The sequence below is a fragment of the Pseudomonas sp. LBUM1645 genome (assembly GCF_059716185.1).
Map to the genome: position 1 here is coordinate 2,147,162 of NZ_CP166811.1, position 57,671 is coordinate 2,204,832.

Annotated in this window: 50 protein-coding genes and 5 pseudogenes (2 of these 55 running past the window's edge); 23 read left to right on the top strand and 32 right to left on the bottom strand. The window is 57.3% G+C overall.

From position 1 onward, the window contains the following. Positions 1-188 carry the 3' portion of a hypothetical protein gene (locus ACA079_RS09470; protein ID WP_497634758.1) on the top strand. Its footprint begins 70 nt before the window's first position, so 188 of the gene's 258 nt are visible here — the last part of the coding sequence; the start codon falls outside the window, past its left edge; the stop codon is at positions 186-188. Here ACA079_RS09470 and ACA079_RS09475 read toward each other — a convergent pair. Then, positions 177-504: pseudogene (locus ACA079_RS09475) on the bottom strand (transposase); the annotation flags it as partial. The gene ACA079_RS09470 and the pseudogene ACA079_RS09475 sit on opposite strands and share 12 nt — an antisense overlap. Before the next feature lie 26 nt (positions 505-530). On the opposite strand from ACA079_RS09475, the pseudogene ACA079_RS09480 reads away from it, so the two are divergent. Next, positions 531-641, top strand: a pseudogene (locus ACA079_RS09480) (hypothetical protein); the annotation flags it as partial. Between the two features lie 319 nt (positions 642-960). On the opposite strand, the pseudogene ACA079_RS09485 reads toward ACA079_RS09480, so the two are convergent. The 5 genes and pseudogenes from ACA079_RS09485 to ACA079_RS09505 all read right to left on the bottom strand — a co-directional run. Continuing rightward, a pseudogene (locus tag ACA079_RS09485) lies at positions 961-1,413 on the bottom strand (IS110 family RNA-guided transposase); the annotation flags it as partial. Positions 1,414-1,654: 241 nt separating this feature from the next. Then, positions 1,655-2,221 (bottom strand): SCO family protein, encoded by a 567-nt coding sequence (locus ACA079_RS09490; RefSeq protein ID WP_497633619.1) that lies wholly within the window; start codon positions 2,219-2,221, stop codon positions 1,655-1,657. Positions 2,222-2,224: 3 nt separating this feature from the next. After that, positions 2,225-3,367, bottom strand: a complete 1,143-nt coding sequence (locus tag ACA079_RS09495) for a hypothetical protein (RefSeq protein ID WP_497633620.1) — start codon at positions 3,365-3,367, stop codon at positions 2,225-2,227. A 13-nt stretch (positions 3,368-3,380) separates the two neighbouring features. Then, on the bottom strand, positions 3,381-4,925 hold the full coding sequence (locus ACA079_RS09500; RefSeq protein ID WP_497633621.1) for a multicopper oxidase family protein: 1,545 nt from the start codon (positions 4,923-4,925) through the stop codon (positions 3,381-3,383). Positions 4,926-5,161: 236 nt separating this feature from the next. Then, the gene (locus ACA079_RS09505) at positions 5,162-5,398 is read right to left on the bottom strand and encodes a hypothetical protein (RefSeq protein WP_497633622.1); all 237 of its coding nucleotides are present in this window, start codon (positions 5,396-5,398) and stop codon (positions 5,162-5,164) included. Positions 5,399-5,642: 244 nt separating this feature from the next. Between ACA079_RS09505 and ACA079_RS09510 the strand changes: the two genes are divergently transcribed. Continuing rightward, a complete protein-coding gene (locus tag ACA079_RS09510) occupies positions 5,643-5,948 on the top strand; it encodes a hypothetical protein (protein ID WP_497633623.1) in 306 nt (101 codons plus the stop codon). A 294-nt stretch (positions 5,949-6,242) separates the two neighbouring features. Here the strand turns inward: ACA079_RS09510 and ACA079_RS09515 are convergent, their stop codons facing one another. The 7 genes from ACA079_RS09515 to ACA079_RS09545 all read right to left on the bottom strand — a co-directional run bounded on the left by ACA079_RS09515 (position 6,243) and on the right by ACA079_RS09545 (position 14,073). After that, positions 6,243-6,605 (bottom strand): hypothetical protein, encoded by a 363-nt coding sequence (locus tag ACA079_RS09515; protein WP_497633624.1) that lies wholly within the window; start codon positions 6,603-6,605, stop codon positions 6,243-6,245. 300 nt (positions 6,606-6,905) lie between these two features. Next, the gene (locus tag ACA079_RS09520; protein ID WP_497633625.1) at positions 6,906-8,273 is read right to left on the bottom strand and encodes a DUF1329 domain-containing protein; all 1,368 of its coding nucleotides are present in this window, start codon (positions 8,271-8,273) and stop codon (positions 6,906-6,908) included. A gap of 18 nt (positions 8,274-8,291) precedes the next feature. After that, entirely contained in the window at positions 8,292-10,244 is a 1,953-nt protein-coding gene (locus tag ACA079_RS09525) for a DUF1302 domain-containing protein (RefSeq protein WP_497633626.1), read from the bottom strand. A gap of 135 nt (positions 10,245-10,379) precedes the next feature. Next, positions 10,380-10,934, bottom strand: coding sequence for a hypothetical protein (locus ACA079_RS09530; RefSeq protein ID WP_497633627.1), 555 nt, complete (start codon positions 10,932-10,934; stop codon positions 10,380-10,382). Positions 10,935-10,937: 3 nt separating this feature from the next. Then, positions 10,938-12,179, bottom strand: coding sequence for a sterol desaturase family protein (locus tag ACA079_RS09535; RefSeq protein WP_497633628.1), 1,242 nt, complete (start codon positions 12,177-12,179; stop codon positions 10,938-10,940). Between the two features lie 94 nt (positions 12,180-12,273). Continuing rightward, the gene (locus ACA079_RS09540) at positions 12,274-13,293 is read right to left on the bottom strand and encodes an AraC family transcriptional regulator (RefSeq protein WP_497633629.1); all 1,020 of its coding nucleotides are present in this window, start codon (positions 13,291-13,293) and stop codon (positions 12,274-12,276) included. 84 nt (positions 13,294-13,377) lie between these two features. Beyond that, positions 13,378-14,073, bottom strand: a complete 696-nt coding sequence (locus ACA079_RS09545; RefSeq protein WP_497633630.1) for an SDR family NAD(P)-dependent oxidoreductase — start codon at positions 14,071-14,073, stop codon at positions 13,378-13,380. Between the two features lie 475 nt (positions 14,074-14,548). Between ACA079_RS09545 and ACA079_RS09550 the strand changes: the two genes are divergently transcribed. Beyond that, positions 14,549-15,037, top strand: a complete 489-nt coding sequence (locus tag ACA079_RS09550) for a hypothetical protein (protein WP_497633631.1) — start codon at positions 14,549-14,551, stop codon at positions 15,035-15,037. Between the two features lie 197 nt (positions 15,038-15,234). Here ACA079_RS09550 and ACA079_RS09555 read toward each other — a convergent pair whose 3' ends face one another. Both ACA079_RS09555 and hdeA read right to left on the bottom strand, forming a co-directional pair. Then, positions 15,235-15,570: a hypothetical protein gene (locus tag ACA079_RS09555; RefSeq protein WP_497633632.1), complete on the bottom strand. Its 336-nt coding sequence runs from the start codon at positions 15,568-15,570 to the stop codon at positions 15,235-15,237. A gap of 287 nt (positions 15,571-15,857) precedes the next feature. Beyond that, positions 15,858-16,147: pseudogene (hdeA, locus tag ACA079_RS09560) on the bottom strand (acid-activated periplasmic chaperone HdeA). Between the two features lie 202 nt (positions 16,148-16,349). On the opposite strand from hdeA, the gene ACA079_RS09565 reads away from it, so the two are divergent. From ACA079_RS09565 to ACA079_RS09575, 3 genes and pseudogenes are all read left to right on the top strand, one after another. Further along, a complete protein-coding gene (locus tag ACA079_RS09565) occupies positions 16,350-16,943 on the top strand; it encodes a c-type cytochrome (protein WP_497633633.1) in 594 nt (197 codons plus the stop codon). A 13-nt stretch (positions 16,944-16,956) separates the two neighbouring features. Further along, complete coding sequence (locus ACA079_RS09570) at positions 16,957-18,015, top strand: c-type cytochrome (protein WP_497633634.1); 1,059 nt, start codon at positions 16,957-16,959, stop codon at positions 18,013-18,015. Between the two features lie 128 nt (positions 18,016-18,143). Continuing rightward, positions 18,144-19,564, top strand: a pseudogene (locus ACA079_RS09575) (IS1182 family transposase). Positions 19,565-19,771: 207 nt separating this feature from the next. Here ACA079_RS09575 and ACA079_RS09580 read toward each other — a convergent pair. The 4 genes from ACA079_RS09580 to ACA079_RS09595 all read right to left on the bottom strand — a co-directional run bounded on the left by ACA079_RS09580 (position 19,772) and on the right by ACA079_RS09595 (position 22,290). After that, positions 19,772-20,140, bottom strand: a complete 369-nt coding sequence (locus ACA079_RS09580; RefSeq protein ID WP_497633635.1) for an antibiotic biosynthesis monooxygenase family protein — start codon at positions 20,138-20,140, stop codon at positions 19,772-19,774. A 41-nt stretch (positions 20,141-20,181) separates the two neighbouring features. Then, positions 20,182-21,156 carry a zinc-dependent alcohol dehydrogenase family protein gene (locus tag ACA079_RS09585; protein ID WP_497633636.1) on the bottom strand — a complete coding sequence of 325 codons (975 nt, stop codon included), beginning with the start codon at positions 21,154-21,156 and terminating at the stop codon, positions 20,182-20,184. Between the two features lie 61 nt (positions 21,157-21,217). Further along, positions 21,218-21,520 (bottom strand): ArsR/SmtB family transcription factor, encoded by a 303-nt coding sequence (locus ACA079_RS09590; RefSeq protein WP_017338400.1) that lies wholly within the window; start codon positions 21,518-21,520, stop codon positions 21,218-21,220. Positions 21,521-21,669: 149 nt separating this feature from the next. Continuing rightward, positions 21,670-22,290, bottom strand: a complete 621-nt coding sequence (locus tag ACA079_RS09595; protein ID WP_201255892.1) for a tyrosine-type recombinase/integrase — start codon at positions 22,288-22,290, stop codon at positions 21,670-21,672. Positions 22,291-22,600: 310 nt separating this feature from the next. Here ACA079_RS09595 and ACA079_RS09600 point away from each other — a divergent pair, with 310 nt between their 5' ends. The 4 genes from ACA079_RS09600 (at position 22,601) to ACA079_RS09615 (ending at position 27,634) form a co-directional block, all read left to right on the top strand. After that, positions 22,601-23,500 (top strand): LysR substrate-binding domain-containing protein, encoded by a 900-nt coding sequence (locus tag ACA079_RS09600; RefSeq protein ID WP_497630437.1) that lies wholly within the window; start codon positions 22,601-22,603, stop codon positions 23,498-23,500. Positions 23,501-23,663: 163 nt separating this feature from the next. Beyond that, positions 23,664-24,986 (top strand): MFS transporter, encoded by a 1,323-nt coding sequence (locus ACA079_RS09605; protein ID WP_497630438.1) that lies wholly within the window; start codon positions 23,664-23,666, stop codon positions 24,984-24,986. Beyond that, entirely contained in the window at positions 24,986-26,245 is a 1,260-nt protein-coding gene (locus tag ACA079_RS09610; RefSeq protein WP_497630439.1) for a metal-dependent hydrolase family protein, read from the top strand. Before ACA079_RS09605 ends, ACA079_RS09610 begins: the two co-directional genes overlap by 1 nt. Before the next feature lie 99 nt (positions 26,246-26,344). After that, the gene (locus ACA079_RS09615) at positions 26,345-27,634 is read left to right on the top strand and encodes an OprD family porin (protein ID WP_497630440.1); all 1,290 of its coding nucleotides are present in this window, start codon (positions 26,345-26,347) and stop codon (positions 27,632-27,634) included. Between the two features lie 335 nt (positions 27,635-27,969). Here ACA079_RS09615 and ACA079_RS09620 read toward each other — a convergent pair whose 3' ends face one another. The 3 genes from ACA079_RS09620 to ACA079_RS09630 form a co-directional block, all read right to left on the bottom strand. Beyond that, a complete protein-coding gene (locus tag ACA079_RS09620) occupies positions 27,970-28,971 on the bottom strand; it encodes a hypothetical protein (RefSeq protein ID WP_497703295.1) in 1,002 nt (333 codons plus the stop codon). 388 nt (positions 28,972-29,359) lie between these two features. Then, positions 29,360-29,797 (bottom strand): GNAT family N-acetyltransferase, encoded by a 438-nt coding sequence (locus ACA079_RS09625; RefSeq protein WP_497633858.1) that lies wholly within the window; start codon positions 29,795-29,797, stop codon positions 29,360-29,362. 523 nt (positions 29,798-30,320) lie between these two features. Further along, positions 30,321-31,382 carry a LysR family transcriptional regulator gene (locus ACA079_RS09630; RefSeq protein ID WP_497703296.1) on the bottom strand — a complete coding sequence of 354 codons (1,062 nt, stop codon included), beginning with the start codon at positions 31,380-31,382 and terminating at the stop codon, positions 30,321-30,323. Between the two features lie 77 nt (positions 31,383-31,459). Here ACA079_RS09630 and ACA079_RS09635 point away from each other — a divergent pair, with 77 nt between their 5' ends. The 7 genes from ACA079_RS09635 (at position 31,460) to ACA079_RS09665 (ending at position 39,880) form a co-directional block, all read left to right on the top strand. After that, positions 31,460-32,482: an asparaginase gene (locus tag ACA079_RS09635; RefSeq protein WP_497703297.1), complete on the top strand. Its 1,023-nt coding sequence runs from the start codon at positions 31,460-31,462 to the stop codon at positions 32,480-32,482. A 51-nt stretch (positions 32,483-32,533) separates the two neighbouring features. Continuing rightward, positions 32,534-33,298, top strand: coding sequence for an amino acid ABC transporter ATP-binding protein (locus ACA079_RS09640; RefSeq protein ID WP_497633674.1), 765 nt, complete (start codon positions 32,534-32,536; stop codon positions 33,296-33,298). Positions 33,299-33,336: 38 nt separating this feature from the next. Beyond that, positions 33,337-34,179, top strand: coding sequence for a glutamate ABC transporter substrate-binding protein (locus ACA079_RS09645; protein WP_497633675.1), 843 nt, complete (start codon positions 33,337-33,339; stop codon positions 34,177-34,179). A gap of 22 nt (positions 34,180-34,201) precedes the next feature. Then, complete coding sequence (locus tag ACA079_RS09650; RefSeq protein WP_339552300.1) at positions 34,202-34,834, top strand: amino acid ABC transporter permease; 633 nt, start codon at positions 34,202-34,204, stop codon at positions 34,832-34,834. After that, a complete protein-coding gene (locus ACA079_RS09655; protein WP_497633676.1) occupies positions 34,831-35,757 on the top strand; it encodes an amino acid ABC transporter permease in 927 nt (308 codons plus the stop codon). Before ACA079_RS09650 ends, ACA079_RS09655 begins: the two co-directional genes overlap by 4 nt. Before the next feature lie 985 nt (positions 35,758-36,742). Next, a complete protein-coding gene (locus ACA079_RS09660) occupies positions 36,743-38,782 on the top strand; it encodes a 2,4-dienoyl-CoA reductase FMN-binding domain-containing protein (RefSeq protein ID WP_497703298.1) in 2,040 nt (679 codons plus the stop codon). A gap of 171 nt (positions 38,783-38,953) precedes the next feature. Then, positions 38,954-39,880 (top strand): 1-aminocyclopropane-1-carboxylate deaminase/D-cysteine desulfhydrase, encoded by a 927-nt coding sequence (locus tag ACA079_RS09665; protein WP_497704301.1) that lies wholly within the window; start codon positions 38,954-38,956, stop codon positions 39,878-39,880. 182 nt (positions 39,881-40,062) lie between these two features. Here the strand turns inward: ACA079_RS09665 and ACA079_RS09670 are convergent, their stop codons facing one another. Further along, positions 40,063-40,611: a cytochrome b gene (locus ACA079_RS09670; RefSeq protein WP_497703299.1), complete on the bottom strand. Its 549-nt coding sequence runs from the start codon at positions 40,609-40,611 to the stop codon at positions 40,063-40,065. A gap of 381 nt (positions 40,612-40,992) precedes the next feature. Here ACA079_RS09670 and ACA079_RS09675 point away from each other — a divergent pair, with 381 nt between their 5' ends. Continuing rightward, on the top strand, positions 40,993-41,661 hold the full coding sequence (locus ACA079_RS09675; protein ID WP_497703300.1) for a hypothetical protein: 669 nt from the start codon (positions 40,993-40,995) through the stop codon (positions 41,659-41,661). Positions 41,662-41,798: 137 nt separating this feature from the next. On the opposite strand, the gene phnX is transcribed toward ACA079_RS09675, so the two are convergent. Together phnX and ACA079_RS09685 are read right to left on the bottom strand one after the other, a co-directional pair. Beyond that, positions 41,799-42,626, bottom strand: coding sequence for a phosphonoacetaldehyde hydrolase (phnX, locus tag ACA079_RS09680; protein ID WP_497703301.1), 828 nt, complete (start codon positions 42,624-42,626; stop codon positions 41,799-41,801). A gap of 194 nt (positions 42,627-42,820) precedes the next feature. Further along, positions 42,821-43,930 (bottom strand): 2-aminoethylphosphonate--pyruvate transaminase, encoded by a 1,110-nt coding sequence (locus ACA079_RS09685; RefSeq protein WP_497703302.1) that lies wholly within the window; start codon positions 43,928-43,930, stop codon positions 42,821-42,823. Between the two features lie 109 nt (positions 43,931-44,039). Here ACA079_RS09685 and ACA079_RS09690 point away from each other — a divergent pair, with 109 nt between their 5' ends. After that, a complete protein-coding gene (locus tag ACA079_RS09690; protein WP_497703303.1) occupies positions 44,040-44,903 on the top strand; it encodes a LysR substrate-binding domain-containing protein in 864 nt (287 codons plus the stop codon). Positions 44,904-45,006: 103 nt separating this feature from the next. On the opposite strand, the gene ACA079_RS09695 is transcribed toward ACA079_RS09690, so the two are convergent. Beyond that, positions 45,007-45,879 carry a LysR family transcriptional regulator gene (locus ACA079_RS09695; RefSeq protein WP_497703304.1) on the bottom strand — a complete coding sequence of 291 codons (873 nt, stop codon included), beginning with the start codon at positions 45,877-45,879 and terminating at the stop codon, positions 45,007-45,009. A 268-nt stretch (positions 45,880-46,147) separates the two neighbouring features. Between ACA079_RS09695 and ACA079_RS09700 the strand changes: the two genes are divergently transcribed. Both ACA079_RS09700 and ACA079_RS09705 read left to right on the top strand, forming a co-directional pair. After that, positions 46,148-47,473 carry an MFS transporter gene (locus ACA079_RS09700; protein WP_497703305.1) on the top strand — a complete coding sequence of 442 codons (1,326 nt, stop codon included), beginning with the start codon at positions 46,148-46,150 and terminating at the stop codon, positions 47,471-47,473. Positions 47,474-47,483: 10 nt separating this feature from the next. Further along, complete coding sequence (locus ACA079_RS09705) at positions 47,484-48,875, top strand: FAD-dependent oxidoreductase (protein WP_497703306.1); 1,392 nt, start codon at positions 47,484-47,486, stop codon at positions 48,873-48,875. 3 nt (positions 48,876-48,878) lie between these two features. Here ACA079_RS09705 and ACA079_RS09710 read toward each other — a convergent pair whose 3' ends face one another. Continuing rightward, the gene (locus tag ACA079_RS09710; protein ID WP_497703307.1) at positions 48,879-50,303 is read right to left on the bottom strand and encodes a type VI secretion system Vgr family protein; all 1,425 of its coding nucleotides are present in this window, start codon (positions 50,301-50,303) and stop codon (positions 48,879-48,881) included. A 232-nt stretch (positions 50,304-50,535) separates the two neighbouring features. Here ACA079_RS09710 and ACA079_RS09715 point away from each other — a divergent pair, with 232 nt between their 5' ends. Next, the gene (locus ACA079_RS09715; protein ID WP_149629352.1) at positions 50,536-51,243 is read left to right on the top strand and encodes a YebC/PmpR family DNA-binding transcriptional regulator; all 708 of its coding nucleotides are present in this window, start codon (positions 50,536-50,538) and stop codon (positions 51,241-51,243) included. A gap of 21 nt (positions 51,244-51,264) precedes the next feature. Here the strand turns inward: ACA079_RS09715 and ACA079_RS09720 are convergent, their stop codons facing one another. The 5 genes from ACA079_RS09720 to ACA079_RS09740 all read right to left on the bottom strand — a co-directional run. Further along, the gene (locus ACA079_RS09720; RefSeq protein WP_497703308.1) at positions 51,265-52,686 is read right to left on the bottom strand and encodes a leucine-rich repeat-containing protein kinase family protein; all 1,422 of its coding nucleotides are present in this window, start codon (positions 52,684-52,686) and stop codon (positions 51,265-51,267) included. A 196-nt stretch (positions 52,687-52,882) separates the two neighbouring features. After that, positions 52,883-54,010: a cell division protein ZapE gene (gene zapE, locus ACA079_RS09725; protein ID WP_497703309.1), complete on the bottom strand. Its 1,128-nt coding sequence runs from the start codon at positions 54,008-54,010 to the stop codon at positions 52,883-52,885. Positions 54,011-54,256: 246 nt separating this feature from the next. Beyond that, entirely contained in the window at positions 54,257-55,303 is a 1,047-nt protein-coding gene (locus ACA079_RS09730; RefSeq protein WP_497703310.1) for an ABC transporter substrate-binding protein, read from the bottom strand. Between the two features lie 18 nt (positions 55,304-55,321). After that, positions 55,322-56,437 (bottom strand): NAD(P)/FAD-dependent oxidoreductase, encoded by a 1,116-nt coding sequence (locus tag ACA079_RS09735; protein ID WP_497703311.1) that lies wholly within the window; start codon positions 56,435-56,437, stop codon positions 55,322-55,324. Beyond that, positions 56,434-57,671: the 3' portion of an FAD/NAD(P)-dependent oxidoreductase gene (locus ACA079_RS09740; protein WP_497703312.1), read on the bottom strand. 118 nt of this gene lie beyond the right edge of the window; 1,238 of the gene's 1,356 nt are visible here — the last part of the coding sequence; its start codon lies beyond the right edge, outside the window; it ends in the stop codon at positions 56,434-56,436. Before ACA079_RS09740 ends, ACA079_RS09735 begins: the two co-directional genes overlap by 4 nt.

A 57,671-nucleotide genomic window follows, 5' to 3' on the forward strand; every position in this document is an offset into this window, starting at 1 on the left:
GCGACTCTCTCCAGCATATCGCCCAACCGGCGACCCCAGGAGGGCCGGCGATGACGCCGGCGCCCTTATTGGTACCGTCGTTTCGCAAACTGATCAACATCACGACGCTTCCAGGAGCAGTTAAAACGACTCAGCAGCCTCTTAAAGTCCTTTGGACGGGGCAAAAAGAGCGGTTTTTACGCCGCTAACGCTTTCATCAAATCAGCGGTGCCGATGATTTTCATGACCCTTTTTAAATTGTAGGCGAGCACGTTCAGACTCATCTCTGCACTGACCCCGTTGAGCTTTCGCGTGAGAAAGTGCGTTGCACCCATCCATTGTTTGAGCGTCCCGAAGGGATACTCAACAGTCCGTTTTCGGGTCCGCATCATTTCCGGCGCGTTGCTCAGCCTGTTCTGCATTTCCTCCAGGACGGCTTCATGCTCCCAGCGTCGAACCCGCCGTTCCGTGCTCGGTGTGCACTGCGGTTTCATTGCGCAACCATTTCGAACTCCAGTAACGATGTTGACTAGCGCTCGACAGATTTACGTGGTCGGCTTGCGGGGTTCAAAAATGTAGCATCAGGACCGTTGGTTCGCTCCTCATATCATGCTGATCAGCAGATCAAGGGCGAGGAACGATCAACCTACGTACTTTCTTGAATTTTTACTCTATGGGCATCAAAGCATCGCCAAATGTCAAAGGCACTTTGTGAAGGAGGGACCAGATGAATAGGGTAGGGAACACACGCCTGGGACATGATCCAACATCGCCTGGCAGGACATCCGTATGGTAAGCATGAGTTGATTTCCTCGATAGAGCGCTCGCCCACAGAAGTGCGGGCGATCCTATTTGATGGCGGTATGATTCTCATACACCAGTGGTGGTCTCACTTTTTTTAATTCTGCCAGAACAGCTCGGCGCAAACTCGTGCCTTAAAACCATTATCGGCATCTTCTGCATCAGTAACTCCTTCGGCGCCACGAGGCCGTACTCGGCGATCAGCCCACGAATCTGATTGGCTTTGGCCGTCCGCTGTTCGATTCAGCCGGCCCGGATGCGATGCGTCGCTTGGATATCTTGTTGCTCAATCGTCTTGATGGCGACGAAACGCATGCTGGGGCGACTCATCGCCTCGCAGATTGCCTCGGCATCGTTGGCGTCGTTCTTGTTGCTCTTGACGTACGGTTTGACGAACTGCGGCGCGATCAGCTTCACCCGAAATCCGCGTGCTTGTAGTTGCCGAGCCCAATGATGCGCACCACCGCAACTTTCCATGCCGATTTCACAGCCAGGTTCGATCTTTTCCAACACCGTTTGCAGCCAGCGATCACGTGGCAGGTGCTGCCGCCAGACGGGTAGCTCGTGACAATCCACGCCGTGGATCTGAAACACGTTCTTGGCCAGGTCGACCCCAATGCGCATAAGCTTCATGTATGGACTACTTCTCACGGTTGACTGTGGTTCGTACTTTCAGTCTGGCACTCAAGATGCCGAAGTGAGGAGGAGTCCATCCCATTGCTTCTGGCCGGTAGCTGCATCTTGGACTCTAAAGCCACTTCCGGTCGCTTCTGGTCGATTTCAGCCTAAGGCAAACCCTTGAAGCTGACCCCCTGCAGCGATCGGTGAACACAAACGGCGCTCTGATCGTCGGTATGTTGCACACTGACGAGCGTTACTGGTCCTGCGCTGCACCCTCCAGTGCCGCGACTATCTGCCTCTCGATGTCCTTCTCATCCTGCCCGCGACCGAAGTGCTTGAGGTAGCGGCCTTGGCTGTCGAGCAGAAACAGGAGGGTCGAGTGGTCCATCATGTACTGGTCCGGCTTGTCTCTGGACGGCACTTTCTTGTAGTACACGTGATAAGCGTCGGTGATGCGGACAATGTCTTGCGCCGAGCCCGTCAAACCGACGAAGTCGCTGGCGAAGTAGCTCACGTATTCCTTGAGTTTTTTGGGCGTGTCACGCTCCGGGTCGATGGTGACGAAGATCGGCCGCACGGTGATGCCCTGCTGTTGTTGCAGTTGCCGACTGATACGGGCCATTTTCGCCAAGTCAGTAGGGCAAATGGCCGGGCAGGTCATGAACCCGAAGTACAGCAACGCCGGTTGGCCAAAGCTGCGTTCGGTGACCCGCTGGCCATTCTGGTTGGTGAGTTGGAACGGCCCGCCGATGTCGGTTCGGGTGGCGGCCATCGTGTTGGCGGCCAGCCCGATCAACAGCATTGCGGCTAACCACTTCATGGCTTAGTAACCCCCCGAATAGGTCAACGCCAGGCCCACCAGTTCAGACATCTGGCCATCTTCTTTCTGGGTGCCGGCGGACAGTCCGAGTTTGATCTGGCCGGTGATGTTGTAGGTCAGGCTCAACTCGTTGAGATAATCCTGCCGATCCGCGCCTCCCGTGGATTCTCGATGCTTGTCGGTGCGTGTCGCGCCCAATGCCCAGTCACCGAAATCGAAGGTCAGCGACGTGGTCAGGTAACGTGTGTCGTTGCCCTGAATCGCGTCTTCGTTCTCGACATCGGCGAACTCGATGAAGGGCACGATATCGAAATAGCTTCCGGCCAGCGTCGGCTCAAGATCCGTACTCGGCGCGTAAGCCCAGATGTAACGAGCTGACGCAATCTTGATGGTTTCATCGGCCGCGCCGCCAAAGGGTGGATCGGATTGCTCTACATCCTCACCCTGTTGGTTAAACATGTAGCCGAACTGCATTTCCAGATAGGGCACCGCCGGGATCGCCAACCAGTTCACCGTCAACGCATAGGAGTCGAGTTTGCCGGTATTCGAAGGACCGCCGTCGGTGCGCTGGAGCTTCTCACCATGGCGCAGGTAAGGCCGGCCGAGAAATGAATTGTCGGCGGTGTAGACACTGACATTGGGTTCGATCATGCCCAGGCGCTGATCGAAAAACCGATACGCCACCGTGCCGCCAAGCATGCCGTCGAGGTCGTAGGTGCTGACGAAATCTTCAGTGTAGAGGCCGGGCGCCTGATCCTGTGCCCGACCGAACGGCACATGGTACTTGCCGACCATGAACGCCGAGTTCGCGTTGTTCTGGTAATAGTTGAGGTCGTTGATCACCAGCCCCACGTCTTCAAAAAAACGTTTCTGCCCCGGTTCAGGCCCGTCGACGGGATTGATCTCGGTGGAAAACTGGATTTGCTGATCGTGTGTGAAGCGAAAGTAGAACGTGGTGTTGATGTCCGGGTAGGCATCCGTGCTATTGCGGTTACCGCCTTGGGGCGAATCGGCATGCACATGGTCAAACTGAAAGGTCGCGTCGTAATCCATGCCGACATTGGGGTACTGCCCGTCATCGGCCAGCGTCGACTCAACGCCGCACACCGTTCCCAGCAACAACACAGCCAAGCGATAGTTGCTCATGGCATCGCCCCTTTTACTTGATGAGCGGCTTGATCAGCGGGCTGGACGCTTTCGGGTCCTGTCCGGTGTTGCGCAGGTAGGAGCACAACTGGTTGTTTTCTCCGTAGAGCCCGCCCAAGGGTTCGAGCTTGACCGCCTGCTCGTAGTCCTCGGGCTTGACCACCTGAATCGCCTGCATCATGCCGCCGTCCTCGTGTTCGAGGATGTGGCAGTGGTAGACGAACTTGCCGAGGATCACCGGATCGCGAAACGGAATTCGCACGGTGATCGATCCCGTGGCGGGGATGAACACATTGTCCCGATAGCCGCTGAACTGCACCGGTATGCCATTGATCTCGGTGACCTGGAAATCCACCTGGTGAATATGAAACTGGTGCAATTCCTGGGACGGGTTGAACAGTCGCCACTCTTCCACGTCGCCGAGCTTGACCGTGGTGTTGACCCGGTCCAGTTCGAAGCGGGTGCCGTTGATCAAGAACGCGTTGGAATCGGTGTCCGAATCCTGAAAGGCGAACTGACGCGTCTTGTTCACCGCGATCTTGCTGAAGTCCTCTGCCGGCGGATAGGCGCTGGTGATCTGCCGGGTCGCAACCCGTTCACCGCTGGAACGCAACACCGCCAGCTTCGTCGCCGGGTAATCATCTCCGGCCGGGCCGGTGTTGCCGGAGCCTGTTTCGATTTCGTAGGAGCCTGCCGGCGGCCCGACCACTAACACGCTGAAACGCGCGGATGGCCCGATCAACACCTGATCGGTGTCGACCCTGCGCGTCACGGTATTGCCGTCGCGCGACAACACTTGCATCGACTGGCCGTTGATGCGAATCCGGAAGTATTGGTTGGCGGCAATGTTGATGAAATGCCAAAGCTGGGTTTCCCCGGGCTTGATGTCGATGATCGGCACTTCCTGGCCGTTGACGGTACGAATCGACGGGGCGCTGGTGATGATTTCGCTGGCGACTTTGCCGGTCAGGGTTTTCTGAAAATTACGCAGAACCAGGACCTGTTCCTTGATGCCCTTGAGTTCGGGGAACGGATCGAGCATGCCGTCGACGAGAATCGGCCCGGCAATCCCGGCGGACACCTGGCGCTGGGAACCACCATGGAAATGGCTGTGATACCAGTAGGCGCCAGGGCTGTGTTCGAGCGGCAGTTTGACGTTGTATTCGCCGACTTGATGGGGCTGGATCACGCGAAAAATATTATCGCCCTCATCCAGAGGCGACACCTGCATGCCGTGGAAATGCAGGTTGGTGATTTCGTCCATGCGGTTATCCAGACGAATCGCCATGGTCCCGCCCGGTCGCGTTCGAATCAGCGGCGAATCGTAGTCGCCGTTGAACACCAGGGAAACGTAACGCTCATTACCGACGTTGACCTGCTGTTCGGCCGCCGTCAGCGTGGCGTGGGTCACACCGCTGGCATCGTAGGTGAATTCGGGATTCTGGCGCAGAGGTTGGGGCGCACGCTCGACGGCATGCTGAGTTGCACAACCGGTCAATGTCAGCGCACAGATGCTCGCGCAGAAGACCAAGAGGCGGACGCTGAAAGCTCTGGCCATGATCGCGACCTTCGGTGGCTTGGCTATGAACTACGCGCGCAGTTCGTCGGTGCGTTGCCCAAGGGTGATCAGAAGACACCGCGCAATGCCACAAGCCAAGGCCGGCGTGGCTTTTAAGGGGGTTGCGCGTAACTTTTCGTAGTGTAGAACAGCGCAAGGGGGGCGCAAGTATTTGGATCCACGAATCGTTACCCAACCGATGAACAGCACTTCTTGATAATCATTGCCGTTACCCATCAGAGGTGTTTCTTGGCTTCCTTATCGATATGCCGGTCATCTTTATGGCGCTCTTTCTCCAATTCCTTGGCTTCTTTATCAATGTCCTTTCCGTCGCGATCGACATCTTTGTCTACGTCACGGACGCCGTCCCTGACGTCTTTCGCGACATCCCCTTCGGCTTGTGTAATGCCCGCGTGACACATCAGGCCCGCAGCCAACAGGGAAGCCACTAGAATTGCATTGAGGGATCGCATTTCAAAGCTCCTTTTTCATCAACGCAGTTGTGTAATTGCGAGATAAAAAATAGATGCAATGAACAAAGATTGCCAACCCGCTGGTCGCGCCTGTGCAGTGATCGACGGACTGCCCTGCAAGCATGTCGCGCAACCTTACGCCGAATATCTGATTGTTCTGGTTCGCAACCCACCGATTTACCGGCTGAGCCTACGCTTCACCTGATCAGATGAAAGGCCCTTTCTCCTATCAGGAATACTTCGTGTGGTGATCAATGTCCGGCAGGAGGACGTGATTCGGCAAAACCTGCTGGCGATCAACGCGATCGTTTATGTGACGACGTGCTTAATTGCTTATTGGGCGCTGCGGACACTCAAGGCTAAACGCAATTATCAACTGGAGCGAATAGCCGACGGGTTGTTTTTGCTCGGGCTGACCTTGACCACCCTTACGAGGGTTCATCACGTTTTCCATGTCGTAAGGGTTAAAACATGCGCTCTAACCCCGTGGCACGACACGCGCTTCACTGTTACTTTCTTCCGCCCCCTAGCGGCTCAATGGGAAGGCTGATGGCCAAAAGAAACCGCTGACGAAAGACTGCTAACGGCCCAGAGTGTGTAAAAACGCTTCATCAAAATTGAAGTTTGCGCATCTATGCGAAATCTGAAAATTATCGGCTGCTCAGCCGATTTAGATTTTTGCGGAGAAACGCGATTTTCAGTCCAACACTGGGCTCCAATCGCGCTGAAAAACGTTTTTACACAACCTCTGCCGGAAGCAACCTGTCGTGAAAAGCAGATTCGGACCGTTACCGTCATTGGGGAGGTATGCAAAATCTTCGCAGTGGCAGCCCGCGATGAGCAATCACTCCGTGCTTCTGCTGCGCAAGGCGCACCAGGTCCAGACGCCACCGCAAAAATCCACGACCCCGAATAGCATCAGCACCGGTTCGCTCAACTGTAACGCTACGAAAACCGTGAAGCTCACCAGCACCAGGGCGCGGGTATAGACGGACGCCCAGTAAACCTCAAGGCATTCACTGCGTGCGGCGAACCAGTAATAGATCCCGATGTTGAAAGCGAGCACGCCGACCACGCGGATCCACACTTCAGATGTCGCTTCCATCCCAAATAGCGTGATGATCAGGTTGGGCACCAGCATGAGCGCCAGTCCCAGCAGCATGAGATAGACCGCGAAGTATCTGAGCGAACGGGCGGCGCGAGACATGGTCTTCCTTAGGGCACGATAGGATGGCAAAGGTTAGCGTTACGCCGAGCGCCGAGCATGTTGGCGGACGTCAATCTGCGTGTGCGAACACGCCGTCCAGTCAGCGACAGGAAGGGTAACTTGCTACGTGCGGGGTCGGCTCCGGTCAGTACAGCAGCGAAATCGAAGAGGCGTTCCTTTTGACCCCCGCCGTCAGCAGCCGTGCTGGGCGACATGATGACGCCCCGGAAACCAGGGAAGCCGCAACCCGCCACGCCATCGAGGATGCCTTGGTGCGGAGGGTGTTGGGCTACCGTCGAATCATCGGGTCCCGCGACGACGCAGCGCGGCCGGGCTGAAGTATTCGCCATCCGGAATCGCCTGGCCGAAGTCGATGCCGGTCGGCTCCTCGTTGTCCAGGTTCAGCGCGACATAGCGACGCGCCTGCAAGTCATGGAAGGCATCGATAGAGGTCCACGTCGTGGGTAGTTCATAGTGGTTTTTCAGATAGGCCAGCGATACACGCCACAACTCGCCACGGCCGTCATATTGGTCGACCTCCGCCGCTCCCCAACTGTCCTCGTCGAGGAACATCACCCGCTTGGAATAAATGTGTCGGGAACCTGGTTTCAGCGTGCCCTCGACCACCCACACCCGGTGCAGTTCGTAGCGCGTGTATTTCGGGTTCAGATGATTGGGCGTGAGCAGATCCTTGTACTTCACATCAGCCGCAGACAACCGGTAGTTGTTGTAGGGAATGTAGATCTCTTTCTTGCCCAGCAACTTCCAGTTGAAGCGGTCAGGGGCTCCGTTATACATGTCGGTATCGTCAGCCGTGCGCAGACCGTCGGAGGAGGCGATGGGGGTGTCGTAGGCCAGGGTGGGCGCGCGTCGTACGCGACGCTGACCGGCGCTGTAAGCCCAGGCCTGACGCGGTTCCTGGACCTGATCAAGGGTTTCATGAACCAGTGAGGCACTGCCCGCCAGGCGCGCCGGGCTTTTGGTGAAGGCCAGGTAATAAAACATGATGTTGCCCAGGTCGGCATAGCTTCCACCCGGTTGGTAGTACTTGAATAACGCTTCTTGCTCACTGATCACAGGGGTGTAGTCGCCGTTACGCTGAACCGCGGCTTCGGCGGAGCGACGCATAGCGTAAACGCCCCGGTAGCGAGCGATGTGGTTCCACACCGCTTCCACACCGCTTTGCGGGATCGGGAACGGAATGCCGCCAACGGCATCGACGAAGCCATTGCCATCGGCGACCAGTTTCGCCGTGGTGGCATTTTTAAAGGTGTTGTCGTATACCGACTGCGGCGCCGAGCCACTCCGACGGCTGGTATAAACCGGGATCTGGTAAGTCTCGGGATAGTTGTTGAACAGGGCGATCTGCCCGGGTGTCAGGTTGTTCTTGTACTGCTCCAGATTGGCTTTGGTTATGGTGAATAGTGGCTTGTCGTCCTTGAAAGGATCGATGTGGTGTTGCCCCGGCTTGAAGCCTGCCGGCTCCTGCGTTATTCCGCCAGTCCAGGCCGGAATGGTGCCCGCAGCATTGGCCGATTTTTCCGCACCGAATGGCGTCAAGGATGACTTTAGAGTGGCCGCGTCTTGCGGGGAAACCGCCGCCAGCGCGCTGACGCTGGACAGTGCCAGGGCCAACGCGGTACTGACAAGGATGCGCATGTTGCTCATTATTTTTTCTCCGTGAACTCAGAAGGAATACTTGACGTTGAAACCGACGTTGTCGCGGTCGCGCGCAGCGTTTTCCTGCCCGGCGCCATAGAACGAGGTGTACTGCAACTCCGCCTCCAGACTATTCATGTAGGCGGCCTTTAAACCCAGCGTGTAAGCCTTGCGCCCGGCGATGAAATTGCCGGCCTGGTAGGAGTTGCCGCTGAAGTCGTCCTTGTAGACGGCGTAAGGCGAGAGGTTCACCCCGGCGAAGACGTCGTTCCACGTGCCCGTCAACATGACGGTGGCGCCATAGGCGTTGCGGTTGACTTGATCGCTGCGGTCAAAGCCCGAGACATATGCGCCGTTGGAGCGTCCCGAGTAGTAGCGGGTCGACCCGTCGTAGGCTGTGTATTGCAGGCTGCTGCCGCGTATCTGCTCGGCCGCGACCTCGATCACACCCATCAACGAGCTGAACGACAGCGCCGGGCCGAAGTTGTAAAGACTGCCGATGGAGCTGTTGAAAGCCTCCACGCGCTCGTAGTCGTGGATTTGGCCGCCGAGGGCAACCTGCTGCCCGCCGACGTTGACCGTCTGACCACTGACGATCTTCCCGGCCTGGGCCAGCATGTCCCCCAGCAGATCATTGGTAGTGGCGACGCCGATTGGCAGGTTGGGGCGATAAGCGATCTCGCCGAACAGCGAGGCATCGCCCAGCGTGGTGTTGAAGCTCAGGCCGTACATGCGGATATTTTCAACGTATTCGCGCTTGGCCGTGGTCTGGTTGGCCAGGTCCACCGCCGCTGCGCCATTGACCAGGCCCAGTGTCTGAATCGCGTTGGCGTTGCCCGCGGCAGCCGCGTTGATTAGGTTGTTGTACGACGAGAAACCGCCCAAGCCTGCCATCTGGTTCATGTTGACGCCGGCATACGCCGGGTTCAAATCGGCATAGATCACCGGATCCTTGGCGTGGTAGTTGACGAAGTAGAAACCGAACTCGGTCGAGTTGAGCTGCTCGGCGATGTAGTGGAAGGCGGCACCGAACTGGCCATCGTTTTTCGCATTGATGTCCTGGCCGATGTTGGAGACTTTGAAGTAGCCGTTGGGGTCCAGGTAATTGGTGCCCTGCAATCCGGCAAAATGGCTGGCGGCCAGTTGCGGGTAGAGGCGCTGGAACGTTGGGTTGGAGAATGCATTGACGCGGGTATAACCGGTGTTGCCGCCGTCGGCGAACAGGTCGGTCTCGGAGAAAAATGTCCCTACGGGATCGAGACGGGTTTCTTTCCAGTTCCACTGGTAGAACGTGTCCATCGACAGGTTATCGGTCAGGCCGATGTTGAAGCTGACAGCTTCAACCGGCATCAGCACTTCCTTGACCTCGGCGCCCGGCAGGCGGAATTTGGAAGAGTCCACCGGGTTGGTTGTGTTCACTCCGCCACGGTAAAAGAGGCCTTCACCCCAGTTGAACACCTGGCGCCCCAGGCGTGCTGTCACCGGGTGCTCGGCAATGTCCCAGTTGCCGTAGACGTAGGCGTCGAGGATGTCCGCGCGACTGCCGGCAATGTCGCGGGTCTCCTGGGTGAAATGATCGTTCTGCGGATAAGACTGGCTCGGCTGCGCAGGCTGGTTGTGGTCGTAGTAGTTGTTGCGCTTGTCCATGATCTGCGTGTCATAGAACGCGGAACCACGCACGAACAGGCCGTAATTGTCGTAGGTCGCCCCCAAGTCGGAGGTGATCTTGTACACCTCTGAAGCGAGGCCGGGACTGAAATTCCGGTTGCCGTCGTTTGAGTTGACGTCATTGTTGGTCTTGTCCTGGCCTTGCACACGCCACAGCGCGCCGTAGGACACCGTCGTGTCCAATGAGCCGGTGACCTGATTGTCGAGGAAACTGAATTCAGCAGCCCTTGACTGTCCGCTGAGAATCAAGGGGAAAACACAGGCTAGGGCGGACCCGGCCTGCAAGCATCGCTTGCGGGAATTGGATTCCATCTGAACTGCTCCAACGACTGATTATTATTGTTTGCGTCATTAGCCGGGGCGCCACTTTGGCGCCCGGAGGTACTTATCGAAGCGGCGTGTCGCTTTCACATCGTGATGGTTTCCTCCATTCGATCCGCACAGCCGTCAGCGAGCCAGGGTCGCAGGCGAGCGCGATAGCGGTCCCGTACTGACAAGGCGTGCTATCCCCCAGGAAAGCGCGGCCAGCATTAACGTCAGGTGATAGATGTCGAGGCGAGCGATGCCATGCCATTCGCCACGGGCCCCGCCCACCAGTCTGGCAAAGATGAACAGCAGGCTGCCTGCGACTGCCAATGACCAGCGTCGCGAGCGGCCTGGCCAGGCGATGGCGACCAGTGCGAGCAGGTTGCCGGCCAAGGCCAATTGTTCCGGGACCCACAGCAGGACCGCGGCGCTGGCGATCAGCAGCAACCGATGGGGCGTGCGCTGCAAGCAGCCAACGGCGATCAACAGCAGGGCGATGCGTCCGGAAACAGCCGACATGGCTTGATGCGCAGGCTGCACCTGCTCAAGCCCGGCATACACCAGGGCGCCGGCCGTTGCGGTTGCCGCTATGAGCAGGAAGCCAATCGCACGCCAGCCTTGTCGGTCTTTCATGCTGACTGTGCATGCCCAGAGGCACGCGATGCACAGCAGCAGTTCGCAAATCACGCTGGTCATGACTCACGCCTCCACTGGCAACGGACGGCGCAGCGAACGCACAAGCGTACCCAGCAGCACCAGGCTAGCCACACAGAACAGCGTCATTACCCAGGCAATCGGCAAACCCCATTGCAGGTGGGCGATGGCCCCCGGGGTGGCCAACGAGCAAAGCCACAACACTTGCCAGCGACCATGCCCCGGTGCATTTTCGAGGGTGCGCCCCAGTACCCACAGCGAGGCCAGAATCCACGTCGCGCCGAGCACTTGCCAGGGCAGGCTGAGCTGAAAAGCCAGGGCAATGAAACTCAGCCCCAAAGGCATGACCAGCACCATCTGTAGCAAGCAATAGAGCGCAGTTGCGCTGGAAATACGCGGACGGTAGATGCGGAACGCGCTGATGTCATGTGGCGGGTGGGGCTTGAGGCGATGCGCTGCGGCAGGCCTCCAGCCGGGTGGGGCGAACCACATTTTGAAGCGATCCGCCCAGTTGTCCGCCAGCCGGAAATCCTCCAGAAGGCCCAGGTATTTGTGCAGGTTTGCCTTGATCGGATCGAAGGTTTTGAGCTGCCCATGGATGCCATAAATGATCGGCTCCTCGTGCGCCGGCCGTTCCTTGGCAAAGCTGCCGAAGAGGTGATCCCACAGCATCAGGACCCCGCCGTAATTGCGGTTCACGCAGTAGTCGTTCTGGCCGTGATGCACGCGGTGATTGGACGGCGAGGCGAAGCAGTAGTCGAACCAGCCGAGGCTTCCGATATGACGTGTGTGAATCCAGAACTGGTAACCCAACACCACGGCACCGCTGACGATGAACACGGTCGGTGGCAGACCGATGATCGCCAGCGACCAGTAGAAGAACCAGTTAGTGAAAAAACCGGTGCCGGTCTGACGCATCGCGGTCGAGTAGTTGAACTCTTCGCTGGAGTGATGCACGACGTGGGACGCCCAGACCAGATTGGTTTCATGGCCCATGCGGTGATGCCAGTAGTAGCAGAAGTCGTAGCCGATCAGGCCGATGGCCCAGACCCACCAGTGCGAGGTGGAAAGTTCGAAGACAGCGAGGTACTTGTATGCCAGCAAATACAGGCCGATGTTAAGCCCTTTGGCAAAGATGTTCAGAACCTGGCCACCGAGGCCGAGGGAGATACTCGAGAGGCTGTCGCTCAAGGCAAAGGTCTGGCGGCGACGCCAGAAGCTCCAGAGCAACTCCAGCAGAAGCAGCATGATGAACGCGGGGATCGCGTAGACGATGGCATTGGGCATTTTCTGCCTCCTTGTTATGTAGCAAGGAAGCTAACCTGATCCTCGTCCAACGGCTTGACGCTGGGCGTCAGGGTGCATGTTGGATGGCGCCAATTTACTGTTTGGAAATTGTCTTGCGAAAATCCGCCGGCGAAATACCCCGGGCTTGACGGAAGGCATGACTGAAAGCGCTGGCCTGCGAGAAGCCAAGCGTCAACGCGATATCCATGATGCTGGCATCGGTGCTGCGCAGATGATGGTCAGCCAGTTCCATGCGAATGGTCTCCAGCACCTGGGTGAAGCTTTCGCCTTCGGCTGCCAGTTTGCGCTGCAGCGTGCGCGGCGACATGGCGAGGTGGCTGGCGAGGTTTTCGAGGCTGAAGTCGCCGACGGACAGGTTTTCCACCAGCAATGCACGCAGGCGGCCAATCACGGACAACGGCGCGTAGGAGCGACCCAGTTGCACGGTTGCCTCCAGCAACAGACTTTTGTGGGTGCGCGGATCTGCGCCCTGCACCCGGGTTTTGAGCATCGATTCGGGAAATACCAGGGTGTTGCTACGGGCGCCGAACTGCACCGGGCAACCGAAGAAACGTTCGTAGTGGGAAGGGTCCCCTACCGCCGGATGTATCATCGTGACTTCGAGCAAGGGGTCGTTGCTGGCAATCAACCAGCGACCAAAGGAGGCCCACCCAGCCAGTACCGCTTCCTGGTAGAAGGCACAGTAGGGCTCCAGTTCGCTGATGCGCTGGTCTTCTATCAACACGCGGCCGTCGTTGATAGCAATGTGCGTCTGGCTCGACGGGCTATCGAAAACGATCTTGCCGAAACGCCGGATCATGCTCATCGACTCGCCGAGGGTGGCGCTGGTCATCGACACATAGCCAAGCACGCCATAGGTGCCCGGGCGCACCGCTGCACCCACCAGTAATCCGAAATGCGGCAGTCCGCTCATGGACGCCGAAAGCGCCAGCAGTGCTCTGAGTTGATGCATGGGAATGCGCAGAATCGGATCGGACAACCGCTCCCGTTGCAGGCCGATTCTGGCAAGCAACACTTCACCGTCGCAGCCATGCTGCTCGGCGATATCAAGGACGTGATTGACGAAAGCTGCACTGGAAGTGGCGGGACGCATGGGGCACAGAAGTCCGGTGATCCGGTTGGGGCCCGGATTCTAACAGCACGGGCATCGCCACTGCGAGCGACGCCCGTCTGCGAACTAGCCCCGACCCGTAACCGGAATACCGGCACCCGTGACGGCCGATGCCGCGTCCGAAAGCAGGAACAGGATGACCGCTACAAGCTGTGCTGGCGTCACCCAGCGATCATGCTCGGCATCGGGCATGGCGTGGCGATTCTGCGGTGTGTCGATGATGCTCGGCAGCACTGCGTTGACGGTGATTCCCTTGTCCTTGAGCTCTTCGGCGAGGGTTTCGGTGAGACGCAAGACGCCGGATTTGGACGCCGCATAGGCCCCCATTCCCAGCCCGGCTTTTGCCGCTGCGCCGGAACCGATATTGACGATGCGACCATTCGATGACTGAAGGATCAGCGGCAGCATGGCCTTGCTGGCATTCAATGCCGTACGCACATTCAGCTCGAAGAGCCGATCCCATGTTTGTGTTTCGCCATGTTGCACCGTTTCCCAGGCGAAACCTCCAGCCACGTTGACCAATCCGTCGAGCCGACCGAAATGCGCCTGGATACGTCTCGCCACTTCCTCGCAGTCGGCATAAGCAGTTAGGTCGACACCGGGTAGCACAAGCAGCTCCGACGATGAAGGTATCGCCGATGTTGCCTGATCGATCAGGACCACATGGGCGCCTTGGGCCGCAGCCATACGGGTCAGGGTTTCGCCCAGATTACCCAATGCCCCGGTGATCGCTACGACTCTTTGAGAGAGTGAATTATTCATCAATGCTTTCCTTCTTTCTGGTGTGCACACACGCTAATCAGGCCGGTGCTCTGCGTCATGCGTCAGTGCGCCAGATTGATTGCGCTCTCGCGCCAAATTCCAACGACAGCCAGACTGGCCTCCACGTGCATCGTGTTCTTGGCTTAACGTCCACCGGTGAAGCCTGATGGTTCCTCCGGACTCCAGCACCAAGAGCGATGGCGTGCGCCTGTATGAACAATATTTTTGCCCATTTTGGAGGCTCTTAGAGGTGAGCATTGGTCAGCTGATCACGGATCTACTACAGTGGATTCGAAGGTTTTTGCGTTTTGTTGGGAGGCGGCCGCGACCACGCATTCTATTTGTCGCATCATCGATGGAAGGGTTTCAGTATGAGAAATTCTTTAGTCGCCCTAACCCTGACGGTAGCCGCACTGATCAGTGCGCCAGTCATGGCCCAGCGACAAGGGGCTCCAGAGATCCAGAAGATAATGCAGTGCCCATTCCTGCTGCTTTCTGGCTATTTGTCCAGACCGTCATTTCCATGACTTTCGAGGGAAACACGCTCACGTTGAAAGGCGTGGCGGCGCAAACCCTCATGTTTGCTGACCGTCCCGAGCGTATGACGGGCGACGCAGCAACTGGCAAGTTCGTCAGCTTCTGGACTTCGGGCAAGAGTGACTTCGAAAAGGATCCGCCGAATGCCACCCTTTCAGTGACGGTCGAAGGCACACCACAGCTTGCTGTCGTCGGGCTTACCAACCCAAAGCTCAAAGGCGACACCCTGACTTATACCGTGAAGTTGCTTGACGGCACGCCGTCTGTCACAGGCCAACCTGCAACCCTGTTTATTGATTGGTGGTACGGACCGGGCCGGGGGCCACGCCATTACTGGCATGCCGGGCCTTGGGGACTGTACGGTGGTGGCCGTTGCTGGCGTGGACCGTATGGAGGGCTTTACTGCCGGCCGGCATGGGGCTATTGAGACTCGTTGTTTGTCCTTGCGCCGCAAGAAACAGAATCCGATGCCTGAGCAGGCATCGGATTTTCTTTTGCACCGTTGTCTTGATGTTCACTTCACTTGAAAGGCTGAACTGAATCGAGACGGGGGACATTAGTGAATGTTTCAAAACTTGCTCCGATAGTTGAAGTAGCGCTGTTCAGGCGGCGTTTTTTATATAACTACGTAAATGTCATCGTCCATGTGATAAAGCCTGCAACTCCCGTCGTCCAGGTCAGAGCGGCCAGAAAAAGCCCGTCAGTAAATTTTTCCAACAGGTGATTACGGTTAAATTGTCTAGTTCGCAATGACCAGTACGACAGAATCGTTGTGATCAGGTAGAAAATTGCGTTGATCGCAAGCAAGTCATCACCCAGGGTTCCCTCTTTTCTCAACGTGGTCACCACTTGGAAAATCCCGATTACCGTAATGCAGACGCCCACCATTGCGGATGAGGCGACAAAAATATGAACACAGATGTCTTCATTCAGACTGATGGAAGACTTTGTTTCTTTCATGGCATTTTCCCTCGCAGGGGTTAGGAAACCTGATATCAGAAACGCTAGGGCCATCCGTCTGGCCGATACAGATCAACCAAGCCGACGTATCAGCCAGTGTAGCGACTACCTTTCTTTCTTAGACAGATTGCTGCCCATCGCGGAGGGCTGCAACCGAACCAAAGCGTCATCGCCTTCACTGGCGCGGCTCACAACGGCCAGCTAACTGACCGGGGATTGAAAGGTGGGAAGCAGAACTGAAGACAAATACTTGAATACCTTGAGCGGACTGTCTTCAGTTTTTACATTTACTGCTTGGCTTTCGTTTGTTTGAGCGTATCAACGAATGACCCCTGGGCATTTTGAGTACAAGCTTCAATCACCTTTGGTGTCACCGTGAGGGTGCCATCGACATCCATTACGCCATCGACGGGCTTACCTGATTTAGTGAAACCTCGGCAAAAAAAACAGCATTGGGTTGATATTTCTCATCTATCTCCAGGAAGTCTCCACATGTCCACTTTTCGACAGGTTTGGAGGGGGCTTTCGCGGCCACGACCGTCGAGCTGGCAATTATTGCGAGGTAGGCTACAACCATTTGTTTTGCATTAATTGGATTATCCTCGATACAGAGTTGCGTGGTTAAGGATATGAATGTTCGTTAAAAAACATTCATGGGAATTCCCTATAGGTCAAAAAAGGAATTGTGCATGGCAGCCCTTTGGTGATCAACAGTGCGGCCAACTTCAATTATCTGTACTAGGTTGATAGTGACTTCGCTCATGAGCTGGAGAAGCGATATGCTGATTTCAAAGGTGATCGTGCTTTTGGGAATGTGCGTGGTGGCAGAGGTGAGTGCGCTGGAAACACCGTCAGACGTTCAGGCCTGCATTGCCTGTCACGGCGCAAACGGTGAAGGAACGCCCCAAGGCCCAATGCTTGCCGGACTTTCCGCGCCCTACATCAGTGCCCAGATCGAGAATTTCATTGCTGGACGGCGTAGCAATCCAATGATGTCGGCCGTTGCGCAAGGCTATAGCGATGTGAACTTACGCAATCAAGTCGCAGCATATTTCGCCGGGCAGGGCACAACGCCCAAGTTGCGCGTACGTGGCGAGCAAATAGAGACCACGCTTGCTGGGCAACTTTACTACCAGGGTGATCTGCGGCGCGATCTCCCGGCTTGCTACAGCTGCCACGGCCCCAGCGCCATCGGTAGTGGTCCGTTCCCTCGTTTGGCCGGACAACAAGCTGCTTATTTGAAAGAGCAGCTAATGGCCTGGAAACATGGGCAGCGAAGCGGTGATCCCGACAACATGATGGGCAACATAGCTCAGAAGTTGAGCGCGGATGACATAGTTGCATTGTCTGGCTACCTCTCAAGCATTCGATAAGGAGCAGAGGTCAATGACGACATGGCATGTGGTGATGGCGGTGTGGATAGCTTTTCCATTACTGGCGATGGCGGAGGGGCCAGACATGAGTGCCCAAGTTCCGGCACAGGCCAAGGCAGTTACGCCCGTCGACTTCGTACCTCGGGATCTGACAAAGGTCCCCGAAGGAGAATTCGGCGACAAGGTGCGCCGAGGATATGAACTGTTTGTTGACACTCAACAACTGAACGGCAGTTATGTCGGCAATCAACTCAACTGCACCAATTGCCATTTGAGCAACGGCGCAAAAGACTATTCGGCTCCGTTATGGGCAGCCTATCTCGCCTATCCATTATTTCGCGCAAAAGATAATCATGTCGATACTTTTGCAGAGCGCGTCCAGGCCTGTTTCATCTACTCCATGAACGGCAAGGCACCCGCCTTGGGCTCGTCGGAAGTGTTGGCGATATCCGCTTATTCGTACTGGATGCTGATGGGGGGATTGCTTGATAAGTCCGGCATGGCCGACACTCCCGTTCCTGAAATTACTGACAGTGAGTTGCAATCGGGTGGAAACGAGAAAACATTTGAGCTACCTGAGCCGATAGCGCAAAAGATTAAGACTATCGGCCGTCGGAACATGCCTGGTCGAGGGTTCGCAGCTTTGCCGGCATCACAGTCACCGCCTTCTCCTGATCGAGGGCGCCCGGTATACGTTCATTACTGTGCTGTTTGTCATGGCGCGAGAGGAGAGGGCACCGAGATGGGGGGCGTGCCGATCATGCCTGCGCTGTGGGGTGATGACTCCTATAACTGGGGGGCCGGCATGCATCGCATCAATACAGCCGCCCAATTCATTTTCGACAATATGCCGTTGGGAAAGGCTGTACAACTCACTCCGCAACAGGCTTGGGATGTAGCCGCCTACGTTAACAGTCAAGAGCGCCCGCAAGATCCGCGGTTCAAGGGCAACGTTGCCACCACGGCCAAAACGTTTCACCGCGGGGAGCAATGTTTTTATGGGCAAACTGTGGATGGTGCGATTTTAGGGACTGAAGCGCTTCCGCTCACGAAAAAGCCGAAGGACAACTGACAGTTTTTACCGGGCATTGGCGGATGCAGGTTTCAGTTGTTTGAAGGGCTGCTTTTGGCTCAGAGTGTGTAAAAACGCCTTCGCGGACACTTGCTATGATTTCTGAGGATTCATCGCAGGGATCGCCCATGAAGCGCTTTATCCAAGGTGAACATCGAGGCCAAGGCACCTATTTCCCGAGAGCCTCGACGACTACGTCAGCGATACCAATCCGGTGCGCGTAGTCGACGTCTTTGTCGACGAACTCGACCTGGTCAAACTGGGTTTTGAAGGCGTCATACCGGCAGATACTGGCCGGCCGGCTTACCACCCCGCGATCTTCCTGAAGATTTACATCTACGGCTATCTCAACCGCATTCAGTTGAGCCGGCGCCTGGAGCGAGAAGCCCAGCGTAACGTCGAATTGATGTGGCTAACCGGACGTTTGATGCCGGACTTCAAGACCATCGCCAACTTCCGAAAAGACAACAGCAAGGCCATCCGAGGCGTCTGTCGCCAGTTCGTTGTGCTGTGTCAGCAGTTGGGACTGTTTGGAGAACACCTGTTCGCCATCGATGGCAGCAAATTCAAAGCAGTCAACAACCGCGACCGCAACGCCAAACTGAAGCGGCGAATGGAAGAAATTGAATCGAGCATCAATCGTTACCTGACGGCACTCGATGCTGCCGATCGGCAAGAACCAACAGCTTCCGAGCCCAGTGCCGTGAGGCTGGAAGAGAAAATCGCCAAGCTCAAAACTCAAATGAAAGAGCTTCAGGCGATCGAAATCCAGCTCAATGAATCGCCGGATAAACAGGTCGCACTGACCGATCCAGACAGCCGCTCCATGATGACGCGCGGCACGGGAATCGTCGGCTACAACGTGCAGACAGCGGTCGATACTCAGCACCATTTGATCGGTGCCCATGAGGTGACCAACGTCGGTTCTGACCGCGATCAACTCAGCTCGATGGCCCAGCAGGCCCGCGAAGCGATGGCGTCAGAAGCGCTTTCGGTAGTAGCTGACCGAGGTTACTTCAAAAGCGAAGAAATCCTGGCTTGCCACGATGCAGGCATCACCGCCTATGTGCCCAAGCCGATGACCTCTGGAGCCAAAGCAGACGGGCGTTTCAATAACGATGCCTTCATCTATGACGCGGCAAAAAACGAATACATTTGCCCGGCTGGAGAGGCGCTGATCTGGCGCTATACCAACGTTGAAAAAGGCCTGACGTTGCACCGTTACTGGAGTTCGAAATGCCGGGGTTGCGCAATGAAACCGCAGTGCACACCGAGCACGGAACGGCGGGTTCGACGCTGGGAGCATGAAGCCGTCCTGGAGGAAATGCAGAACAGGCTGAGCAACGCGCCGGAAATGATGCGGACCCGAAAACGGACTGTTGAGCATCCCTTCGGGACGCTCAAACAATGGATGGGTGCAACGCACTTTCTCACGCGAAAGCTCAACGGGGTCAGTGCAGAGATGAGTCTGAACGTGCTCGCCTACAATTTAAAAAGGGTCATGAAAATCATCGGCACCGCTGATTTGATGAAAGCGTTAGCGGCGTAAAAACCGCTCTTTTTACCCCATCCAAAGGACTTTCAGAGGTTGTTGAGCCGTTTAGCTGTTCCTCAAAACGTCGTGATGTTGATCAGTTTTCGAAACGAAAGCACGGGCTGCTGACGTCGATACAGAAAACTCAATCTGACGTTTTTACACACTCTGGGCCGAAAGTTGCCGGTCATGAACGTCTGTTTCCGACAACGGCTATTTGCTTTAAGGCCACAAGCCTCTTAAGGCGCTGGCAGCACCCATGCCAACGGTATTGTTTGGATCATCATGTTCGTCAGTCCTAAAAGCTGCCCCCTCAATATGGTAGACCTTCGGTTCTTCCGAAAAATATTCCTCTAAACCCATCATGAACAGCCGATGGTCTTCACTCGCTTCGAAGCCCGGCGTGTGATCTTCGAGTGATTGCCATCTCACTATCAGGTTGAATAGCTCGGGGCTTTCGATCCCTTGCGCGAGCAGGTGGCCGCCGTAACCTTTGGCGCGGCTGAGCAAAGGAGCGACCTCGGCAAATGCACGTCGGAACATTTCAATGCGTTCTTTGTGAACGGGGAGCAGAGCGATCTCATAGATCATGGCGTTCCTCTAAATTGACTTGAACGATTAAAAGTACGCACTTACGAGATGAGCGATGGCTCGACTGCAATCGCGATTTTTCCTTGAATACCGTTGTTGAGACTTTCCAGCCGGGCATGGGCGAGGGGAATGTCGGCAAGCGAATAGACGGCGCCAGCGTGTGGCCGCAGCTGACCGCGCGCTATCAATGCGCTCAACTCATCAAGCTTGCCGCGGTTTTGCCTGGTGAAAACGAAGTGATAACTCGCGTTCTTGCCCCAGGCCTGAACGACGTTTTGTGGCTGTGCAATGTCCACGATCGTAACGACGCGGCCAAGTTGTGCGAGCACGTCGGGGCTACGTGACAATGTGTTGCCGCCGATGGTGTCGAACACAACATCAACGCCGCGGCCACCCGTTTCCCGAATGACGGCGTCAACATAATCTTCTTTTTCGTAGTCGATGATCACATCGGCACCCAAGCTGCGTGCGAACTCAACGTTTGCTTCGCGTACGGTTGTGAACACCCTTGCTCCCATAGCTTTCGCCAGCTGGATCGCGACATGACCGACGCCTCCCGCGCCGCCGTGTACAAGAATGCTTTCCCCGACCCTGAGCGCCGCACGCACGACCAGTGCTTCCCACGCCGTCCCGCCAACCAAGGTCAGGCTTGCCGCCTCAAGATGGCTCAGCGAGGGAGGCTTCTTCCCGATAATGCTTTCGGCAGCGACGTGGTACTCGGCATAACTTCCTGGCCCGTCAAATATTTGCGGGGTGTACCAGACTTCGTCTCCTGGAACGAGGGTCGTCACACCTGGCCCAACTTCTTCGACAACGCCAGATACGTCGTGTCCGGTAATGGCCGGCAGTTGCACCAGTTCGGGATAATCGCCGCGTCGAACCTGGTAATCCAATGGATTGATGGAGGTTGCGTGTACCCGGACCAGGACCTGTCCCGTGTGCGGCACGGGCTTGGGCACGTCGCAGAGTTCGAACGATTCAGGACCGCCAAATGATTTAAGTATCATCGCTTTCATAATAAATCCTCGTATCGATAAAAAGAAATATCGAGATATCTCGATATATCGCGATAAAAAATTACAGATCTTTCCCAATGATCTCGGCAAGCGCACTGATGGTTGCTTCATTCCGTTTGTAGTAGGTCCACTGACCGATGCGCCTGACTTCGACCAGGCCCACTCGTTGCAACGTGGCAAGATAACCGGACACCGTTGACTGCGACAGTCCGATACCTTCTTGAATACTACTGACGCAGACTCCGACCGTGAGAACGTCACCTTCATCCTGCGGAGGGAAGTTCTTTGCGGGATCCTTCAAACCTTTCAAGATTTCAAGACGCGTAGGGTTTGAGAGGGCTTTGAATATTTCGATCAATTCCATGAGCTGAGGATATCGAGATTTATCGATATGTCAATGCGAAAGATTAGAACAATCTTGAGCTTCGAATTGCCAACGGTTTCGTAGGCTGGACCGAGTGTCTGCTTCTGGCCGGATAGCGACGGTCTAGCATCGACCGTCGCAGTGGGTGGTTAAACTTCCGTCTGTTCCGCCATTTCCAGGGCATCATCGACCTCGATTCCCAGGTATCTGACGGTGCTTTCAAGCTTCGTATGACCAAGCAGGAGTTGGACAGCTCTCAGGTTCTTCGTCCTGCGATAGATCAGCGATGCTTTGGTTCTCCGTAGCGTATGAGTACCGTACATAGTTGGGTCAAGGCCAATGGCTGTCACCCACGCTTTGACTATCCGAGCGTACTGTCTGGTGGAGAGATGGTCTGAGTCGTGCAACCGGGTCGGAAACAAGAAGTCCTCGCTGCGGAGGTGGGCCTGATGCATCCAAGCCTCCAGAACCGTTCGGGTTTGCTCAGTAATTTCAAATTGCACTGGGTGCTGAGTTTTCTGCTGCATTACGATGGCCCGTGACGACACGTGCTCCCCATGGGCTATGTCTCGTACTCGCAGCTTGGTTAAGTCACAGGCACGCAGCTTGCTGTCGATGGCCAAGTTGAAAAGCGCCAAATCTCTCGTCTTCTCAGCAAGCTGGAGTCTTACCCGGATGGCCCAGATATCTCTGACTCGGAGCGGGGCTTTCTGCCCGACAAGCTTTCCCTTGTTCCAAGGCTGATGGCTGTATGTAGCAATAGTATTCATGGCTTGTCCTCCACGTTGAGGGAGAACAAGGGTGGATCAGTCACGATGAGTGGTGGTCGCTATTCGACCCATACCTGCCCTTCGTGTAGAGCAGCTATCGGCCAATAATGGACCTTCGAAGCGTCCGCATCTTGGGAGTGATCTCACATTTCCAATCCAAAATCGCGGTAGTTCAATTCAACGATGCATGGGATTTAGAGTTCGTAAAAGTTACAGCGCCAGTACGTCCGTAAGCTTGTAGCATTGGCTTACGCTTCGACCTCTGTGGCCCCATCGAAGCCTCCATCCTGCGATACATCTCGGACGTACCATGCGTATAGAACCTCTTCCCCCGCTGCAAAACCTAATCGCATTCGAAGCCACCGTACGACACGGCAGCTTCACTCGCGCCGCGGCCGAGCTTCATCTGACACAAAGCGCGATAAGTCGGCAAGTTGCGCAACTGGAGGAGTTTCTTGGTCGTGCGCTGTTTCGGCGAGAGCACAAGCGTATTCATTTGACCGTGGCAGGTCAGATTTATGCTGAGGAGGTGCTCCGAGTACTGACGCATTGCGCAGAAGCAACAGCACAGGTCATTACCCACACCGGAGAGCAGGAGTTGACCTTGGCCAGCTCAAGTGGTGTGGCTGCTTTGTGGCTCGGGCCTTTACTGGGTCGTTACTCTGATGAATTCCCCTCAGTGGAGATTCGGTTACGTGTTGTAGACGGTCTGGATTCACTTGTTCGTGCCGAATTCGACTTGGCTCTGTATTTCCTGCGCAAGCCATCACCGCCAGGGTTCGACAGCCGGTTACTGTTCGTCGAATCCGTGGGGGCCTATTGCTCGCCGGATTTTCTCAAGGGCGAAGTACTGGAACCGGAGCAGTTGACTGAGCACCGTTTGTTGATGCTGGAAGACGGGCAGCGCCAATGGCTTTCCTGGGCTGACTGGTTTAGTTACTACGGTGTTGATGCGTCGCTGATCCGCCAGCGCATGAGCGTCAACCACTATCCGGTATTGGTGGATTTGGCCATTGCCGGACATGGGATCGTATTAGGCTGGCGCCCGATGATCGACCGTCATCTGCGCTCCGGCGCGCTGGTTCCTGCGTGCAACGTGCATGCGGGTGCAGCCGGTGGCGGTTATTACCTGCTCAATCCCCAGGGACAGGTTCCCAGCCGCGCTGCGCGCGCGTTCGAGAAGTGGATGATGAGCACAATTGCAACTTAGCCCTTAACGTTTGCATGCGCCTGGCGCATGCAAACCTGCGTAATAAGCGTTTTCCGTCTTTTGAGGCTCCCTTTATTCTCAATCAAAGGGCACGAGACTCGATTGATCCACACCTATATCGACTCTCCTCCAATACTGCAGGGTCAATCCCTGCGCGTGATGCATGCAGGAGCCATTCGTGAACACTATAAAAATAAACACATCGACTACACACAACAAACAGGCGCGTCGCGCCATTGTTGCCACCGTAATCGGCAACGGTCTGGAGTGGTTTGACTTCACCGTTTACAGTTTTTTTTCGGTCATTATCGCTAAGGTATTCTTCCCCACCGATAACGAACTCACTTCTTACCTGATTGCCCTGGCCACATTCGGCGTCGGATTTTTCATGCGCCCTGTTGGCGGCATTGTCATCGGTGTTTACGGTGACAAGCACGGGCGCAAAGCCGCCTTGTCTCTGACCATCCTGCTGATGGCTCTCGGCACACTGATCATCGCGATAACCCCCAGCTATGCGCAGATTGGCCTCATGGCCCCCATAATGATCGTGTTGGCGCGATTACTACAGGGCTTTTCTGCCGGTGGCGAGATGGGGAGTGCCACGGCCTTCTTGATCGAGCATGCACCCGCCGGCCGCAAGGCATACTACTCCAGCTGGATTCAGGCGAGCATCGGTGTCGCGGTGCTGCTCGGCTCTGCGCTGGGCGCAGCGCTGTCGAGCTACCTGACGCAGGCACAACTGGAAAGTTGGGGTTGGCGCGTACCGTTTATCATTGGCACCTTGATCGGTCCAATCGGGTTCTACATCCGCAGCCGGATTGAGGAAACTCCCGCCTACAACGAATCCAAGCCTGTCGATTCTCCTCTGCGTGAGGTATTGCGCACGTACCCGCGCCAGACCTTGATCAGCTTTTCGCTCGTGGTGCTTTGGACTGTCTGTACCTACGCCATTCTGTTTTACATTCCGTCGTACTCCACACGAGTGCTGCAGCTGCCTTCCTGGATGGGGTTTTGTGCCGGAATGATGGGAGGCGCAGTGTTGATTATCGTCACTCCGATCGTCGGCGCGCTGGCAGACCGGTATGGCCGTCGTCCGTGGCTGCTGTGGTCGGCCTTGGCCATCTTCGTCACGGTGTATCCGATGTTTGTCTACATCAACCAGATGCCTGGGCTGATTTCGTTACTGGTGTTCGAGTTAGTACTCGGCGTGCTAATCGCCGGTTACATCGGTTCGATACTCGCAGCCTTCGGAGAATTGCTTCCGACCCACGTGCTTTCAACAGGACTTTCGGTGGCATACAACGTCGCAGTGACGATCTTTGGCGGCTTTGCGACCTTCACCATCACCTGGCTGATCGCCCATACGGGCTCAAATGTCTCACCGGCCTTCTACATCATGTTTGCGGCGCTCATCAGCAGTATCGGCGCGATGCTATACCGCGACCATGAGCCTGCATTGCGCTCTACCCTGACGGGAGCTTACTAGTGAATACTCATACTTCTAACCGCTTGATTCTGCGCAACGGCCAATTACTCGACTTGCAGCAAGGCCGATTGATTGCCGGCCAGGAAGTGCTGATCGAGGGCGATCGGATTATCGCTGTACGCCCCCAAAGCAGGGTGCCCGAGGCTGGCGTACAAACCTATGACCTGAACGGCAAGACCCTCATGCCTGGCATGATCGATTGTCACGTACATGTGCTGGCGTCCAACGCTAATCTGGGCCTCAATGCACTACAACCGAATGCCATCATCATGTACCGAGCCCTGCCGATTCTCGAGGCGATGCTTGGCCGAGGCTTCACCACCGTGCGTGATGCCGGAGGCGCCGATTGGGCACTTGCCCGCTCAATCGAGCTTGGACTGGTTCCCGGGCCGCGGATTTTCGCTTCAGGCAAGGCGCTATCGCAGACGGGTGGTCACGGCGACATGCGCGCTCGGGGCTCGTTACTGCTTAACGAACCCTGCTCGTGCTGCTTCCGGGCCGGAGCCATCGCACGGATTGTGGACGGTGTCGACAACGTCCGCCTGGCTGTTCGCGAAGAGCTTCAGCAAGGGGCCAGCCAGATCAAGATCATGGCGTCTGGCGGCGTGGCTTCTCCCACGGACCCCATCGCCAATACGCAATACAGTGAGGCAGAAATCCGCGCAATCGTCGATGAAGCTGAAGCCGCCAACACCTATGTAATGGCTCATGCCTACACTCCCCGTGCGATTCGACGCGCCATTGAATGCGGCGTACGGACCATCGAACACGGCAATCTGGTTGACGCTGACACCGCCCGCCTGATGGCGGAGCGAAACGCCTTCGCAGTACCGACTCAAGTCACTTACGAAATGCTGGCGGAGCACGGTGCACGCTTCGGATTGGCGCAAGAGTCTGTCGCCAAGATCGAAGAAGTGCGCCTGGCCGGGCGCAATGCTTTGCGGCTTTTCGCCGAAGCGAACGTGCCGATGGGTTATGGCTCCGACTTGCTGGGTGAGATGCATGAGTACCAAACGCATGAACTGAAAATACGCGCCGAAATCCTGGGCAATCTTGCCGCCTTGCGAAGCGCCACAACCGTGGCTGCACAGATATTACAACGCGAAGGGGAACTGGGCTGTATCGCCCCAGGAGCGCTGGCCGACTTGCTGGTAGTCAACGGCAATCCGCTTACGGATATCGATTGCCTGATCGGTCAGGGTGAAAACCTGGTGATGATTATCCAGGACGGCAGTATTAAGAAAAACACACTTACGTAGTAGTTGCGAACCTGGGGGCTCCCCCCATGCAACGGATGCCAACAATATCGCAGCCATTGTGAGCTGCTACAGAACTCAGTGCATTCAGGAAATCAGTTAATGAAAAAGCAACTACAGAGTTTTGCTTTGGGTACGGCTGTGCTCGGCTCATTGTTGGGAACTGCGAATGGCGCCGGTTTCATTGAGGACAGCAAGGCAACTCTCGACCTGAGAAACTTTTATTACAACAGCGACACCCGTGATACACATAAGGCTACCGTCGATGAATGGGGGCAGGCATTCGTACTCAACGTAAAGTCTGGCTTCACAGCAGGCACCATTGGCCTGGGGCTGGATGTCATTGGCACCTATGCAGTCAAGCTCGATGCTTCCGGCCCTGGCGCTCTCTTTCCCCGTAAACAAGATGGCGAAGCGGTCGACGACTTCAGCCGTGGGGGCTTAACCGGCAAACTGCTCTTTGCCAAAACCGAAGCTCGTGTCGGAACGCTTCTACCGTCTTTGCCAGTGATCACCGCCAACGATGGCCGGCTTATGCCGCAGCTCTTTGAAGGCGCCATGGTTACATCAAAGGATATTGACAACCTTACCCTTACGGCCGGGCAGATCGAGCATGCTACCGGCCGGATGTCTAGTGATAGCACCGGCCTCGCAGTCGCAGGCGGTACACGCCAGAGCAATAAATTCCGCTTTGTCGGAGGGAACTACACCCCATTCGACAACGTGTTGCTACAGTACTATTTCGCCAATCTGGAAGACTATTACAACCAAAACTTCCTCGGCGCCATGCACAACCTGAAATTTGACAGTGGGCAGTCACTCAAAACCGATTTGCGCTGGTTCAGGACACGTGGCGATGGGGCGAACGCCATGGGTACTCCCGGTTACAGAACTTCGGGCTTCACAAAGAACGGCGACGGGGAGATTGACAACAATACCTGGAGTTCGATGTTTACCTATGGCGTGGGCGGCCATGCTTTTAGCCTCGGCTATCAGGAGGTCTCGGACAACAGCAACTTTGTCCAACTCAACCAAGGCAGTTTGGTTGATAAGGACGCGGGCGGCACTTCGCTGTACTTGATTACCGACCGCATGACGGCAAGCTTCAATTATGCGGGTGAACGCACGGTCCTGGGCCAGTACGGCTATGACTTCGCATCACTCGGCATGCCAGGCCTGACCGCCAACCTCGCGTACCTCAAGGGTGATCAAATCAAACAGATACGCGGTGCCGAAGAATGGGAGCGTGACTTTATTGTCGGTTATGTCGTGCAAAGTGGGGGGTTCAAAGGCGTTGGTGTTGCGTGGCGCAACTCCAGTTTGCGCAGCGACATAGGAGGCGATGTCGACCAAAACCGGATGACGGTAAGCTATTCCCTACCTCTTTGGTAAACATCGGTCGGCACGCTCAACTATTGACTTAAATCTATAGCGAACCAGTCATGCCTGTGGGTCGATTTATTCGTAGTCTTCAGGTGCAGTTCCACTTTGCTGACAGCTTCCCTTCAACCGTTACCAGCATCGGTGAAGGTGGGACGGTCTATCTATATTGGGTCGATTGCCGCCCTTCGCGATAGACCGCTTTTGGCCGTTTTCTGCCCATTGCGAGCGGCAGAGAAAATCGGCCAAAAGCGGTCACTAACGCACACGCCGGCCCTTCGGGGAATGACTGCTTTTGCGATAGTAAAAAAGTGCACAGCGGGTCAAATGTGACCTGCAGCGTGTCGTTAGCCTTTTCTGTCACTAACGTTTCTTTTATATTTTTCAAGAAGATGCTTGTCATTTGCGCTCGCATATAACCGCCTTATAGTGTCATCCCTAACAGAGGTTTTCCTACACTTCGCACCGTACACCCCATAAGGCACGACTGCTTGTTTCTGCTCGAAGTCGCGAAGGATTAGACGTATTATTTCCAATGCACTCAAATATTTTCCAGCAATCTCGACGAGATCACGCGACTTGATATCTGAGATTATGTATCGATGAATAACGCGATTTCTCAAATTGTAGAGCTCATTCAAACTGTCGAAAGTCTCCATGTCTATTACTTGAGATTTTAAGGCATCTTCGAAGACCTTTCTCTCCATTATTCCCTTTTCTCCATCTGCCTGGAAAAGGTATTTAGTTTCAATTTTATTCGTCTTTTCCTCCAGCTGCTTCGCAATTACCAGGCTTAATCTTAAATATGCATCTATTTGATTCGCTGTAATCGCAATGATCTCAATACATGCCCCTGCGTCAATTGCTGTGTATAGAAGATCATGTGACGCTGCAAGCGATCCTGTGAATCGATCAAACTTATCGAGATCAGCAGCCAGTTTGCGATCACTCTTTGGAACTATCACAACCGAGTTTAAAATTTGATTTACGATTGCAAGCTGTTCGGCAATCCGCTTATCGCCTTTAAGGTCCGCATCGTAGATATATTTACCTATCAGTGCTTGATCAAAATAAGCGCCGAAGAACAGGTGTGTGCAAAAGTCGGAATTATCTACCCTGGACTCCTTCCAGCTTAACTTTTTGACTCCGTTTGGATTAGCTTCGGCGATGCTAGGAGCAAGCTCGCTCAATGGATAGCAACTTAGCTGAAAGCAGCCTATGGGGTCTTCATAAGGTTGAAATCCGTAAGGCGACTTCTCTTCATAGTCCTTAAGGCCTGAATTAAGGTACTGCCAATCGATTGGCACTTTAATTAAAAGTATTCCGTTTGGCTCAGTCCAGTGCTTCATACATGCCTGCCATATCGCATTTTAGTCTCTCGAAAAAACCTAACTTAACAGTTGGGAGGCAGAAAAGGCCCGATTCTTTCGGGCACTTGTACCGCATGACGCTATTTGCCTATGTGTAACCTCTCTAGCTAGTGATTCCAAACGCTAGTCACGCGAGAAGGGCAAAAGAGAATTACGACAAAATTTTTTCTGAGAATACGAACTCATCAGCAGTGTGTCTACGCTCGATCATGGACTGAGCGTTTCAGCCCATTAATGTCCGCTTCTGGCCGTTATCTGCCTTTGGCGAAGGGCAGCAACCGACCCAATGCGGGCGCTGACCAGCATTTGGTTAAGGGGCGGGCTTTAGCCCGTCCCAGTGAGCGAAGCGAACGGTTTGAACCAGTTGTTATGCCTGTTTTACTAGCCGTTTCTTTAAATGATACAGGTTAGTCCCTATTGGTCGATCCTCAAGAACACCATAAATCTCATACCCATGCTGCTCATAGAACTGTTTAGCATCAACGGTTTTTAAGAATGCAACTACTGCTCCATTGTTGGCGCCAATCGTTTCTGCTTTTTCCAATAGCATAGAACCGACTTTTCTACCACGATGAGATTCCTTAACCCAAAAGGTATCAATTTCTAAGCCATCCCAGTAACAATTACAGCTTATTGCACCGATGTAGTCGCCTACTTCATCGTGTGCAACCACCATAAATATTTTATCTTCCGATTCTGGCGGTAGATTTGGATATTGAATTCGAAGATATTCTGAAAACCTATTATTCAGAACTCCTTGATCCTTTTCTGTTGGAGAATCCAATATATCAATCTTGATTTCCACTTTGTTGCTCCGATCATTCAACTTTGAGGTGCCGCACGGCTTTTTGCATAACAATTAATTGTGCGACATGCGATGCCTCATAACATTCCATGTTCATGCGTAATCCCTTGAGCAATCAAAAAATCGAGTCTGTAAACGCGACATCAATAAGGGGGAAAGCGGCATATTTTTTTGCACATTACTGACGTATTAGCTGCGTGTCCATGGTCTGCTTTTGGCCGATTTCAGCCTATCGCGACTGGCTGAAACCGACCCTAAGCTGTCATCCGCCATTTTGTCGGTGAGGCGCCAGCGTCGGCAACCACCTGCGCCTCATCCGGCGGAACTTATCAATAGAACTGATACCGATACACGGTCGCCGCGCGTCCTGGACCAAGCGTTCCAGCATTTGCTCGACACCTTCGATCACCGTAGGACTGCCTTGCAGCCTTGCGATACGTCAACGCTGTTTTTTACAGCCTCTGGGATGGGCCCGAATCAGCTTCTTTGCCGACAGCTCGCTCATTTAACCGTAAGCACTTGCTCATGACCGACACTTGAAAAGCTCAGGAGGCAGTTCGCTTATGCCCTTGAGTCGGTCTTCAAGAAAGTCGCGCAGCACCCTGACTTTCGTCGAGTAACGTCGATTGGGAAGGTAAGCCATGTAGATTTGATTCCCGGTCAGTGAATTAACAAACCGATATTCAGGTAACACGATTTGCAATTCACCGCTCAAGAGCAGGTCACGCACCAGCCAGATTTCAAATTCTGCAATACCCAGGCCGCCACAGACGGCTTCAAGCAGCAGCTCCGAGTTGTCCGATTGAAGATTGCCTTTGGGAAAAATCGAGTGCTTTGCGTCATCCTTTGTGAAGTACCAATGGGGGTCGCTGTCAGGGTGCAGGTAGATCAGGCAATTATGTGAGCTGAGTTCGGCGGGGGTGGCTGGACGGCCGTTGCGTGTTAGATAGTCGGGTGTGGCACACAGCAATGAATCGTTGCGGCAGATTGGGTAGGCGACCAAGTTCGCCAGATGATTTTCGCCCTCGTGAATATCGAGATCAAAGCCGCCTACGATCATGTCATTGTGGTTGTCGGTCAACCGCAGATCCATTTGGATACCCGGATACATCTGGAGGAATGGCGCGATCAGCGGTGCGAGGAACCGTCTGCCGAATGCCACCGGCGATACAAGTTTCAAGGGGCCGCTGGGCGCCAGGTTGAGGTCGCTGACGACACGCAAGGTGTCGTCCAGATCCGCGATCATCGACAACGCCCGCGCGTGATAGATCTGGCCCGCTTCCGTGAGGGCGACGATGTGCGTGGTGCGGTGCAGCAGGGTCGTGCCCAGGGATTTTTCCAGCGTCGTGATCATGCGGGTCAGGGTTGAAGGGGAGACGTGCATCTCCCGGGCCGCTGCGGAAAAGGTGCCCAATTCGACCACTTTGACCAGTGCTCTCATGACCCCCAGGTGATCGATACGTGCCGTTTCAAACGTCATGTTGGAAGTGGTTGCCTTTGCGCTGGATGCAAAACCGAATTCTGTTTCGCGATATTCCATCAATATTTGACTGAATATAGACTCATTTTTGATCGAAGTGCGCACGTCGTTCATCCTACCGACCACGTATTTGCGATAGGGACTTAGATCCCCTGTAGCGAACTTTGGAGATCGAGATCACCATGGCTTTTCCCGCACACGTTCCATTGGCCATTGCTACCCGAAACGAACATGTGGAGCGCATCCACTGGGGATCGGTGGCTGTCGTTGATAACGAAGGAAGTTTGCTGGCCTATGCCGGCGACCCCGGTTCGATGATGTTTTCCCGCTCCACGCTCAAGCCATTCCAGGCCATTCCGTTCGTCCGGGATGGCGGGGTCGAGCACTTCGGCTTCTCCGATGAACAAGTGGCCATAATGTGCGCCAGTCACTCGGGCGAAACCGCACACGTGAATGCCGTGAGTGGCATGCTCTCAAAAATCCAGCGAGCGTCCACTGACTTGGGGTGTGGTTGCCATCTGCCCGATTTCTACACGGCGGACAATCTGCCGCCCCAGGGTTTTCGCTACGATCAGCGCCATCACAACTGTTCCGGCAAGCACAGCGGTTTCCTCGCGTATTGCCGCCTGCATGGTTTGCCCAACGAAACCTATCTGTCCCCCGAACATGGCTTGCAGCGCGACATCCAGCGGGTAGTCGCGGCGTTGACAGGGGTTGCGGAGAATCAACTCTGGACCGGAGTCGACGGCTGCAACGCACCAAACCTGGGCATGCCGTTGTCGCGCCTGGCCCTGTTGTGGGCGCGGTTGGCCAGTGCCGAGGGGGGTGGTGACGCCAGCCTCGATCCCGTATTGCGACGGCTGTTCGATGCCATGCGCAGCCATCCGGAAATGGTCTCGGGGACCGGTCGCGCCGACCTGGGCATCACTTTGTCTTCGAAGGGTGACTGGGTCGCGAAAACCGGTGCCGATGGTGTGCAGACGGTCGGTATTCGAAGTCGTGGCTTGGGCGTGGCGGTCAAGATCAGTGACGGCGATTTCGCCAGCGTGTTCGCAGTGACCATTGCCGTGCTCAAACAACTGGGGGTGCTGGATCAGGACAGCGACAATCCGCTGCTGGCGCCGTGGGCCGATCCGGTGCTGAGAAGTTACAACGGTTCGCGTGCCGGTCAATTGAAAGCCACGGTGCAATTGAAGTTCGTCTAATTCGGGGTGCCTGCCGGGCACGTGTCAGATCTTTGAGGCAGAGCAGAAACCATGCAATCGGCTCAATCGTTCACTCAACAAATGCCTGCCATTTCACTGCGCGCCGTCAACAAGTTCTTCGGCAGTCAGCAAGTTTTGTTTGATGTTGACCTGGAGGTACAGCCTGGCGAGGTGGTGGTGATCATCGGACCGTCGGGCTCTGGGAAATCGACCCTGTGTCGTTGCATCAACCGCCTGGAAACCGTCACCAACGGCGATATCTTTCTGCACGGCGAGCGCCTGCCAGAAGAGGGCGGGGCGCTGGCCAAGATGCGCGCGAAGGTTGGAATGGTCTTCCAGAGTTTCAACCTGTTTTCCCATCGCACCGCGTTGCAGAACGTCGCAATGGGCCCACGCAAAGTTCTCGGCATGCGCGGTGCGGATGCAGACGCATGGGCTTTGCAACTGCTTGACCAGGTCGGCCTGGCACACAAGGGCAAGTCCTATCCCGCTGAATTGTCGGGCGGCCAGCAACAGCGTGTGGCACTGGCCCGGTCACTGGCGATGAAGCCCAGCGTGATGCTGTTCGACGAACCGACCTCGGCGCTTGATCCGGAAATGGTCAACGAGGTGCTCAAGGTCATGGTCGATCTGGCCCGCACCGGGATGACCATGGTGGTCGTCACCCATGAAATGGGCTTCGCACGCTCCGCTGCCGATCGCATCATTTTCATGGACGCCGGTCGGATCGTCGAAAGCGCTCCGCCCGAGACATTTTTCAGCGCCCCTCGCTCGGAGCGCGCCCGCGAGTTTCTGTCCAAGGTCCTTGCACACTGATTCACTTATCAACATCACAAGAACAAGAGATAACAACCATGCGCTTTAATCGAATCGCTTCCCTCGGCATTTCCCTCTTGGCTACCTGCATTTTCGCCTCGTTCGCATCGGCCTCCACCGTTGAGCAGTTCCCGGCTGATTCGACCATGGCCAAGGTCCAGAAGCGCGGCAAGCTGGTCGTTGGCAGCTCGCTCAACACTCTGATGTTTTCCTCTCGCAACCCCATGACCGGGGAGGTCGAAGGGTTCGAGGCTGACCTGGCCCGAATGCTGGCGAAGAAGCTAACCGGTTCCGAAGACAACATTGAATGGGTCAGCACAACACCGGAAAACCGCATTCCGCTGGTCGAAAACAAACGCGTCGACATGGTCATCGCGACCATGACCGTGACCGATGAGCGCAAAAAGGTCATCGGCTTCGCAGGCCCGTACTACCTCGCCGGCCAGGATTCGCTGGTTCGCGCGGATGACGATTCGATCAAAAAGACTGCCGACCTGGATGGGAAGACGGTCTGCGTTCTGAGCGGCACCACCGTGGAGCGCAACCTCAAGCCATTGGCGCCTGCGGCGAAGATCGTGACGTTCAGCGATGCCTCTGCTTGCGTCGAGGGGCTGATCGATAAGCGCTTCGACGCTTACGTCGACGACGGTGCGACGCTGGTCGGTGAGTCCATGCGTCAGCCCGGAAAAATGCGCGTGGTCGGCACGCCGTTCACCGAAGAGCCTTACGGCATTGCCGTCATTAAGGAGGACACGACCTGGCGTGACTGGCTCAACAGCCAACTGAGCGCCTCCATCGAGAATGGTCAGTGGAAGGAAATGTACGGCAAGGATTTGCAAGAGGGACTCGGTGCGCCTCAGGTGCCAGTGATCGAACAGTAAAGAAAAGGCAGAGGTGAGCCTGATGTCTTATATCGAACGCTTCCTGGGGGGCATTGCAGTCAGCGTGCAGCTGACCCTGCTGTCCTTTGCCATTGCGATCGTTCTCGGACTGCTTCTGGCGATCATGAGGGTGAGCCCATGGCCACCCTTTCGCTGGTTTGCCAGCAGTTACGTAGAACTCATGCGGATGATGCCGCTGCTGGCGTTGTTGCTGCTGTTCACGTTCGGCTTGCCGAAGCTGGGCTTCATGTACTCGCTGTTCACCTCGACGGTCCTGGTCCTGGGGCTGTATAGCGCGGCCTGGATCTGTGAGGTGGTGCGATCGGGCATCAACACCGTGCCCATCGGGCAGATCGAAGCAGCCCGCAGTATCGGCATGCGGTTTGACCAGATACTGGGCGAAGTGGTTTTGCCGCAAGCGGTGCAGTCGGTGATCGCCCCGCTGGGCAACCTGTTCATCATTCAGATCAAGGCGTCCGCTATCGGTGCTGCGATCGGTGTCGCCGACATCACCTACACCGCGCAAAAAATCAACTTCGACACCGCCTTGGCCGTGCCGACGTTCCTCGGTGCAATGGCGGCCTATTTCCTGTTGACCCTTCCCGCGGGCCTGTTCTTCCGCGTCCTTGAGCAAAAAATGGCGGTGCTGCGATGAGCGCGGACAATCTGCTCTACGAACCGCCGGGTCCTGTTGCAAGGCGGCGGAACCGGATCATCTCGGTGGTTGGCGTGGTCCTGTTGTTCTGCTTTATGTACGCGGTCGGGCATCGCCTGGAGGCGAGTGGTCAGTTCGATGCCCATCGCTGGAAAATCTTCCTGCATCCGGGCACCTTGAAGTTCCTGTTTGACGGACTGATGGCGACCTTGCTGGCTGCGGTGATCAGTACGGTACTCGCCTTCAGCCTCGCCGTACCTCTGGCGATGGCGCGGTTGTCGAACCGATTTTGGGTGCGCACGCTGGCTGCGGGCTACATCGGTTGTTTTCGCGCGGTACCGCTGCTGTTGCTGATTCTGTTTACCGTCATCCTTCTGCCTTCGATCGGGTTGCACTGGTCGGCCTTGGGCTACCTGATTTTCGGCATGGTGCTGCATCACAGCGCGATGACAGCGGAGGTTGTACGTGCGGGCATTCTTTCGTTGGGGCGCGGGCAGAAGGAGGCCGCGCTTTCCATAGGCATGCGCGATCATCAAGCGATGATGTGGGTGGTATTGCCACAGGCGCTAAAGCTGATGTTGCCAACGCTGGTCAGTGCCGTTCTGGCAATCGTCCAGGACACGTCTCTGGGGTACATCATTCCGTATGAGGAATTGTTGCGACGTTCACAGCAGATATCGAGTTTCGCGCCGCAGTCGCTGTTGCAATCGGCGTTTATTGTCACGGTGATGTACGGGTTTGTCAGTGCGTTGCTGTTGGCACTGCGTCGCTGGATTGAACGTCGGCAGGCTTATGATTCTCGCGGTCAGCGAACGAAGACCGCTATCACGGAGGGCAACTTTGGCGCAGCGGTTGAGGTTGCTCCAGTCATGCAGTCGGGACTGCGGTCTGCGCCTGATCGAATGTCGGGACGGGATCAATAGCAGGGTTATCTTTTCAGCACTGTTCATTCCGTCAGTCCGCAAGACCGGAGCCGTTTGCTCTGATACCCGGTTCTTCCAGCGATTTGATGGCGGGCGGCACAGGCGAAGACGTGATGTCCGGGGCAGGGGGCTTTTCAACTTGGGTGATGGAAAAGACACCGTTATCGAGACAGCAGGTTATGGATATGCCGATATTCTGCGACCTTATTGGAAGTGACACTTCAAGCATGACTGTCAGATTCGCGATGCTTGTCCCATCTGGTGCTGAAAAAGAACCGTGATCGTGATGACTAGGCTGGTGCTGGGTAATCGGAGGTTGGGTCAATAGGGAGTGACTTCTGTTGGCCGATTACTGCCTGTCGCGATGTGTCTGAGATGCTTGCCATTTAAAAACTAATGATTTCATTTTATTTTCTAAAGACCACTGAAGACTGTGTAGACCGTAATTGCGATAGTCTGTGTAAACCAAAAGTTTATAGTGGCGCTTATGGAAACCTTCAGCAGTATCGAATGCTTTGTGCGCGGTGCCGGGGGTCGGCTGTGTCGCCAAGGCCGCTTTAGGCATCAGCGATACCATATGCAGGGCCAAGAGTGTCACCCCAAGCTGGAGGTGTGCTTCGGGGTGCCGCTGTCCAGCGCCGCATCGAGGTTATTCCTCTAGCAATGGCTAGACATCAGGACATAAAACATTGCACACACGGGGCCTATGCTGGCCTGTAACATTTCCGCGACACGGCTGGCTATGGTTGGCTGATTCCATTCTTAATGAAAAGTATTCCAATCGTAGTGAAAACTCATGGCAGGGTTCGCGACTAGGGTAGGGCGCATGCCGGCACTTGCCAAGGGGCGCTGCACATTTGGATCAATAAGTTGTCAGTTACGGTCATTGAGTGAGAGCGGCGCGGCTCTTAGTCTGTCCAACATGACTGACGGGGGCCGAAGAGCTCCTGCACTTTTTCCGTGATCGCTCGATGTGGAGTTACCGATGGCCGCCGCTCATTACCCGCACCTGTTGGCCCCGCTGGACCTGGGTTTTACCACGCTGCGCAACCGTACCCTGATGGGCTCGATGCACACCGGTCTTGAGGAAAAGCCCGGCGGTTTCGAGCGCATGGCGGCGTATTTCGCCGAACGTGCCCGTGGCGGTGTTGGCCTGATGGTCACTGGTGGTATTGGCCCGAACGACGAGGGCGGGGTGTACTCCGGCGCAGCCAAACTGACCACCGAGGAAGAAGCGCTCAAGCACCGGATCGTCACCCGCGCGGTGCACGAGGCGGGCGGCAAGATCTGCATGCAGATCCTTCACGCCGGGCGTTATGCCTACAGCCCGAAACAAGTCGCGCCGAGTGCCATTCAGGCACCGATCAACCCGTTCAAGCCTAAAGAGCTGGACGAGGAAGGCATCGAGAAGCAGATCAGCGATTTCGTCACCTGTTCGTCCCTGGCGCAACAGGCCGAATACGACGGCGTCGAGATCATGGGCTCCGAAGGTTATTTCATTAACCAGTTCCTCGCCGCCCATACCAACCACCGTACTGACCGCTGGGGCGGCAGCTACGAAAACCGCATGCGCCTGCCGGTGGAAATCGTCCGCCGGGTGCGCGAAGCGGTAGGCCCGAACTTCATCATTATCTTCCGCCTGTCGATGCTCGATCTGGTGGAAGGCGGTAGCAGCTGGGAAGAAATCGTGACACTGGCCAAGGCCATCGAGCAGGCCGGTGCAACGATCATCAACACCGGTATTGGCTGGCACGAAGCGCGGATCCCGACCATCGCCACCAAAGTGCCGCGCGGTGCCTTCAGCAAAGTCACGGCCAAGCTGCGTGGCTCGGTGAGCATTCCGCTGATCACCACCAACCGCATCAACACCCCGGAAGTGGCCGAGCAGATTCTGGCCGAAGGCGATGCCGACATGGTGTCCATGGCGCGGCCGTTCCTCGCCGACCCGGACTTCGTCAACAAGGCCGCTGAAGGTCGAGCCGATGAAATCAACACCTGCATCGGTTGCAACCAGGCCTGCCTCGATCACACCTTCGGCGGCAAGTTGACCAGTTGCCTGGTGAACCCGCGCGCCTGCCACGAAACCGAACTCAATTACCTGCCGGTGCAGCAGATCAAGAAAATCGCGGTAGTCGGTGCCGGTCCTGCAGGTTTGTCCGCGGCGACCGTGGCGGCTGAGCGGGGTCATCAGGTGACGCTGTTTGATTCGGCCAGTGAAATTGGCGGCCAGTTCAACATCGCCAAGCGTGTGCCGGGCAAGGAAGAGTTCTTTGAAACCCTGCGGTATTTCAACCGCAAACTGCAGACCACCAACGTTGAGGTGTGCCTGAACACCCGCGTCGATGTGGCGAAACTGGTCGAAGGTGGTTACGACGAGATCATCCTTGCCACCGGCATTGCTCCAAGAACTCCGGCGATTCCGGGTGTCGAGAGCGCCAAGGTGCTGAGCTACCTGGACGTGATCCTTGAGCGCAAACCGGTGGGCAAACGCGTGGCGGTGATCGGCGCCGGTGGTATCGGATTTGATGTGTCGGAGTTCCTGGTTCACCAGGGCGTGGCTACCAGTCAGAACCGCGAGGCGTTCTGGAAGGAGTGGGGCATCGATACGCATCTTCAAGCGCGCGGCGGTGTCGCCGGCATCAAGGCTGAACCTCATGCTCCGGCGCGTGAAGTGTTCCTGCTGCAACGCAAGAAATCCAAGGTCGGCGATGGCCTCGGTAAAACCACCGGCTGGATTCACCGCACCGGTCTGAAGAACAAGCAGGTGCAGATGCTCAACAGCGTCGAGTACCTGAAGATCGACGACGAAGGTTTGCACATCCGCATCGGCGAAACCGGCGAACCGCAAGTGCTGCCGGTGGACAACATCGTGATCTGCGCCGGTCAGGATCCGCTGCGTGAATTGCACGAGGGTCTGGTGGCGGCCGGGCAGAACGTGCATTTGATTGGCGGCGCGGATGTGGCGGCAGAGTTGGATGCCAAGCGCGCGATCAACCAGGGTTCGCGTCTGGCAGCTGAGTTGTAATACGCAGATCGAGCGTGCCAATGGCCATCGCGAGCGAGCTCGCTCCCACAGGGGTTTTGTATCGGTCACAAAATTTGTGAACAACACAGAACCTGTGGGAGCGAGCTTGCTCGCGATGGCTGACTTTGAGCGACTAGAATGCTGGATCTATCCGAGCACAATCAGGCGCCAATGCTTTCCCCTCCAACCGAATGGCTACCCCAGGCCCCCCTCGAACCCCTTCATCTTGATTGGCTCACCCGATCAAGCATCGAAGTCGCGATCCTGCGCCTCGACCAGATCGACCCTCTGATCAGTGGCAACAAGTGGTTCAAACTCATCGAGCACCTGAAAGCTGCTGACCAGATCGGTGCCAAAGGCATCATCAGTCTGGGCGGCGCCCACTCCAATCATCTGCATGCACTGGCCGCAGCGGGTAAGCGTTTTGGTTTTCGCACCGTTGGGCTGCTGCGCGGTCATCCGCAAGAAACGCCGACGGTGAAAGATTTGCAGGCGTTCGGCATGCAGTTGCATTGGCTGGGCTATGGCGGTTATCGAGCGCGGCACGAGCCGGGTTTCTGGTTGCCATGGCAGGCGCAGTATCCCGATCTGCATCCGGTGCCGGAAGGTGGCGGCGGTTTGCAGGGCGCCAAGGGCTGCCTGCAGCTGAGGACAATGGTCAGCGAGCAACTGAACGATCTTGGCTGGAGCGACTACGACGGCTGGTGGCTGGCCTGCGGAACGGGCACGACCCTGGCTGGTCTGGTGCTGGCCGAGGCGGGTGAGCGCCCGGTGTATGGCGCGCTGGCGGTGCCCGACGATCATGGGGTGGCGCAGCAAGTCGAATCAATTGTGCAAGAGGCGGGTTTACACAATCGCGCTTATGAATTGTTCGACGCCAGCCGTGGCGGCTTTGCCAAAGTCGATCCGCTGTTACTTGAATTCATCGATCAGACCGAACAGGACAGCGGCATTCCCCTCGAACCGCTGTACACCGGCAAAGCCCTGTTGGCGCTCAAGCAGCAAGTAGAAGCGGGAAGATTCGAAAAGGGCACGCGCCTGATCTTCATCCATACCGGCGGTTTGCAGGGCCGCCGAGGGTTCAGCCCAACGCTATAAAAGACACCGCATGCTTTTGTGGCGAGGGAGCTTGCTCCCGCTGGGCTGCGAAGCGGCCCCAATCCCTGCGTTCGCATTCCGTCTGGCACACCACGTTCAATGGTTTTGCGCCTGCTTCGCAGTCGAGCGGGAGCAAGCTCCCTCGCCACAAGTTGTCATTCGCCTCGGGATTTGCTTTTCGTTCACCCGCGCTTGGGCATCATCCGCAGCAAGGTGTTATCACCCACGACATAGTGGTGATAAATCCCCGCCAAGGCGTGCAGGCCGATCAGCCAGTATCCAATGGTGCCGCCGAGTTGATGCCAACCCTCGATCTGCTTGGCCAACGCCTTGTCCTCCGCGACCAGCAGCGGCAGGTCGAAGCCGTAGAACATCACTTGGTGACCTTTTGCGCTGGTGACCAGCCAGCCCAGAATCGGCATGGCGATCATGAAAATGTACAGCGCCCAGTGCATCAGTTTGGCCAATACGGTCTGCCAATGAGGCGAGGCCGGGAAGATTTGCGGTGCGGGGCCCAGGCTGCGAGCAAACAGCCGCAGCCAGACCAATACAAACACCGTCAAGCCCAGCATAAAGTGCGATTCGGTGATCAGCGCCCGGCCGCCACTGCCTTTTGGAAAGATTCCGCGAAATTCGATGCAGGCGTAAACCAGCGCCAGCAGGACCAACATCAACCAATGCAGCGCGATCGATACGGTGCTGTAGCGTGAATCGGAATTCTTCCAGGGCATACGGTGTTCCTCACAGGTCAGGTCCAGACCACCGTTCTTGTTCGACGGTGTGCTTTAACTGTAATCCGCTTACTTTCTTTCTGCCTCAGTTGAATCGGTTTTTTTTATCAGATGTCGTCAGTGATGTGCGGACATTGCATCAGTGTTTGCCGGGTTAATCTAGATTTACCCATGCTGCGGTTGTAAGTAAGTTGTAGATGAACTAGCGGTCATGAGGGGGTGTTTGATAGGGGTGTAACTGCTTGTTGTTTATGTTTTGTATTTAGGCGGACTTTGCGCTGGTCAAAAAGTTGGTTATTGTTTGGTTGTAAGGTTTGTCAGGGAGACAAACTAATAGGGCTCGAAAATCATAATATTTGTCGAGCAGCTAAAGGAGTTTTTATGAGTTTTAAAATGACAAGTAATAACAAGATCTATGCCGGTGTTGTAAAAAAGATGATGGCTAAAGCGCCGATCCCCAAACCCAAACCAACGACCAGACCACCCGTGACCAAGCCTCCTGTCAAGCCACCGGTAAAACCGACTATGCCCGTCAAGCCACCGGTAAAACCGACTATGCCCGTCAAGCCACCGGTAAAACCGACGGTGCCCGTCAAGCCACCAGTCAAACCAACAGCACCCGTTAAACCTCCGGTCAAACCTGTCTTGCCCCCTGGGAAACCGCCAATCACTCCTACCAAGCCAGTGGGGCCTGTCCGGCCGCCGTTGCAGTGGCCAACCCTCAACATCAACATTGATCCGATTGCCCTCATTAACCTGCTGAACACCCTCGGCAGCATTCGAAACGGTGACGGGACGACTTCCCTGCCCGATGGCAGTCTGATCAACGCCGATAAAAACTCGGTGAAACGCCCGGACGGCATTATCCAGCACGCGGACGGAAGGGTAGAGTACCCGGACGGCCGCATCGTATGGCCGGATGAAACGATTGAATATCCGGATGGTCGCCTGGTCTGGAAGGATGGCACCGAACAGTATCCAGATGGCAGTGTGAAGTATGCAGACGGCTCAATCTTTGATGCCGACGGTAAACAAATAAATGAGGTGTGAGATTCGGACAGTTGAAAGGCGCTCTGATTGTTTTGTATCGGATGTTTAGTCGTAAATTAGATCCTCGTTAATAACAGTTCGATTATAAAAAAACGCCGTACCCTTCCAGGATTACGGCGTTTTTTATAGCCTCGATTTTATGCGGTCTGCGGCATCTCGCCCTTGGCCAGGCGCTTATTGATATCGGCGATCACTTCCGGCAAATCGGTGATGGTGTCGATCATGTAGTGCGGCCGCGAGCCTTCGAACAGGGCGTGGATGCGCTTGCGTTCGCTGGCCAGTTGGTCGCTGCCGAGGGCGCGGTAACCTTCGTAGTCCAGGCCCAGCGCGTTACCTGAGCAGATCAGCGCCACGGTCCACATGCCGGCACGACGACCTTCAAGAATGCCCGGCACCGTGTCGTCGATCTTCACGCAGGCCGCGACATCATCGATCCCGAGGGCGATCACGTTGGCCAGCGCCTGGGCCGGCCATGGGCGTCCGTTGGGCACTTCGTCGGTGGCGACCACGTGGTCGGCGACGTAACCGTTGGTGGCGGCCAATTCGACAACTTTGTCCATGACCTGTTTCGGGTAGCCGGAGCAGGAACCGATCTTGATCCCTTGCTGACGCAGCTTGGCGATGGTGTCCAGCGCGCCCGGAATCAGCGCCGAGTGCTCGGCGATTTTCTCGATTTGCAGGGGCATGAAGCGTTTATAGATGGCGGTGACGTCATCGTCGGTCGGCGTACGGCCGAACACCGCGCGATAACGCTCGGCGACTTCCGGCTGATCGCACAGGGTGCGGATGTGGTCCCACTTGCCCATGCCCATCGGGCCGCGGGCTTCTTCGATGGACACCTGGACGTCGAACTCGGCGAAGGCTTCGACAAAAATCTGAGTTGGCGCGAAAGAGCCGAAGTCGACCACGGTGCCGGCCCAGTCGAGGATGGCGGCTTGCAGCTTGGTTGGGTTTGCGTAGTTCATGTCTCAAATCCTGTATTTGGGGAATGGTGATCCCTGTAGCAGCTGCCGAGCCTGCGAGGCTGCGTTCGGCTGCGAAGCAGTCGTAAACCCTGACAACACGGTCCAGCTGAAACACCGAAGTGGATGGCTTTTACGACTGCTTCGCAGCCGAACGCAGCCTCGCGAGCTCGGCAGCTGCTACAAGTTTTCGTGAATCAGATATCCAGCACTTCCATCTCGCGCAGCACTTCGGCGACCGCCGCTACCGCCGCGTGCATTTCGTCCTGGTTGACGTGGCCGATGCAGCCGACGCGGAAGGTTTCGACCTGGGTCAATTTGCCGGGGTAGAGGATGAAACCCTTGGCCTTGACGCGTTCGTAGAATTCCTTGAACTGGTAGCGCGGATCTTTCGGCGCATGAAAGGTGACGATGATCGGCGCCTGAATCGCGGCGGGCAGGAAACTGCGTAGCCCCAGTTTGGCCATGTCATCGAGCAGCACCTGGCAGTTGTTGGCATAGCGCTGATGCCGGGCGGGCAAGCCACCTTCTTCGTTGTATTGCAGCAGGGCTTCGTGCAGCGCCGCGACCACGTGGGTCGGCGGGGTGAAGCGCCATTGGCCGGTCTTGGCCATGTAGGTGTGCTGATCGAAAAGGTCCATCGCCAGCGAGTGCGAGTTGCCGGCGGCATTGGCCAGCGCTTCTTTGCGAGCGAAGACGAAACCCATTCCCGGCACGCCTTCCAGGCACTTGCCCGAGGCGGCGACCAGCGCGTCGAACGGCACCTGTTGCGCGTCAATCGGCAGCGCGCCGAAAGAGCTCATGGCGTCGATGATCAGGCGTTTGCCGTGTTGCGCGATGACGTGGGCGATTTCCGGCAGCGGGTTGAGGATCCCGGTGCTGGTTTCACAGTGAATCAGCGCGACGTGGGTGATGCTGGCGTCGGCGCGCAGGAGACGGTCGACGTCGGCGGCGGTGGTCGGTTCATCTTCGGCAGTTTCAAATGTGCTGAAGGAGCGGCCGAGCACTTCGCAGATTTTCGCCAGGCGTTTGCCGTAGGCGCCGTTGATCAGCACTAAAACTTTGCCATCGCGAGGTACCAGCGTGCCGATCGCCGCTTCGACCGCGAAGGTGCCGCTGCCTTGCAGAGGCACGCAGTGGTGGCTGTCGCCGCCGTTGATGATCGCCAGCAGCTGTTCGCACAGGCTGGCGGTCAGTTGGTTGAAACGGTCATCCCATGAACCCCAGTCGACCATCATCGCCTGACGGGTGCGGGCCGATGTGGTCAGTGGGCCGGGGGTGAGCAGGATGGGTTCGGCAGTACTCATTCTCGTGTCCTCGCAATCGATGGGATGAAGCTACGGGGCTTAAATTGCAATTTGCCGTGCTATCAATCAAATTGTTTGTTGTTATGCCAGCCATCAGTGAGAGTTATTCATGAACCTGTTCCAGCTCCGCGCATTCGATGCGGTGGCCCGCGAGGGCAGCTTCACCCGGGCCGCTGCGCGACTGTTCATCAGCCAACCGGCGGTCACCGGGCACATCAAGGCGCTGGAGGAGCACTACCAGATCACCCTGTTGCGTCGCACCGCGCGACGAGTGGAGCTGACGGAGGAGGGCACCAAACTGGCCGCGATCACCCGGGCGATGTTCGGTCTGGCTGAAGAGGCGCAGGTGATGCTCGAGGCCAACCGGCAGTTGCTGACCGGGCGTTTGGAAGTGGCGGCGGACGGGCCGCATATGGTGATGCCGATGCTGGCGAGTTTGCGCGCGCGGTATCCCGGCATTACCGTGAACCTGCGGCTGGGCAATGCTCAGGAAACCCTGGCGGCGTTGTTGTCCGAGCATGCCGACGTGGCGGTGCTGACCGAAGTCGAACCGCGCAAGGGGCTGCATTTGCAAGACCTGAGCGAATCACGAATTTGTGCACTGGTGCCCGACGGTCATCCGTGGGCGCAGATGTCCAAGGGGGTGCCGCTCAAGGCGCTGGATCAGGTGATCATGGTGTTGCGCGAGCCAAGTTCAATCACCCGGCGCACCTTCGACGAGGCGTGCGCGGCGGCGTTGGTCAGTCCACGGGTGTTGCTGGAGCTGGACAGTCGCGAGGCGGTGACCGAAGCCGTCGCCGCAGAGTTGGGGGTTGGCGTGGTGTCGTCGGTGGAGGTCAGTCATGACCCGCGGGTGGTGGCGGTGCCGATACTTGGTGAAGGGTTGGTCAATCGGCACATGATTGGCTGCATGGAGCGGCGGCGGGATTTGCGCTTGATACAGGCGTTTTTCGAGTTGGCGCCAGTTAGATAAACCGCAGCGTCTGCATCGCGAGCAAGCTCGCTCCCACACTGGATCTCCAGCGTTCACAAAATCCCTGTGGGAGCGAGCTTGCTCGCGATGGGGCCGGGCCTGCTTATGCCAAGCTTTCGCGAACCATCTCGAGAAACGTCGCCACCACCCGCCGCGAACTCTGCTCGCGCAAGCACACCAACGTCTCGGTCAATCTTCGTTTGCAGTCGGTAATCGGCAACGCACACACCCTCGAATCTGCCCCGAACTCGGCGGCTGACACAACACCAACGCCAATCCCCACGACCACCGCCTCACGCGCCGCTTCCCGACCTTCAACCTGAATCGCCGGGCGAATGCGAAAGCCTGCCTGAGCCATTTCTTCTTCCAGGGTTTGCCGCGTCACCGAACCGATTTCCCGTAGCACCAAAGGCGTGTCATCCAGATCCGCGAGGCAAATCGACTCGCGGTCGGCCCACGGATGATTGCGCGAAACGAACGCCACCATCGGGTCGTTGCGCAGCGGCAACGAGATCAGACGTTCGTCACTCACCTCCCGACCCAGCAACGCCAGGTCGGCCTGATAGTTGAACAGCCGAAACAGCGATTCGTCGGTGTTGCCGGTTTCGATCTTCACGCTGATGCCGGGGTAGCGCTCACAAAAGCGAGCAATCTGCGGCAACACGTGCACTGGCGCATCCACCGCGAGAATCAGGGTGCCGGTCTGCAAGGCCCTGGAATCATGCAAGAGCTCCTGCGCCTCGGCCTCGATAACGAACAATCGCTGGGTAATGCTCAGCAACCGCTCGCCCAGATCCGTCAGGCGTACCGAGCGTTTGTTGCGGTGGAACAGCAGCACACCGAAACGCTCTTCGAGCTTGCGCACTTGGTCGGAAATCGCCGGTTGCGTGAGGAATAGCCGCTCGGCGGCTTTGGTGAAGCTTCCATGGACGGCCACGGCGTGGAAGGCTTTGAGCTGGGCGTGGGAAACCGACATCGAAACCTCCAGTAACAAGCTGAGCTTATATTGGAAATACGATAAATCGATTTCACTTATTAATCAGTAATTGTTTTTATCGACCTCAGCCCCGGTGACTGGTCAGTCAAACAGCATCGGCGGCCATGAGCCTGTGCGTGCAACAGCAGGACTCATCTGACCGATATCGCCTCAGGGAAGCTGCGATATCGAAGTGCTCAACAATAAAAAAACAGGCGTTATTTCTCAATTTCTGCCGGCACACTCACACCCTGAGGTCAGAACCACAATGAACAAGCACATCGGCACTATCAAGCGTTGGCGCGTGCAGATCTTCGCGATCACCTGGCTCGCTTACGCCGCTTTCTACTTCACCCGCAAAGCTTTTTCCGTGGCAAAACTGGGGATCGCCGAAGACCCCACCTTCATGCTCGACAAAATGGCCATGGCCAACCTCGACGCCATCTACCTCACGGCTTACGCCATCGGGCAATTCACCTGGGGCATCCTGGCCGACCGCTTTGGCCCAAGGGTCGTAGTGTTTGGCGGGTTGTTGATTTCAGCAGCGGCAGCCTTGGTGATGGGCAGTTTCGCGACGTTGCCAGTCTTCGCTACCTGCATGTTGATTCAAGGGTTTGCCCAGTCCACCGGCTGGTCCGGGCTGTGCAAGAACCTCGGCAGTTTCTTTCCCGCCGAGCAGCGCGGGCGGGTGCTGGGGTTGTGGAGTTCCTGCTACGCCTTTGGTGGGTTGGTGGCGTCGCCGTTTGCTGGCTGGTGGGCGTATACGCTGATCGGCACCTGGCATGCGGCGTTCTTTTCCAGTGCGGCGGTGGTTGGGCTGGTCGCCGTGCTGTTTTTTATTTTTCAGCGTAACAAACCCGAAGACGTTGGCTTGCCGGCGGTGGAACCGGAGCCGCAACTGACGGCGCAAGAGGCCGACGCGCAAAGCAAGATCAGCATGCTGGAACCGTTAAAAGAAATTCTGCGCAACCGCACCGTGCTGGTTCTGGGCCTGGCGTACTTTCTGCTGAAACCGGCGCGCTACGCGATTCTGCTCTGGGGACCGGTGATCGTCTTCGAGCAGATGCCCTCGGTGGGCAAGGTCGGCGCGGCAATCATTCCCACCGCGTTTGAACTGGCCGGGTTACTCGGGCCGATTCTGCTGGGGCTCGCTTCGGACAAACTGTTCGGCGCCCGACGCATGCCGGCGTGTGTGCTCAGCCTGTTGGCGTTGACCGTGACCCTGGCCTTGTTCATGGGTGCCCTGCATACCGGCAGCGTGATGCTGGTGGTGGCGCTGCTGTTCGTCATGGGCCTGACCCTGTACGGACCGGACTCGATGATCAGCGGCGCGGCCGCGATCGATTTCGGCACCGCCAAGGCGGGTGCCACAGCGGCCGGTTTCGTCAACGGTTGCGGCTCGGTCGGGGCGATTCTCGGCGGCTTGCTGCCGGGCTACTTCGACTCGGTCACCGTGTTCATCGTCTTCGCCGGCTGCGCGATGTTTTCAGCCCTGGTGCTGATCCCGCACTGGAACAGCCGCCCGGCTGGCCTGCGTGCCGAAAGCGCTTTCGTGCCTAACCAACCGATCACCGTAAAACCTCTGCGTACTTAAGGATTGACCCATGAGACCTTTCTGGCTGGAACAGGCGCTGGCGGCCGAGTCCTGCGCGCCGTGCGAACCCCTGGCGGGAGATACCCGCGCCGACGTCTGCATCGTCGGCGGTGGCTACACCGGACTATGGACCGCGATCATGCTCAAGGAACAGAACCCTGAGCTCGACGTGTTGCTGATCGAGGCTGATATCTGCGGCGCCGGCGCCAGTGGTCGCAACGGTGGTTGTGCACTGTCGTGGTCCGCCAAGTACTTCACCCTTGAACGGCTGTTCGGCGTCGAAGAAGCCGTGCGACTGGTCAAGGAATCGGAGCGTAGCATCCATGCCATCGGCGCCTTCTGCGAGCAGTACGCGGTGGACGCCGATTACCGACTCGACGGTACGCTGTACACCGCCACCAACCGTGCCCAATGCGGCTCGACCGACGCCGTGATCGCGGCGCTGGAGCGCAATGGCATCAACTCCTTCACGCAGCGACCGGTCGCAGATGTACAGCGCATGGCCGGTTCCAGCAAACATCTGGAAGGCTGGTTTTCCCCGGCGGCGGCCAGCGTGCAACCGGGCAAACTGGTGCGCGGCTTGCGCCGGGTCGCCTTGCAACTCGGCGTGAGGATTCACGAACGCACCGCCATGACCGGGTTGCAGGAGGGCAAGCCTGCGGGGATTCAAACCCCCAACGGCACCATTCGCGCGGATCGCGTGGTGCTGGCGATGAACGCCTGGATGGCCCGGGCGTTTCCACAGTTCGAGCGCAGCGTGGCGATCGTTTCCAGCGACATGCTGATCACCGAACCGCGACCCGATCTGCTCAACGAAATCGGGTTGACCAGCGGCGTCACCGTGCTCGATTCGCGGATTTTCGTCCACTACTACCACAACACCCCGGACGGCCGAATCATGCTCGGCAAGGGCGGCAACACCTTTGCTTACGGCGGGCGAATGTTGCCGGTGTTCGATCAGCCATCGCCCTATGCCGGTTTATTGCAGCACAGTCTGAGCGAGTTCTTTCCGGCGTTTGCCGAGGTCAAGGTCGAGGCGACCTGGAACGGTCCGTCCGATCGCTCCGTCACCGGTTTGCCGTTCTTCGGTCAGATGAGTGCCAGCGGCAACGTGTTTTACGGTTTCGGATACTCCGGCAGCGGGGTTGGCCCGTGTCATATGGGCGGGCAGATTCTCGCCTCGATGGTCCAGGGACTGGACAACGCCTGGACCCGTTCGCCGCTGGTCAACGGCCCGTTGGGCTTGTTTCCGCCGGAACCGATTCGTTACCTCGGCTCCCTGATGGTGCGCAACGCCATCCGCCGCAAGGAGCGCGCCGAGGATCACGGGCGCCGGCCACGGCATCTGGATGTGCGTCTGGCGAAGTTCGCGGCGGCGGCAGGTAAGGCCGACAAGGGCTGAGTGTCAGGGCGTGAGGTCAGAGCGATTGACCAACCAATCGAGCAGCAAGTGGCTATTGCGGCGTGGCGCGGGAACAGACCGGGTGCGCGGGTGATGACCCATGCCGACGCACAGCACCGGCCGGTCGGGGTCACTGTCGAGAAAACTGATCAGGACGTCGCTGCCGGCCGTTGGCAGGCTGGACGGGTCAATCCGACCGTTCGGCGCTGCAAGGGCCACCGGTAGCCAGAGACCGACAGATTCAAGCGGATCCGATTCTGCTGTTGGCCACAGCCTGACCTGTATTCGACCTCGATCATCCAGCGCCGCCGGCTGCCCGGCAGGGCCCAGCACCCGGGCGGGCTGATAACCCGGGATGCTCGGCCTGGTCTGTTTGAGCGCCGGCCTGAAGACCGTTGACCAGGGAATGGCGGTGAACTGATTGCGATAATGGCGGACCGTATCGGGTTTGTCGGTGGCAAGAATCGAAGGTTGTTGCCCCTGATGTCGGGTTTCGGTGAGCAGCCATTGATCGTTGAAATTCGGCAGTGGATGTTCTGACACTTGCACTATCCGTGCGCTGTGCAGTGCGCTCTGGGTGCTTTGACCGTGGATCTGCAGGTGCTGGCAACGCAGACGTTCCAGTTGTCGTCGGCTCAACTGATCGTGATGGATGTGCTCGGGAGCGGGGCGGACCATCATCGGCAATGGTTTGCTGAAAGCGTGGTTGGCCGCGCCCTCGTCGGGTTTTTGCGAGCCACGGTTCCTGGCCTCCAGTCGTGAGGGAAAGGGCGGCGAGTCATGGCGCTGGAACAACTCACTGATCACCGGCACGTCACTGTCTTCGGGCGCCTTGCCCTGGAAAGGCGTCAGGACGGGTTCCTGGGGGAAACTCAGGCTGTCATCGGCCAGGACCAGCACATGCTCGTCGCGCTGATGTTCGAAGTGATAGTGAATGCCTTCTTCTTCGCACAGCCGTTGCAGCAATGCCAGATCGCTCTCCTCGTACTGAATGCAAAAAGGCCGGACGGGATAGTGTCCGTTGGATAATTCGAAGCGATAGCTCCCCTCGGGCACAGCATGTTCCTCCAGCAGTTGGCGCAGGATCATCGGTACGCTGAGGTGATGAAAGACGCGGCGTGAACGCTGCCGGTCGAGCCATTGAAGGTAGGGCACCAGCACCAGTTTGTAGCCGATCCGGTGGGGGCCGCGATGCTCTCGACTGGCACTGTGAAGGATGCCGTGAATACCCTGGCCCTCCATCAGGCTGAGGAACACCGGTTGTTGCAGCAATTGGTCGAGGTTCATGGCCGGTGCGAGGCCGATCACTTCGATGTCGAATCGATAGGGCTGGTTGAGGGCTTCTCGGCCACTGAACTGCAACACCTGCAAACTCAAATCGCCGTCGAGAAGTGTCAGGGTGAAGGGACTTTCCTTGTCGTTGTGCATCGAACGCGCTTCTGCCATGGAATACGGGCGCAGAGGGTACGTAACCACAGCCCTTTATGGTCACCGCAAATCGAAGTTTCAGAATCGCCCTACAACCTCAGGTGAAGATGTCGATTGGTCATGCGGGTGAACAGGGTGGATTTTTTGGTCGATTGCCAACTTTAGGGCGTATAAACTTGCGCCATGCGTCGGCCAATAGATGTCTCGGCGCCACAGATCAAGAGAGTGAGTAATGGGCGCACAGTGGAAGGTTAAACACAAAGAAGCGGCATCTAACGCCAAGGGCAAGATCTTCGGCAAACTGGTAAAAGAAATCACCATCGCTGCCCGTAACGGTGCCGATGTCACTACCAACGCACACCTGCGTCTGGTGGTCGAGCAGGCCAAGAAAGCCTCGATGCCCAAGGAAACCCTGGATCGCGCCATCAAAAAAGGCGCGGGCTTGCTGGGTGAGACCGTTCAGTACCATCGCGTGACTTACGAGGGTTTCGCTCCGCACCAGGTTCCGTTGATCGTCGAATGCGTGACCGACAACATCAACCGCACCGTCGCTGAAATCCGCGTCGCGTTCCGCAAGGGCCAACTGGGCGCCTCCGGTTCGGTGGCGTGGGACTTCAACCATGTCGGCATGATCGAGGCGTCCCCGGACAGCCCTGACGCCGATCCGGAAATGGCCGCCATCGAAGCCGGCGCCCAGGATTTCGAGCCGGGCGAAGAAGAGGGCACGACCCTGTTCCTGACCGAGCCTGCGGACCTGGACGCCGTGCAGAAAGCCCTGCCGGAGCAAGGGTTCACCGTGTTGTCGGCCAAGCTGGGTTATCAGCCGAAAAACCCGGTCAGCGGTCTGAGCGATGAGCAGATGGCTGAAGTCGAAGCCTTCCTCGAAGGCCTCGATAACCACGATGACGTGCAGGACATGTTTGTCGGGTTGGCGGGTTAATATTTTTCGCCAGTGACACCGTCATCGCGAGCAAGCTCGCTCCCACATTGGTTTTGTGTCGTACACGTGATGTGTTGCTAACACAGACCCCCTGTGGGAGCGAGCTTGCTCGCGATTGACCGCGAAGCGGTCACTGGAATCAAGTAATCGCACAATTTCGCTGAACCCCGGTCGCGTCAGCACCTGCGGCTGACAGCAGCGCTGCTGCAATTGCTCCAGCTGCACACGACCTTCATCGCTCAACCCCGAGTCGATTCGCTCCAACAATTCCCCCAGCAAAACACCAAACGCCCGAACTTCGATCCGTTGCAGCGCACGGCTTTCAAGGCTTTCCGAGATGGCATGGAAAGACGCGGCACCAAAATCCCCCAGCAGGCAATCACCGTGCTCATTCCACAAAATGTTGTGGCCATAGAGGTCGCCGTGGGTGATGCCATGCCGGTGCAAATGCTCGGCTGCCGAGGCGATGCCACAGGCGATGCGCAATGCCACGCCAGCGCTGAAACGGGTGTCTTTGTTGTAAACGTCGCGGGTACATGACGCCAGGCTCGGCAGCCCGGACAGATTGCGATAGCTCGGATCGATCAATTGCATCACCAGCCCGGCCTGGGCTTCTGGATGCCCAACGACGCGCCCTTCAACCCGGATCAGGTTGGGGTGAATACCGGCGGTGATGCAGGCGTTCATTTCGTGCAACGGCGAACCATCGCTGGTCATTTCGCCTTTGTAGAGTTTGACGGCGACCTGAGTGATCGGTTGGCCCGGTCGATCCCAAACAGCTCGATGAATCACCCCTGACGCGCCTTCGCCCAGTTGCTGCTTCAGATGCAGTTCGGACCAGGGAATGTGGGGCGTGGCTTCGAGGGCGGCCGCATCGGCTTCGGTCTCCAGCGGGTTACCGGCGTACGCCAGCCAGGTCAGGCTCGGCAGGGTCAGCAGCCACTCGGGCAACTCGCTCAACTGATTGGCGGCGACGCGGATCAGCTCGAGTCGATGGCAATGACGCAAGCTCTCCGGCAAACGTTGCAAGCGGTTGCCAGCGAGCATGAGTTTTTGCAGGTGCGGGCGTTCACCCAGCTCGGCGGGCAGCTCAGTGATGCAGTTATCGGTCAGGATCAGCCAGCGCAGCAACGGTGGCAGGGCCGCGCCTGGCACGCGCTCGATGCGGTTGGCCTTGAAGCCGACCATCGTCAGTGCGGCGCATTGGCCCAGGCAGTCGGGCAGTTCGGTGAACAGATTGTCCGAGCAGAACAACACACGCAAACGGGTCAGGCGGTGCAAGTCGTCCGGCAGGCTGCTCAAAGCATTGCCGCTGAGATTGAGGACTTCCAGCGAGTCCGCCAGGTCGAAGATTTCTCGCGGAAACTCCGTCAGGCCGCCGGTGAGGTCCAGGCGGGTAACGCCCGACAGTTGGCCGGCGCGCAGTTGGGCAAGGGTATCCATGAACAGATTCACTTTGATCGGGAGGAGGGCGCGGAGGCCTGGAAACGGGCGACATGATACCGGCAAAGGTGTGGTGTCTGTCACACCGCTATCGCGAGCAAGCTCGCTCCCACATTAGATCGCGTCCGTCCAGACAACTCGGTCAACTGTGGGAGCGAGCTTGCTCGCGATAGCGGCCTGAGCTGCACCACAAAACCTACGGATCCCTGACTTCGACCAACTGCCCCAACCGGCTACGCGTGCGCGCCAGATCGATGGCATCACCGCCCAGGCTTTCGCGCAAAGACTGCTGCCCGAGCAGAGTCAGGTGCTTGTCCTGGTCGTACAGGACGTCGACCAGATTGATGAAGCGCTGCTGGGCAGCGATGGAACAATCGGCGAGGTTGGGCAGTTCATCGATGAACCAGTGATCGAAACGTCGGCACAGCTCCAGGTAATCCATGACCGCTGTGGGGTGGTCGCACAAATCGGCGAAGGTGAATCCGATGGTTCGCCCTTCGCAGTGTCGGGCCTGAAGGTTGCGTGTCCCGACGGGCAGTTGAATGGCCGGCGCGTCGCGTTCGGGCAGGTTCAACGACTGACGCTGCGCCAGCGTGGCCGGCCAGACGTACTGTCCCTGGGTAAACAGCTGCTGGGCATGGGTTCTGACCTGACTGCGGTAGTCGTGGGGGCCGCCGACTTCCATGACCTGCATGCGTGCGTTGATCAGGTCGATCACCGGTTTGAAGCGCGCGTGGTACAGCGGGTTGGGCAGCAGTCCTTCCGGTGGGTAATTGGAAGTGACCAGCAGCAGGATGCCTCGGCGGAACAATGCCTTGAACAACCGGGTGATGAGCATCGCGTCGCCGATGTCATGGACGTGAAACTCGTCGAAACACAGCACCTGGCAATCGCGCAGCTGTTCGTCGAGGGTGGTTTCCAGCGCATCGGGCTGATCGCGATGAGTGAACATTCCTTGGTGCAGTTGCGCAAAAAACTCATGAAAATGCAGGCGCTGTTTTTCCGCGATGGGAAGGGCCTGGAAAAAACCGTCGAGCAGCCAGCTCTTGCCGCGACCCACGGCGCCGTGCAGGTATAGGCCGGGAAGCGTTTTTGCCGAGGTGCCCGCCCGCGCTGCGGCGTTTTGCGCCATGCAGTCGATGACGCGCAGTTGGCTATGACTGAGGGTGTAACCCTGGGCGTGGGCCTTGCGGTGGAAGTAGTCGTGGATGACTCGACCTGTCGCGGTGTGACCGGCGGATGCAGCCGATGACTTGCCGAACAAGCGGCGTAGCGCAGGCCAGTGTGGTGTGAATCGCGAACGGTTGGGCGGTCGAACGGCCACTGTGATTTCACCCCGTAATCTTCATGCCGGCTCCCCGAGCGGCGGCATAGTGTAACCAGATGGGGAATAGCCCGACCACTCCGGACGGTGTGGTCGTCGTAAAGATCGCAGTCTGCGGCAGCTCCTACACGGTGCGCATACACCTGTAGGAGCTGGCGAAGCCTGCGATCTTTTGACTTTGATCTTCAGCAACTTAATCAACTACAACCGCACCCGGGATCAAAAGATCGCAGCCTGCGGCAGCTCCTACCGCTCGATACTGCGATTCCACCGCGCATTCCACGTCGGGCGCTGTTCGTTGACCTGATCCCAATCGATCGCAATGGCGGTGGTCAGGTACTGCTTCATCGCCTCGACCTGACCGCGAGTTTTGTCGGTGGTTGGGGTATTGGGGTTGGACGGGATCTGATCGCCATCTTCAAGCGCGGCGGCCTGCGCTTCAGGTGTCAGCAAGAAAGCGGCGAGCTTCTGCGCCAGTTCCGGCTGAGTGTTGTTGGCGATGGCACATTCGGCCACGTTGAGCACCACGGCGCCTTCCTTCGGTTGCGCATATTCCACCGGCATGCCCTTGAGTTTCAGGGCGGTGACTTGGGTCGGTGTGAGCGGGAACAGCGCGGCTTCGTCGGTCTGAAGCATTTCGGAAATTTTCGCCGAACTCGGGATGTATTCCAGCACGTTACGCCCGACGGTGTTCGGCCACGCCTTGAAGCCTGGCTCGACGTCGGTTTCGCTGCCGCCCTGAATCCGGTTGAACATCAGGAAGCCGTGCAGGCCGAAGGTCGAGGAGGCCATCGACTGGAACACCAGTTTGTCCTTGAAGCGCGGGTCGGCCATGTCCATCCACGAGGTCGGTGCGGTCCAGCCTTTCTCCTTGAACAGACGCGTGTTGTACGCCAGCCCGGTCACGCCGAGGCTGACCGCCACCGCTTGATCCTTGATGCGGCCCTTGGCCGGAATCTGCGCCAGCGGTGCGCTGTCTTCTAGTTTGTCGCACAGCCCCATGGCGATGGCGCGGTACATGATGCCGTCGTCGAGGAACATCACATGCATCTGCGGGTTGCCTTTGCTGGCCTGGACCTTGGCCAGAATATCGGCGGAGGTGCCCGGCACGATCACCACTTTGACGTTATTGGCCTTCTCAAAAACCGGCAGCACCTTGTCGGCGTAGAGCCGCTCCATGGTTCCGCCGTTCATGCCCAGGTAAAGCGTCGGTTCGGCCTGGGCCTGGGTGACCGTGAGCAGGGCGCTCAAGCATGAGAAACCGAGCAGTGCAGTGCGTTTGACGTTATTCATTGGCGCGACCTTCCTCTATCAAGCAACGGAGATGGAGTGAAACCGGGTGATGGAAAACGCATCCAGTGGCGTCTTTGAGGCGCCGCTGCAGATGATTTCGGTGAGCGCCTGGCCCACCGCGGGACCGATCTGAAAACCTGCGCCGGCAAAGCCGAACGCGTGCAACAGACCGTGTTGAGTGCCGCTGTGGCCGATCACCGGTTGGCGATCGGGCAGGTAACCTTCGGTGCCGCTCCAGGTGCGAATCGCCTGGGCGCCTTCAAGAAATGGGTAGAGCTCGACCGCCTGACGCAGGATCTCGATCACCGCGTGCTGACCGGGCCGGGCGCGGGCGCCGTCGAGGGCAAAACCCTGACCGCCACCCAACACGCAATTGCCGCGCGCGACCTGGCGGGCATAGATTCCGCCGCCCTCGACCCCAGTGCTGGCATTCATCACCAGCGGCAACGGCTCGGTGACCAGCATCGCCGGGTGCCCGGCGTGCATCGGCACGCCCTCACCGAACTGTTCTGCCAGGCTGCCGGCCCAGGCTCCGGCGCAATTCAGCAGCCAGGGCGCCTGCAGCTCCAGACCGGTTTGCGTGCTGACGCGAAAGCGATGCCCGTCGTGTTCCACCGCCGTCACCGGGCATTGTTCATGGACTTGTGCGCCATGTCGCCGCGCCGCCCGGGCAAACGCCGGGGAGACGAGTCGCGGGTTGGCATGACCGTCATCGGGGCAAAACGAGGCACCGACTGCCACCTCGCCGACCCACGGAAAACGTGCGCGTAATTCACTGCGTTCGAGTACCTGCAAATCGAGGCCAAAGCCACGACTGCTGGCGGCATAGTCTTGCAAGGCGTGCAGGTCGTTGAGGCTGCGGGCCAGTTTCAGGTGGCCGCTGCGCTGATACTCACCGTCGATGCCAATCAGCTGCGGCAGTTGCCCCCAGATCTCGTGGGCCCGCTGCGACAGTGGCAGTTGCGACAACGGTCGCCCCTGACGCCGCACGCCGCCGTAGTTCACGCCGCTGGAATGCGAGCCACAGAAATCCCGCTCCAGCAGCGCCACGCGACGCCCGGCCTTGCTCAGAAACAACGCGGCGGAGGCACCGACAATACCGCCGCCGATGATGACGGCATCGACTTCGATCATGACTCGACCTCCAGACCAAACGGCAGGGGTTTAATGGGGGCCTGAGCCCGAAGCCTGCCGATGTCGGACACGCAACGCTGACTTTCGCAGGCAATGATTTCCGCAGCGGCGGCGCCACACATCCGGCCCTGACAGCGGCCCATGCCGACCCGGCAATGCGCCTTGACCCGGTTGATCTCCCAATGGCCCTCGCGCACGACCTGACGGATGTCGCCGGCGCGCACTTCTTCGCAGCGGCAAATCATCACGTCATTTGGGGCATCGGCGGCCCAATTCTCGGGAAAAATGAAGGCCCGCTCCAGACCTTGTCGGAAGGTATCGATCCGTCCCAGCGCCTGCTCCAATTGCGCCCCACGTTGCGGCGGGATCAGGTAACCGATGTCTTCGAGCAACGCCAGAGCCGCGCGTTCGCCGGCCATTTCCGCCGCGTCGGCGCCCATGATGCCGGCGCCGTCACCGGCCAGGTAAACCTCGGCGACACTGCTGCGACCGGCGCTGTCACGTTGCGGCAGCCAGGCGCGGTTGAGCGGGTTCCAGGTGAATTCACAGCCGAGCAGATCGGCGAGTTGGGTTTCACTGCGCAGGCCATGGGCGAAGGCGACCGCGTCGCAATCGAGTTGCTGTTCACCCTTTGAGTTGGACCAGTTCAGCGATTGCACACGTTGCTCGCCATTGATGCGTTTGAGGCTGGCCCCCTGATGCACCGGGATGCCGTGGGCGGTCAACCAGCTGCGGTAATAGATGCCTTTGGCCAGGGTGGCGGGCTGCGAGAGCAGGCCGGGCAGGGCGCGGGCCTGAGCGCTGAACGGCGAGCTGTCGAGCACTGCGACCACCTTGGCGCCGGCCTTGGCGTATTGATACGCCACCAGGTACAGCAACGGCCCGCTGCCAGCGAACACCACCCGCTCACCGATGGCGCAGCCCTGAAACTTGAGGGCGATCTGCGCTGCGCCGAGGCTGTAAACCCCCGGAAGTGTCCAGCCCGGTACCGGCAGAATCCGGTCGGTGGCGCCCGTGGCGACGATCACGCGGGAGAACGCCAACCGCGCGGCGCGACCCTCATGCAAGGTGTCGAGCGCACCGTCCTCGGCGTTCCATACCAAAGTCTCGGGACGGTAATCGAGCTGCTCGCGCAGATCATCAATCGTCTGATGCAACGCGTTGGCCTTGCCGGCTTCGAAGCCATATAACTTGACCGGCGAGCGCTTGAAGTTTGCCGGTTGGCGACGATAAA

Bases quoted from the DNA above. Each gene is read 5' to 3' on its own strand.
- ACA079_RS09490 (WP_497633619.1), bottom strand. From the start codon at position 2,221: ATGAAGTGGTTAGCCGCAATGCTGTTGATCGGGCTGGCCGCCAACACG.
- ACA079_RS09495 (WP_497633620.1), bottom strand. From the start codon at position 3,367: ATGAGCAACTATCGCTTGGCTGTGTTGTTGCTGGGAACGGTGTGCGGC.
- ACA079_RS09500 (WP_497633621.1), bottom strand. From the start codon at position 4,925: ATGGCCAGAGCTTTCAGCGTCCGCCTCTTGGTCTTCTGCGCGAGCATC.
- ACA079_RS09505 (WP_497633622.1), bottom strand. From the start codon at position 5,398: ATGCGATCCCTCAATGCAATTCTAGTGGCTTCCCTGTTGGCTGCGGGC.
- ACA079_RS09515 (WP_497633624.1), bottom strand. From the start codon at position 6,605: ATGTCTCGCGCCGCCCGTTCGCTCAGATACTTCGCGGTCTATCTCATG.
- ACA079_RS09520 (WP_497633625.1), bottom strand. From the start codon at position 8,273: ATGAGCAACATGCGCATCCTTGTCAGTACCGCGTTGGCCCTGGCACTG.
- ACA079_RS09525 (WP_497633626.1), bottom strand. From the start codon at position 10,244: ATGGAATCCAATTCCCGCAAGCGATGCTTGCAGGCCGGGTCCGCCCTA.
- ACA079_RS09530 (WP_497633627.1), bottom strand. From the start codon at position 10,934: ATGACCAGCGTGATTTGCGAACTGCTGCTGTGCATCGCGTGCCTCTGG.
- ACA079_RS09535 (WP_497633628.1), bottom strand. From the start codon at position 12,179: ATGCCCAATGCCATCGTCTACGCGATCCCCGCGTTCATCATGCTGCTT.
- ACA079_RS09540 (WP_497633629.1), bottom strand. From the start codon at position 13,293: ATGCGTCCCGCCACTTCCAGTGCAGCTTTCGTCAATCACGTCCTTGAT.
- ACA079_RS09545 (WP_497633630.1), bottom strand. From the start codon at position 14,073: ATGAATAATTCACTCTCTCAAAGAGTCGTAGCGATCACCGGGGCATTG.
- ACA079_RS09555 (WP_497633632.1), bottom strand. From the start codon at position 15,570: ATGAAAGAAACAAAGTCTTCCATCAGTCTGAATGAAGACATCTGTGTT.
- ACA079_RS09565 (WP_497633633.1), top strand. From the start codon at position 16,350: ATGCTGATTTCAAAGGTGATCGTGCTTTTGGGAATGTGCGTGGTGGCA.
- ACA079_RS09570 (WP_497633634.1), top strand. From the start codon at position 16,957: ATGACGACATGGCATGTGGTGATGGCGGTGTGGATAGCTTTTCCATTA.
- ACA079_RS09580 (WP_497633635.1), bottom strand. From the start codon at position 20,140: ATGATCTATGAGATCGCTCTGCTCCCCGTTCACAAAGAACGCATTGAA.
- ACA079_RS09585 (WP_497633636.1), bottom strand. From the start codon at position 21,156: ATGAAAGCGATGATACTTAAATCATTTGGCGGTCCTGAATCGTTCGAA.
- ACA079_RS09590 (WP_017338400.1), bottom strand. From the start codon at position 21,520: ATGGAATTGATCGAAATATTCAAAGCCCTCTCAAACCCTACGCGTCTT.
- ACA079_RS09595 (WP_201255892.1), bottom strand. From the start codon at position 22,290: ATGAATACTATTGCTACATACAGCCATCAGCCTTGGAACAAGGGAAAG.
- ACA079_RS09600 (WP_497630437.1), top strand. From the start codon at position 22,601: ATGCGTATAGAACCTCTTCCCCCGCTGCAAAACCTAATCGCATTCGAA.
- ACA079_RS09605 (WP_497630438.1), top strand. From the start codon at position 23,664: ATGCAGGAGCCATTCGTGAACACTATAAAAATAAACACATCGACTACA.
- ACA079_RS09615 (WP_497630440.1), top strand. From the start codon at position 26,345: ATGAAAAAGCAACTACAGAGTTTTGCTTTGGGTACGGCTGTGCTCGGC.
- ACA079_RS09620 (WP_497703295.1), bottom strand. From the start codon at position 28,971: ATGAAGCACTGGACTGAGCCAAACGGAATACTTTTAATTAAAGTGCCA.
- ACA079_RS09635 (WP_497703297.1), top strand. From the start codon at position 31,460: ATGGCTTTTCCCGCACACGTTCCATTGGCCATTGCTACCCGAAACGAA.
- ACA079_RS09640 (WP_497633674.1), top strand. From the start codon at position 32,534: ATGCAATCGGCTCAATCGTTCACTCAACAAATGCCTGCCATTTCACTG.
- ACA079_RS09645 (WP_497633675.1), top strand. From the start codon at position 33,337: ATGCGCTTTAATCGAATCGCTTCCCTCGGCATTTCCCTCTTGGCTACC.
- ACA079_RS09650 (WP_339552300.1), top strand. From the start codon at position 34,202: ATGTCTTATATCGAACGCTTCCTGGGGGGCATTGCAGTCAGCGTGCAG.
- ACA079_RS09655 (WP_497633676.1), top strand. From the start codon at position 34,831: ATGAGCGCGGACAATCTGCTCTACGAACCGCCGGGTCCTGTTGCAAGG.
- ACA079_RS09660 (WP_497703298.1), top strand. From the start codon at position 36,743: ATGGCCGCCGCTCATTACCCGCACCTGTTGGCCCCGCTGGACCTGGGT.
- ACA079_RS09665 (WP_497704301.1), top strand. From the start codon at position 38,954: ATGCTTTCCCCTCCAACCGAATGGCTACCCCAGGCCCCCCTCGAACCC.
- ACA079_RS09670 (WP_497703299.1), bottom strand. From the start codon at position 40,611: ATGCCCTGGAAGAATTCCGATTCACGCTACAGCACCGTATCGATCGCG.
- ACA079_RS09675 (WP_497703300.1), top strand. From the start codon at position 40,993: ATGAGTTTTAAAATGACAAGTAATAACAAGATCTATGCCGGTGTTGTA.
- phnX (WP_497703301.1), bottom strand. From the start codon at position 42,626: ATGAACTACGCAAACCCAACCAAGCTGCAAGCCGCCATCCTCGACTGG.
- ACA079_RS09685 (WP_497703302.1), bottom strand. From the start codon at position 43,930: ATGAGTACTGCCGAACCCATCCTGCTCACCCCCGGCCCACTGACCACA.
- ACA079_RS09690 (WP_497703303.1), top strand. From the start codon at position 44,040: ATGAACCTGTTCCAGCTCCGCGCATTCGATGCGGTGGCCCGCGAGGGC.
- ACA079_RS09695 (WP_497703304.1), bottom strand. From the start codon at position 45,879: ATGTCGGTTTCCCACGCCCAGCTCAAAGCCTTCCACGCCGTGGCCGTC.
- ACA079_RS09700 (WP_497703305.1), top strand. From the start codon at position 46,148: ATGAACAAGCACATCGGCACTATCAAGCGTTGGCGCGTGCAGATCTTC.
- ACA079_RS09705 (WP_497703306.1), top strand. From the start codon at position 47,484: ATGAGACCTTTCTGGCTGGAACAGGCGCTGGCGGCCGAGTCCTGCGCG.
- ACA079_RS09710 (WP_497703307.1), bottom strand. From the start codon at position 50,303: ATGCACAACGACAAGGAAAGTCCCTTCACCCTGACACTTCTCGACGGC.
- ACA079_RS09715 (WP_149629352.1), top strand. From the start codon at position 50,536: ATGGGCGCACAGTGGAAGGTTAAACACAAAGAAGCGGCATCTAACGCC.
- ACA079_RS09720 (WP_497703308.1), bottom strand. From the start codon at position 52,686: ATGGATACCCTTGCCCAACTGCGCGCCGGCCAACTGTCGGGCGTTACC.
- ACA079_RS09730 (WP_497703310.1), bottom strand. From the start codon at position 55,303: ATGAATAACGTCAAACGCACTGCACTGCTCGGTTTCTCATGCTTGAGC.
- ACA079_RS09735 (WP_497703311.1), bottom strand. From the start codon at position 56,437: ATGATCGAAGTCGATGCCGTCATCATCGGCGGCGGTATTGTCGGTGCC.